The organism is Paenibacillus rhizolycopersici (genome assembly GCF_014947195.2).
Classification (GTDB): Bacteria; Bacillota; Bacilli; order Paenibacillales; family Paenibacillaceae; genus Fontibacillus; species Fontibacillus rhizolycopersici.
In genome coordinates this window covers 57,672-114,037 of sequence record NZ_JADCNN020000002.1, presented here as the reverse complement: position 1 = coordinate 114,037, position 56,366 = coordinate 57,672, and the positions used below count along the sequence as shown (strand labels likewise).

Sequence of the window (56,366 nt, the reverse complement as noted above, 5' to 3'; positions counted from 1 at the left end):
TTCCTTAGCCTGATCCGTGCTCCGCACGCGTTTGAGCACCACGGAAGGTATGTGGAGCTGACCTGGGTGCTGCAGCCGATTCTCTCGGCGATGGTCCGCACGCAGCGGTTCTCGCAATGTCTTAGCCCGTGGACGGGAGAAGAAGGCTACACGGAGTCCTACTCCCCTGCGATTCTGTGTCTGCTCGACTACGTGGAGAGACTGTGCGGCATCTTGCCAACACCGGAGGAGGAGCTGTGGTTCACCGGACTGCTGCCTTATCCGATGGATCACGGCGAAGTGCCGGCGGAGGAAACCGCTTATGCCCGGACGGTGGACGGAACAGTGTTCGAGCTAGTTAATACGCGTGAAGGCAGCACCGTTTACCGGAATGGGGAGCTCTACTGCCGCTTTCCGTACGGAACTCGGCTCGTCACGGACCGCAGCGGCGAGCCCAAGTCATTGGTTGGCCTGAGCGTTCGAACGGTAGACGGCCTGCTGGAGTTCGGCGGCCGAGCTTATCCGGTAAGTCTCGGCGGAAATGAGATAGGGTCAATGGATCGGAACGCCTCTGAATCGGGCCTCGACAGAAGTTCAGAGGGCACTTCTTCCGGCCCCACGGCAATGCCCGGCGTCGTCCTGCCCGCCCATTACTAGACAACCCCCTGCACGTTTCGCGAAAAACCGCCATAAACTTTTTTAGATTGGCATAAATGAGTCCGCCCATCGTATAACATAAGTAGGCGTAATTCGGGAAGTTTTCGCTTGAGAATGAAGAAGGGGAGTGCAGGGGAATGCGCATTGCAGTCATTCAAGGAAGTGCAAGGACCGGAGGGAATACGGAGGAGTTGACGCGACTGGCATTAGAGGGGATCCCCTTTACGAATATCGTGTTGCGAGAGAAAGAAATCAAGCCGATTCACGACCAACGTCATGAAGAAGGCGGGTTTGATCCGGTGGATGATGATTACGACGATCTCATCTTGCAGGTGCTGGAGCATGATATTCTGGTCTTCGCCACACCAGTATATTGGTACGGAGCATCGGGTCTAATGAAAAACTTCATCGATCGCTGGTCACAAAGCCTTCGTGACGTTCGCTTCAACTTCAAAGAGCGGATGGAGGCCAAAACGGCATATGCCATCGTGGTTGGCGGCGACAATCCGCGAATCAAAGCGCTGCCGCTCATTCAGCAGATGCAGTATACATTTGATTTCGTCGGCTTAACCTTTGCCGGTTACGTGATTGGAAAAGGTAGCAAGCCGGGTGAGGTGCTGAAGGATATCCGCGCGGTTCGCGACGCCGAGGCGTTAAACGCCGAGCTGCGGAAGGCTGAGCCGGTGACGGTAAATCGTTCCTGACGGGACGAAAGCAGGTGATTGGACGAGTGGGCTGTCCGAGAACGGGACGTGCGGCTGCATTGGCAGTCGCACGTTTTTTTTCGAAGTAGAGAAAAAGTTCGTTTTCGTTAGGCCAAACAGGCTAGGGTGTCTCTCTTGACGATTATCCCGTTGCATCAGGTTGTGGTCTCGATCCCCTATTCCTGAATGAAAGGGATAATCGTGCAAAGAGGCGCAAAGGGTCAAATCTCGTTGGGAGAAGGCCGGAAATCGCGGAGCTTTTTTTATATGGGCCTAACAATGCAGGATTATACTATAGGGATGGATAATATTAATTTTAAATAAAATCCCTAGGAGGATGATCCTTTTGACCGATATCATCAATTTCGCGCATCGCGGGGCGGCGGGGCATTACCCGGAGAACACGATGCTGGCATTTGCCAAAGCCCTGGAGATGGGGGCAACCGGCATCGAGACAGACGTGCAGATGACTCGCGACGGACAGCTGGTTCTGATTCATGACGAAACGCTGCAACGGACGGCAGGAACGTCGGAGTGGGTCAAAGATTTGACGTTGGCCGAAATCAAGCAACGGGAGGTAGGCTCCTGGTTTCATGGAGACTTCGCGGGTGAACGTATCCCGGCGCTGGAGGAGCTGCTGGACCTCGTGCGCGGCACGGACACGATCGTGAACATCGAGCTGAAAACCGGCGTCGTGCTCTATCCCGGCATTGAGCAGAAAGTGGTGGATGCGGTACGGCATTATGGTTTGAGCGAACGGGTCATCATTTCAAGTTTTAATCATTACTCCCTGGTTGAATGCAAAAGACTGGCTCCGGACATTCGCACTGGCATTCTGTACATGGAAGGCTTGTACGAGCCTTGGGATTATGCGAAACGGATCGGCGCGGAAGCGCTCCATGCTTACCAGTACGCGTTGACACCGGAGCTCGTGACCCTGGCTAAAGCCAACGAGGTTGTGTATCACCCGTTTACCGTAAACGATCCGAAGGTGATGTTGGCGTTGATTAACGCTGGCGTAGCCGGCATCATCACCGATTTCCCGGACCGCCTGGCGGAGTTGCTGGCGAAACAAGGGGTGTAGCGGATGAAAAAAACATGGCTGCTGGGACTTGGTTTTTTTAGTATTAGCTTGACCTGGGCGTTGTACAATGCGTTCGTTCCGCTTTTTTTGGACGACTATTTGAAGAGCGCCGCCATGATCGGGTTCATGATGACGATCGATAATTACTTCGCCATTGTATTGCAGCCATGGATCGGACACCGCAGCGATAAGACAAATACCCGGTACGGACGGCGGATGCCTTATTTGTTGATCGGCATGCCGCTGGGCGCCGTGTTTGCCACGCTGATTCCGTGGCATACCGGATTCGTGACTCTGGTATTGTTTATGGTATTAATGAATTTGTCGATGAGCTTGTTCCGGGCGCCGACGGTCGCGTTGATGCCGGACATTACGCCGGAACCGCAGCGGACCCAAGCCAACGGCGTAATCAATTTTATGGGGGGCATCGGCTCGGTGCTAGCCTTCGGAATCGGCTCCCAGCTCTATGGCATCGGATCCTATGTACCGTTTCTATTTGCTGGAGTCGTGATGGTCATCTGCTTGTTTGTGTTAAAGGCGGTCATTCGCGAACCGGCCGCGTTGGGGTTGGGGTTAGCAGGGCACGCCGCGGCGGCCCAGGAACCGAAGCCGCAAATTCGAATTAAGGACCAACTGGACAAGACGACCGTGTTGATTTTGGCGGCAATTTTCTTCTGGTTTGTGGCTTATCAGGGAGTTGAGGCTTTATTCACGTTGTACGGCACGAAACAGGTCGGCATGAGCGATGCGGAGGCCTCGTTTTCGTTGACGTTCTTCTCGTTAGCCTTCCTGCTGTTTGCCCTGCCGAGCGGCTGGCTGGGAGCGCGCTTCGGGAAGAAGATGATCATCTCGATCGGGGTTGCCGGATTGTTCGTCATTTTCGGAGCGATGATCTTCGTTGATTCCGTCCTATGGCTGCGGGTACTGCTCATTGTCGGAGGAATCTTCTGGGCTTGCATCAACATTAACTCTTACCCTTGGGTTGTTGCCACCGGGCGGGAGGAGAGCATCGGGACGCGCACAGGGATCTATTACTTCGTGTCCTCCTTGGCTGCGATTACGTCGCCGCCGCTGCTTGGCTGGCTGATTGACGTTTTCGGCTACCCGGCGTTGTTCATCAGCGCATCGGCCGGGATGCTGCTGGCACTGTGCTGCCTGCTTGTTGTTCCCCGGGAACGGCAGAAGATAGGCAGGGAACCCTACGATCAACCCCCAGTCGGCATGAGATAAATCGATATATTGCCATAAAAAAAGCAGCGGACTCTCTGATGCGACGATGTATCCGAGAGAACCGCTGCTTTTTTGAATGTTAGGTTGTCTTGCGTTTGCGTCCGGCGCGCAGTGCAGCCCACAAGGCTGCGAGTGCAACAAGCAGAGCGCATGCCGAGAGCACGAGGGCCACGGTCCCGGCAGAAGAGCTGATGCCGCTTGAGGAGACGGCACCGGGAGCTTCGACGGTAGCGGGGCTTGCCTCCACGTTGCTGGTCGTGGCATCCTCCTTGGTGCTGCCGTGATCATGCCCGGCGGCAGAATGTTCGCCCTGTTCGCTGCTCTCCGCGGCGCTTACGACCGTCAGCGAATGCGGCCGATCGTCACCCTCTGCCCCAGTCCATTCCACCACGCTGCCATCGCTGTAATACTGGAAGGCGTCCCAGGCTAGTTCCGCGTTCTCGTTTGGGTTCTGTGCGACGAACTCAAACTGCTGGAACTCCCCGGCGCTGATCCCGTTGCCTTCGGCCGTCCAGGTGACGGCAGTGACCGTTCCATCTTCCGCCTTCGTTAGATCCACGGACCACTCCGGTACCGGGCGGTATTGTTTAAAGGCAACGCCTTCCGGGATTTTGAGCGCCACTTTGACGGTGGGGATGTCTTTCTCAACAGGTACCTTGAGGCTGTAAGTTTCCCAGGCGCCTGGGGTGGACTGGCTTGGTTTAACGGTAACGTGTGCGCTGGCTGTCCCGGTGAAGATGGTGAATATCAGAATCCAAGCGATAGCGGGGGCGGCGGCATAATGCCAAACACGCTTACCGAAAAAACGAGTGGGATTGAACATGGCTAAATCTCCTTTTTATTGAAAAATGGATAGTTCGGTAATCGGTGATTCCTATGGATTTCCTACCGTCAGCTCCGTATCGTAATCGTAGCGATCCAGCGATTTCGTCAGAATATGGACATGAACGTTCCAACGGCCGCCCATTGTCATGAGCTCACGGGCTTCCGGCGGCGAATCGCCGGGGAAAATGATTTCCGTTTTGCCCATATCCATTTCTTTTGAAGTCAACTCAAGCGTCACTTGCTCTACGTCGTTGCGTAGGTTTCCATCTGGCCCGTGAACGTACACTTGAAAAAGGTTGGTTCCTACGACATTTGGAGTAACGTATATCGTCACCTTTGTCCCGTCATCCAACCGCTCCGTTAGCTTGGCAGGACCTGGGGTTGTTGCGGCCGTCGGTAAATTTGCCAGGACAGCGGCCAAAATGAGCACCACTAAACCGGTTCCGAATTCGTACCATACGCCGGCGTTTAGCGACTTTTCTGCCCGTCGTCCACGCAGGAAGGATAAACCTCCAAGCAGCAGGCAGATTAGTGTCAGAGCAATCTTCCCCAACAGGATGCGGCCATACGCCGTATGCGTAAGCGAGTATAAGGTCGGCACATGCAACAGACTGTTATAAACGCCGGTCCCCAACAGGATGGCGACCATGAAGAAGGCAAGGATCGAGAAGCGCCGGATCGCACGCCAATACAAATGATTCTCAGGCGATACGGACGGGTGATCACGGCTTGCAGCGGCGTGTTGAGTTGTCACCGGAAGCAAGTACGCTAAGGCGCCAACGCCGCCCAGCCAGATCAGTGCCGAGGCCAAATGCAGGAAGTCCGCCGTAACGGCGATCCCCTGCGCCTCGGCGGTGGCTGCATGTCCGATGAAGGCCTTGGTGAGGAGCAGGCCCAAACTCAATACCATCGCACCGCCCAGCGGAAATAGACGTGGCCGGGTCATTCGGCTGGCACGGAGAAGGAACAAAGTCCACAAGAGCCATCCTCCAAGCAGCAGAAGCTGAATTTTCCAGATCTCCCCGAAGGTCGTATACGCCAGCGTTTGACGCCAAAGAACGGGGTCGAACGCTTCCCGCCATCCTCCCCCGGCATCGCTAGCCGTTTGCTGAGGCAAACTAAGCAGGACACTGGTGGTGGAAGCGATAAAGCCAGTTAGCCATACGGTTCGGCTACGTCTTCTCAAACGTTCGGACCAGGTGTTGTTCCGGCGAGGGAGAAGCCAGGCATGAAATACGACAGCCCCAAGATACCCCGCTGTACCTCCATAGAACAGCCAGCGGACTAGTACGAGACTCCAGTCCGGGAAGGAGTTGCCACCGTCAGTAGAGGGGTGAATCGGAAGGTTGCTGTTTGAAGCCTCCTTCCCGATCTGGAACGGAATCGTTCCAGAGATGGCATGGCCGTCGCCGGAAACGACGTTCCATTTGGCCGTATACAATCCCTCTGGTAAGTCCGGCTGCATAGCGACGCTCAGTCGGGAGGGCTTGTTGGGGTCGATCCCGGCTTTCCCGTCGGCTACGTTATCCCCGTTTGGGCCTATGATGGCGATTTCGTGAAACCCTTCCTCGAGAGGTTCGTTAAAATCGATCACAAACTCAGCGGGCGAAGTGTCCAGTACCACATTGGCCGCCGGGTCCGAAGAGACGACGTAGGCATGGGCAAAAGCGGAAATCGGAGCCAGAACAAAGAGGACAGCGCAAGCAACCGCCGCCATGAAACTCCATTTGTACAGCCGAATTTTCAAACGAATCTAGCTCCTATTCGGAATAGTCTATGAATTTCATCACAACGATTAACATTTTACAATGATTAATAAGGAGTGGGTATGACTAGAATGGGCTATATCGTAAAGAAATCGCACCTCAATTGTGACCGATTTGTGAAGTGTCGAAATTAAGATTTGCATAAAAATACAGTGTCATTTGCACAATAGCACATATTTTTTAAACAAAAAGACTAACTTTGTATGTTAACTATTTAAAAAGTGATAAGGGTAAATTACAATGGGGGTTAGTCCATAGCATAAGACGAGATTGACTATAATGAAGGAGGATATACAGTGGCAACAATTCGGGTAGGTATCGTAGGTTACGGAAATTTGGGACGGGGCGTGGAGCTGGCGTTGAAGCAAAATCCGGATTTCCAGCTGAAAGCGATTTTCTCACGCAGACAACCGGATGCGGTGGCGTCGGCGAGCGGCGTGGTTCACATCTCCGAGATCGAAAAATATAAGGGCGACATCGACGTGTTGATTTTGTGCGGCGGGTCGGCTACGGACTTGCCAGAGCAAGGGCCGCAATTGGCGGCCATGTTCAATACCGTCGATAGTTTTGATACGCATGCGAAAATTCCGGAGTACTTCGCGAAGGTGAACGGGGTTGCCGAGAAAGCGGGAACGGTTAGCGTCATCTCGACCGGTTGGGATCCGGGTTTGTTCTCGCTGAACCGGCTGCTGGCCGAGTCCGTGCTGCCGGAAGGGAACGACTATACGTTCTGGGGCAAAGGTGTCAGCCAAGGGCATTCCGATGCGATTCGCCGCGTGGCGGGCGTGAAGAACGGCGTTCAGTATACGATTCCGGTGGAAGCGGCGGTTGAGCGCGTGCGCCAAGGTGAAAATCCGGAGCTGTCCACGCGCGAGAAGCATCTGCGTGAATGCTTCGTGGTTGCGGAGGAAGGAGCCGATCTGGCGAAGATTGAGCAAGAGATCAAGTCGATGCCGAACTACTTCTCGGATTACGACACGACCGTACATTTTATTAGTGATGCAGAACTTAAGGCGAACCACTCCGCGATGCCGCACGGCGGCATGGTGCTGCGCAGCGGTCGGACCGGCGAGAACAGCACGCAGCTGATTGAGTTTAGCCTGAAATTGGATAGCAATCCGGAATTTACGGCTAGCGTATTGGTCGCTTACGCTCGTGCGGCGTACAAGCTGTCGCAAGCTGGCCAGTCGGGAGCAAAGACCGTCTTCGATATTCCGTTTGGCTTGCTGTCGCCGAAATCGCCGGAACAGCTTCGCAAAGAGCTGCTGTAGTCGAATATTCCGCCTTATGCTGGGCGGTTCTTGTTCCGTCCGTTTGAGAGAGAATTGAAGCATGAGTTAAGAGGTTGTCCCGAGGGCAGGTGAGTTTGCTGCTTGGGACAGCCTCTTTTCTATTATTACAAACGGAAAATGTCACGAAAATGTCGTAAATTCCCTTAACGTAAGAGGGAAGAGTGTGCAACGCGAAGCAAGTCTCCAGAGTTTATTTTGTGAACAAGATCACAAATAACGGATTTTATATGACAATTCTGCGAACTCTGACGAGGGAGAGGCGCATTGTGAACAATTATCAAAATCGGCAAATTTGACGGATAATGGTCGAAAATCGCCGTCAATCAACTTTCACTGCGATGTATAGGACAAAAATCACACTTTATATTGTAATAAATTTACAAATATAACAATCTCTATGAATTGTTATTCAACCGCCCCTTTCCTAACATGAAAGTAACTGATCGAACGAAGCGATCCTCCAAGCTAGGGGATGGCGTTCATAATGAAGAAAGGGGTATCGGTATCCTATGAAAAGGAAAGGGTTGCTGCTCGCTTTATTCTCGGCCCTTCTTGTCCTCCTGACCGGTTGCAACCAGCTGGCGGTATTGAATCCGAAAGGTCCGGTGGCCAAGACCCAATCGCAAGTCATCATTTTTTCTATTTTAACGATGGCGTTTATTTTGCTGGTCGTTTACACGCTGTACATTTACATGCTAACGAAATATCGCGCCTCTAAAGCGGCTCCGGATTACGAACCGCCGCATGTCGAAGGCAGCAAATGGCTGGAAATCACTTGGATTACGATTCCAATCATTATCGTGGCCGTTCTTTCGGTCGTGACCGTGCGCAGTACCTCTGCGGTGGAAAAGGTGCCTGAAGGTTATGAGGATCAAAAACCGCTTGTGATTTATGCGGCCTCGTCCAACTGGAAATGGCATTTCAGTTATCCGGAGGAAGGCATCGAAACGGTTAACTACGTTAACTTCCCGACGAATCGTCCGATTGAGTTCCGGCTGTATTCGTTCGGGCCGATTACGAGCTTCTGGATTCCGCAGCTGGCTGGCCAAAAGTACGCGATGAGCGACATGGTCAACACGCTGAACATCGTTGCCGAGCATGAAGGCTCGTACATGGGCAAGAACTCCAACTTCTCGGGTGAGGGCTTCGCGCATATGGAATTCGAAGCGTTGGCCATGACGCCATCTAAATATGACGAATGGGTCAAAGAAGTGAAGGACACGGCTTCTGAACTGACCGAACCGGAGTTTGACAAATTGCTGGAGACCGCACATGTCGGCCGCCAAACTTATACCTCCACCCATTTGGCTTTCCGGCCTGCACCGGAAGGGGAGAATGCCGGCCATAATCATGGCGGCGAGAATGGCGCTGTTGAAGAGTCCGGACAGACCGAAATGGATCATTCAACGATGGACCATTCCGAAATGGACATGACAGAATCCAGCGATCACGAAGCTCATAACTAATCAACGAGAAGGGAGAAGCTTAACATGAAATGGGACGAATTTTTCGTCACAGGTGAGCCGATGATTTACGGCGCGATGGTTAGTATCGTGGTCGTCTCGTTGGTGATTCTCATCGGACTAACCTATTTTAAAAAATGGGGCTGGCTGTGGCGCGAATGGTTGACGACTGTCGACCACAAGCGGATCGGCATCATGTATATTATTGCAGCATTGATCATGTTATTCCGGGGCGGCGTGGATGCGCTGCTCATGCGGGCCCAGCTGGCGATACCGGAGAACGGACTGCTGGACGCGCAGCATTATAACGAGATTTTTACGACACACGGGGTCATTATGATCCTGTTTATGGCGATGCCATTTGTTGTCGGTTTGATGAACGTAGTCATTCCGCTGCAAATCGGTGCGCGCGACGTTGCGTTTCCACGATTGAACGCCGTCAGCTTCTGGTTGTTCTTCGCCGGAGCGATGTTGTTTAACATCTCCTTCGTCATCGGGGGCTCCCCAGATGCCGGATGGACGGCATACTTCCCGCTGGCTAGCATCGAGTTCAGCCCGACGGTGGGTAACAACTATTACTCGATCGCCATCCAGATTGCGGGGATCGGGACCTTGATGACCGCAGTGAACTTCCTGGTGACGATTCTGAAAATGCGTGCACCTGGGATGAAGCTGATGAAAATGCCGATGTTTACCTGGTCGGTGCTCATCACTAACGTCATCATCTTGTTCGCGTTCCCGGTACTTACCGTGGCGCTGGCGCTGATGATGTTCGACCGGCTGTTCGGCACGCAGTTCTTTACGATGGCCAACGGCGGGATGGATATGCTCTGGGCCAACCTGTTCTGGGTATGGGGCCATCCGGAGGTTTATATCGTCATTTTGCCGGCCTTCGGGATTTACAGTGAAGTCATTTCGACCTTCTCACGCAAAAATCTGTATGGTTATAAATCCATGGTATGGAGCATGGTCGTCATTTCCCTGCTGTCGTTTGTCGTATGGGCGCACCACTTCTATACGATGGGACACGGCGTAATGGTCAACGGGATCTTCTCGATCACGACGATGGCGATTGCCGTCCCAACCGGGGTCAAAATCTTCAACTGGCTGTTTACGCTGCAAAAGGGGCGCATCGAGTTTACGACGCCGATGCTGTATTCCCTCGCCTTTATTCCGATCTTTACGATCGGCGGGGTGACGGGGGTCATGCTGGCGATGGCGAGCGCCGACTATCAATATCATAATACGATGTTCCTGGTCGCGCATTTCCACTATGTGCTCATTCCGGGGACGGTATTCGCGGTCATCGCCGGGTTCTATTACTGGTTCCCGAAACTGTTCGGCTTCCGACTGAACGACCGCCAGGGCAAGCTGGCCTTCTGGATTATCGCCATTAGCTTTAACGTTACGTTCTTGCCGTTGTTCTTCCTCGGCTTGAAGGGGATGACTCGGCGGATGTACACCTATTCGGAAAGCACGGGCTTCGGTCCGCTGAACTTGATCGCTTCGATCGGGGCCGTGGGACTCGCCATCGGGTTTATCGTTCTGGTTTACAACATCTACTGGAGCTTCCGCTATGCGGAACGGGATACTACCGGAGATCCTTGGAACGCTCGTACACTGGAATGGAGCACGCATTCTCCGGTTCCGGAATACAACTTCGCGATCGTACCGAAAGTGGATTCGCTGGATGCGTTCTGGGAATCGAAGAAAAGCGGAAAACCGCTGTTCACGGATAAAATCGAAGAGATTCATATGCCAAACAACAGTGGTCAACCGTTTATCCTCGGCATGATTTTCATGTTCTTCGGATTCTTTATGGTCTTTAGCTGGTGGGTACCGGCGATTATCGCCGGCCTGGGAATTGTCGTCATGCTGGCGGTACGTTCTTTCGAACGCGACCATGGGCGTCACATTCCGGTCAGTGAAATCATCAAAACCGAGCGGGCTTTAGCCGATCGGATGGATACGGATGCAGGATTGCGGGGTGAACACGCATGAAAGTAGATCATACTTTGCCTTTGGAATATCAAACGGAAGAGAACAGTAACCGGGTACTCGGGTTCTGGCTGTTCCTGGGTGCGGAAATCGTGCTCTTTGCCACACTGTTCTCGGTCTATCTGACGCTGTGGAATCGGACCGGTAACGGACCGAGCGGCGCGGAGATTTTCGAAATTGGACCGGTTCTGGGCGAAACGTTCCTATTGTTGACGAGCAGCTTCACCTGCGGGTTGGCGGTGCACAGCATGCGGTTGGGGCTAAGAAAACCGTTTATGGCTTTCTTCGCCATCACGCTGCTGCTTGGCCTTGGGTTCCTTGGCATCGAGATTACCGAGTTCGTCACCTATGTTCATGAAGGTGCAACGATCCAAACCAGCGCATTTCTATCGAGCTTGTTCGTCCTGCTAGGTACGCACGGTGTCCACGTGACGATGGGTCTGCTGTGGGGCAGTGGGCTCATGCTTCAGGTGAAACGCGAAGGATTTACTCATGATACGGCGAACAAATCGTTTATTTTCTCGCTGTACTGGCACTTCTTGGATGTCGTCTGGATCTTCATCTTCAGCTTCGTATACTTGAAAGGACTGATGTGACATGAAAAAACTGTTCCCGATTCAGCACGTCATGGGATATGTGTTCTCACTGATCCTTTCTGCCGTAGCGCTGTCGGTGGTTTTCTGGGATATGTCGTTTGGCGTCGGCATGTCGATCCTGCTGGTCTGCGCGGCCATCCAGATGTCGGTTCAGCTGTTCCTGTTCATGCACATCGGTGAGAACCGCAGCAAAGGCGCATTGTATGCCAACCTTGTGTACGCCTTGTTCGTCGGACTGGTTACCGTATTCGGGACCTTGTTGACGATGATTTGGGGTTATCAGTAAGAGCATAGTCGGTTATCTGAAAAGAAACCCGTTGTCACGTATTCGTGGCAGCGGGTTTTTTGACGTTGGTTTGGTCGCTAGGTGGTGGATAAGACAGTCTTTCGATACGAGATAGGATCGCTTGTTCAAAATGATAGGTGCCAAAGGGTTTGAACCATCGCTCCAACAGGCTTCGAGCTTGGGATAAATGCTTCGCCGCCTTTTCGTTTTCCCCCTGTACGGACATCAGCGCCGCCCATGCTTTGTGGTAACTGTAGGGCTCCTTGTCTGGCATCGCTTCAACTATCGCTTGGGCATTCCCCTGGATATGAAAGCCAGAAGGGTTCAAAAGTAGGTGGCAGGCATATAGGCTGTCGATCATGAGGCGGGTAACCGGGATGGACGCAATGGGATGATTTGACTGACTAATCGGCCGAATATAGGTTAGTGCGTCCTCCGGTTGTCCCGTGTCGGCAAAGTGGAGGTACAAATACATTCGGAGCTCAGCTTCATCGGCTAGTTGCTCGGGTGAACGTTCCGATAAATCATTTAGCAGCCGGGCTGCCGAGGCGATGACTTCGGAATTCCATTCGCATGGTCGCTTTTCGGATAAGTAGCTTTTTTGCAAAATCACCCCGGCCATCAATCGTTCGGCCCTTGCCGATCGCTGGCGCAGGAGCATAAAGAGCTTGCCGTCAGAAGGGTTAACCCCATTGGTTAGAGGGACGAGCGTAGCCGCACCAAGCGCAAAGCTGAACCATATGAACAGCTCTGTTAATGGATGTGATGAGCGGTGGATGACCAGAATAAGCAGAGCGGTAAGTAAACTGAATGCAGGACCTCCCAAGGCCATCCAGGACCACTTGCGGGCGATCTCTGTCAGCTTTGTAGAGCAAGGCGAGAAGCGCATCGTCCCGCCAAAGCGCTGCCAGTTCTTGTTGGGTTGGAAAGAGAGGGTACGTCCGGTAAAGAGGAGCCGAAAAGGACCAACGATCATCTCTTCCGGTTTTAGCCCAAAGGAGAGTCCAACGAGCAGGTGTCCAGACTCGTGAACGAAGATGGCGAATAAGAAAGCCAGAAGGATATCAAGCAGAAGGGAGAACAATTTCTCGGTTACCGGAGCCAAGAAGGCTCCAAGAACACAGAGCAGGGACATCATCAGTAGAAGCGGCAATGGTTTTAACAGACGGTTCATATTTAGGTAGGCACCAGCTTTCTTGGGAGTTGCAGCTTACCTGGGATAAGTAAACCCAACATCTAGTGTAAATGAGAATCTATTCGTAGGATAGAGCACTGTGCAATTCGTATTGAGAAAAATAAAAATCACCACTTTACATACCCCGTGGGGGTATATTATAATGAGCTTACCACAGCAAACCACGCTGGTTTGGAAAGGAGAGACGTATGGCGAAGATTGAGGGGCATGAACATCCGACGTCCGCGCCCTGTGAGGAGCATTGCGAGGGACAACACGTAATGGAGAATGGCAAGCTGGTACGACACAGCCACCATTCCGAAGCGATGAAGAGCAACCTGACCAGTCGTTTGAACCGGATTGAAGGGCAAATCCGCGGTATTAAAGGGCTGATCGAGAGAGATACTTACTGTGACGATGTGCTGAACCAGATCGCCGCCGTGCAGTCCGCGCTAAACAGCGTGGGTAGGCTGCTGCTGGAGGGACACATGAAGAGCTGCGTGATCGAGCGGATTCAAGCCGGCGAGACTGAAGTGCTCGACGAACTGCTGGTCACGGTCAACAAGCTCATGAAATAACAGCGGAACCCCAGAGGGGTACGCTGCAAGGTTAAGCCATTATTTTTACTCTAGGAGGAATTTGCGATGCAAAATATTACGTTAAACGTGGAAGGCATGTCTTGCAATCATTGCGTGAAGTCGGTAGAAGGGGCGGTAGCCGGGCTTGGTGCTACAGGGAAAGTCGATCTGGCCTCTAAGAAAGTAGATGTGACTTTCGATGAAACGAAAGTGACGGTAGAGCAAATTAAAGAAGCAATTGAGGATCAAGGTTACGACGTCGTTTAATCCGCTGCGGCGGATCGTGGGACTGGGGTGCGGCATTCCCCTTGCGCCTCAGGCCCGGGATGCGGCGGTTCCGGAAGGCGAAAATTTCGTTCGCCTCTTATATACCCCCTAGGGGTACCTATTATCGGTATTGATATGGAGGAATGGTCATGGAAAATGCATTGCCCATCGGCAGTGGGGATCCGAATCAAACGACGCTGCAAATTACCGGAATGACCTGCGCGGCTTGCGCCGCCCGGATCGAGAAAGGACTAAACCGATTACCTGGAGTAGAGCAGGCTAACGTCAATCTGGCTCTGGAAACTGCGCAGGTGCGGTTTGAGCCGACTCAAGTCTCGCTGGACCAGATCATTGAGAAAGTGAGCCAGTTAGGCTACGGTGCGGTATTGAAGCCGTCCGAACAGGAGTCCGAGGATATCCGCACGCGGGAAGTCCGCAAACAGCGAAATAAGCTGATCGTCTCGGCGGTACTTGCCTTTCCGCTGCTGTGGGCGATGGCCGGGCATTTCTCCTTCACCTCGTGGATCTGGACGCCGGAGCTGTTCATGAACCCATGGTTTCAACTCGTACTGGCGACGCCGGTGCAGTTCGTCATCGGGCGCGGATTCTACGTCGGAGCTTACAAAGCACTGCGCAACCGAAGTGCGAACATGGACGTTCTGGTCGCGCTGGGAACGTCGGCGGCGTATTTCTATAGTTTGTATTTGAGCTTGGATTCGTTATCGATGCCGCACGGGCATACCCCCCAGCTGTATTATGAAACGAGTTCGATCCTGATTACGCTGATCCTGCTTGGCAAGTGGTTTGAGGCGTTGGCCAAAGGCCGCTCCTCCCAGGCGATCAAAACGCTGATGGGGCTTCAGGCGAAAACAGCGCTCGTCCTTAAGGATGGCGTCGAAACCGAGGTGCTAATCGAAGCGGTTGTACCGGGTGACGTACTGATTGTGAAGCCGGGCGAGAAGATCCCGGTCGACGGTTTGGTGGTCGGCGGCGCTTCGTCGGTGGATGAATCGATGCTGACCGGGGAGAGCATCCCGGTAGAGAAGAAGGAAGGCGACGCGGTCATTGGCGCGACCGTCAACAAACATGGCATGCTGCGCGTTCAGGCTGCCAAGGTTGGCAGTGAAACTGCGCTGGCGCAAATCATCCGCGTCGTTGAAGAGGCGCAAGGCTCAAAGGCGCCGATTCAGCGGGTGGCCGACGTCATCTCCGGGATCTTCGTTCCGATTGTGGTTGGGATTGCTGTGGTCACGTTTTTGGTGTGGTTCTTCTTCGTGGCGCCGGGCAGCTTTGCCGAGGCGCTGGAAAAGGCGATCGCTGTGCTGGTCATCGCGTGCCCTTGCGCGCTGGGGCTGGCGACGCCAACGTCGATTATGGCCGGGTCCGGACGGGCCGCGGAGTACGGCATCTTGTTTAAGGGCGGCGAGCACCTCGAGGCCGCCCAGGGGCTGCAGGCGATCGTGCTGGATAAGACCGGCACGATCACGCGAGGGCAGCCGGAGCTGCGGGAAGTCGTCCCGGCCGGGGGCTGGGACGACGCGGCATTGCTCCGGCTCGTCGGCGCCGCCGAGCGCGGCTCAGAGCATCCGCTGGCGGATGCTCTGGTGGCCGGGGCGCGGGCGCGCGCCCTGGAGCTGCCCGAGGCAACCGCTTTTGAAGCGGTGCCCGGGCACGGGATTGCGGCGGTCGTGGAAGACCGCCGGGTGCTCGCCGGCACGCGCCGCCTGATGGCGCGTGAAGGCGTCGACGTCGCCGCCGCGGAGACCGGCATGGCCGCGCTGGAAGCGGCCGGCCAGACCGTGCTGCTCGTGGCGGTGGACGGCGTCTACGCCGGCATGGTCGCCGTGAGCGACACCGTGAAGGAGACGTCCAAAGCCGCGGTGGCGCGGCTGAAGGAGATGGGACTTCACGTGGTCATGATCACCGGCGACAACGAGCGCACCGCCAAGGCGATCGCCGCCGAGGTCGGGATCGACGAGGTGCTGGCCGAGGTGCTGCCGGAAGGCAAAGCCGACGAAGTGAAAAAGCTGCAGGCCCGCGGCCTGAAGACGGCGATGGTTGGCGACGGCATCAATGACGCCCCGGCGCTGGCCGTAGCCGACGTAGGCATCGCTATCGGCACGGGCACCGACGTGGCCATGGAGGCTGCCGACGTGACGCTGATGCGCGGCGACCTGGAAGGCGTACCGGACGCAATCGCGATGAGCAAGCGCACGATGGGTAACATCAAGCAGAACCTGTTCTGGGCGCTCGCGTACAACACGATCGGCATCCCGGTGGCGGCAGCCGGTTTCCTAGCTCCGTGGCTGGCCGGTGCGGCGATGGCGCTCAGCTCGGTCTCGGTGGTGCTGAACGCGCTCCGCTTGCAGCGGGTGAAGCTGTAACAGAACAAAACAAGCCTTCAGGAGCAGGTTTCCGGGTTGATCCCGGCCTTGCGCCGTGAAGGCTTGTTTTTTTGTCTTATTTGCGAGAGTGGGGTTGCGAATCGCCGACGATTCCTTGTTCCTCCAAGGCGAAGATCATTTTCTTCATCAGCTCGACGGAAGCCGCGATGGCAGGCACGTCGGGCTTTTTGAACTTCTCCGTGCAGGTTAACGTGGCGCGTCCGCTCTTGATCCGTAATCGAAAATGCACGTTGGGATGAAGGTCTAGGAGCTCCTCAAGCCCCTCATGCTTCAATGCCGACCGCAGCAGACTGGGATGGGAAGCCTTGGCCTGAAACCGCTTGTTCATGGCGGAGTTCGGGAGCGGCGTTTCCCGGAGTCCTCCGGTTAACCAAGCTAAGAGATGACGTTTGGCTGAAAATAAATCAAACTCCAGCTTGCGGCGCGGCCGGTAAATGTATTTCAAGGAGATAACGTACTCATTACCGGATGAGTCGTTACTCGGATCGGTGATCGCCACCTCGCAGCTGCCGAAGCTGCGAGGGAGTGGCACGCGCACATGCTGGCTCTTGTATCTCCAGCCACTGAACTTCCCGGCGGTGTAAGCACTCCCGGAGGTTTTGGCATACTCCTTCAGCAGGGCTGTCGACTTGGATTCCCACCACGGCTTACGGATTTCTTTCGTCTGTGTCATGCTTCTCCTCCTCCTCCTTGCCCGGCGCCCGGGTGGAAGGCAGTCTTCCCTCGCGGCGCAAAGCTTCTCGCAGCAGGTATTCGATATGACCATTCACGCTTCGGAATTCGTCCGCTGCCCAGCGTTCCAAAGCCTGATAGAGAGTCGGGTCAAGGCGAAGTGGGAAGCTCTTTTTGCTGGCCATCGTGAATGGATGCCCCTAATCAGTACAACGTGCTGGCGTTGATGACCGGCTGGGCGGAACGGTCGGATACGACGGCGACGAGCAGGTTGTTGATCATCGCGGCTTTGCGTTCGTCGTCCAGCTCGACAACCTGGCCGGCTTGCAGCCGTTCGATGGCCATTTGCACCATGGTGACGGCACCGTCGACGATTTTCTCGCGGGCTGCGATGATGGCTTCGGCTTGCTGACGCTGCAGCATTGCGCTGGCGATCTCGGTCGAATAGGCCAGGTGCGTCAGACGCGACTCGATGATTTTAACCCCGGCGATGGCCAGACGGTTTTGCAATTCGCCGGTCAGCTCCAGTGCAATCTCTTCCGTATTGGCACGGAGGGAGAATCCGACGTCATCCAACTGGTCGTACGGATATTTGCTGGCAACATGTCGCAGCGCGGCTTCACTTTGGATTTCGACGAAGGTTTCGTATTCGTCCACTTCAAACAGCGCCTTGGCGGAGTCGACGACCGAGAACACAACGACAGTAGCGATTTCAATCGGGTTCCCGTTGACATCGTTGACTTTCAGCTTGGCGCTGTTGAAGTTGCGAACGCGCAGCGACACTTTCTTGCGGGTCGAAAATGGAATCGCCAGATAGAAACCGTTCTTCCGGATGACGCCAAGATAACGGCCGAAGAAGGTGACCACTGCCGATTGATTCGGTTGCACGGTCGTGAGACCGGTCAAAAGCACGAGAGCGATAACGCAGGAGAGCACTCCGCCCGCAATCGGTAAAACCTCGTTCAGCGTAATAAGGTAAGTCCCCAACGCGGCAAATCCCAAAATGAACAGCAGGGCGACAAAACCGTTCAGGTACGAAATCTCTTTTTCTTTCATCATGAATGACACTCCTTCAGCTGCATATTGAATTGATACTGTTATGATATCACTTTTGCAATATATTGTAAATAGGTGGATGAAGTCAAAGTTACTTGACAAGTTGGAGGGGCATCCAAAGGGGTCCGGAGAGAGAGGGAGAGGTGGAGAGGTGCGTAGGGCGTTTGATGAAATGGATGTGGAGTAGAAGCTGGTTAAGTGTTTGAGGTAGAAGTAGAGAGAGTATACGTGCGTGGATCGTGAGGAAGTGAGCTGGTGTTAGAGAGAGCGAATGGGCGGAGAAGATGCGTAAGTGCGTAAAGTGCTAGGAGAGGATAGGGGGAGCGTATTTCTGACTAACTCGTGGTTTTGGTGGGAGGGGGAATAGAGGCTACCAAGCTGGTTGTGGGGGCGGGCAAGTGGAGACGAAATCGAGTTGCTGGAGATAACGGGCTAGAATGCTGTGCTTTTAGCAACATTTATGCTCAGAGTGGCGACAACACCAAGAAATGTTGCATAAAATGCAACATTTCTTGGATGAGGACTCGGGGTGGTACGGAAGTGTACTTGGTCACTGGTAATCCCAAACGGTAACGGTGGTCCGCAGCAACTTCGCCGCATTCGACTTGCCCGCCGCTCTCTGCGTGCCTGCCTCTGCTCTCGCGTCCGGCCCCGGCCCCCTTCTCAACTAATCCAGGTCATCTCGGATCCGGACAGCTTCCAAGCGCCTTCCTCAAGCTTCAAGGTAATCTTGGCGCCGACGGCGCCGGTGCCGGAGCGGTATTTGGAACCCTCAATTTGGGCGGAGTCCTCGTTAATCTCGACCTTGTCGACGCGCAGCAGCACGCCTTTCAAGGAAGGACTGCTCTGTTCCGGATTTTCTTCCTCCATCAACTGATCCATCGTCCGGTCACGGATTTCGGTGCCGAAGTCTTGCAAATATTCAATGATATAGGTTTTGTCGTCTTCCGTTAGTTGAGTCATCTCGCTCAGGTCGACGGCGATATAGTTCATCTCATGGTTCAACCCTTCGTCCAGTTCCATCATCGCTTCAAACGTGATGGCATAGAGTTGTCCGGCCGATCCATTCATGTTCTCGGCTGACGTCTCAGATTCCTCGTCCCCGGTTGCGGTTTCTTCCTCGTCCTCTGCGTCCGATAGATTACCGCTATCCGTTCCCGTTCCTGATTCTCCGGTTTCGCCAGATGGTGGGCCTTGCTCCGAAACGGGCTGTTCGACTGTCGGCGGAGTCGTTGTTTTGTTTCCTTCGCTGCTAGGAGAGCAGGCGACTGCCATGATCAACACGGTCACTGCGGCCAGGCAGAATAGGCAGCCCCGCAGCCCCTTTCGCAAACGCATGTAGATTCCTCCTTCGTTACATAGTAGACGCTTCCGAACGGTAAATAGTTTCCTGATTGGTTTACTCCAAAGCGCGAACGATCTCACTAAGGCGGGCGATACCGTCTGTTAACTCATCGGCTGTGGCATACGCGTAGGAAAGGCGCAAGCGGCCTTCCGCTTCGCGGTCATACAAGTGTCCCGGGTTGATGAGAAGGCCGGTCTTCAGCGCGGCATCAAACACTTTGCGCGGGGAGGGGGATCCATGAAGGTTCAACCATATGTAAAAGCCTCCCCGCGGAGCTTCCCACTCCGCGATATCGCGAAAATGCCGCCCTAAAGCGTCGAGCGCCGCCTCGCGCCGCAGACGGAGCGCAGATCTTAACCGCTCGAGATGGCGGTCGTACAGGCCGCTCTCCAGCCATTCTGCCGCGACCTGCTGCGAAAGGGCGCTGGAGCCGTAATCGCTTTGCATCTTGATGTCGGCGAGCCGTTCGATCACGGGCTGAGGGCCGGCAATCCAGCCGATACGCAGCCCGGGGCTCAGCGATTTGGACAAGCTGCCAAGATAGAGCACGCTGCCGCTGGCGTCCTTCGCCTTCAAAGGAAGCGGCGGCGGTTCGTCCAGCCATAACTCGCGGTAGACATCATCCTCGACGACGGGCAGGCGGGCCGCTTCGCAAACCTCCAGCAGTTGATTCCGTCGGGCTTCGCTCATCACCGTTCCGCTTGGATTGTGGAAAGTCGGAATGGTATATAACAACGCGCCTGAATATTGCTTGGCGTACACAGAAACCAAGTCGGCGCGCAGTCCTTGTTCATCCATCGGCACGCCTCGCAGCTTCATCCCGGCGCTCTGAAATACGGGGACCGAATACAGGTAAGACGGCCGTTCGGTTAATACCGTCGAACCCCGGTGAAGCAACCCGACGGCTATGAGTTGCAACGCCTGCAAGGCACCGGAGACGATCAGCAGCGAGGACGGCGATACGGCGATGCCCAGCCGGTTCAACCGAGACGCTATCGCTTCCCGCAGCCGTAGATCCCCGTTCGGCTCGCCATAGCCGAGGTTTGGAGGACGTAGGGCCATTCGCCCCAACAGCTTAGCCATCTCGGTTTGCGGCAGCAGATCCGGCCCCATCTCACCGGTACCAAGCCGCAGGATGCCCGGACGGAACTCGGCCTGGTTAATCTCCTGCACCGCCGGCAGATTGGGGTGCTGTACGCCGGCGCGGACGTACTCGTTCCAGTCCGGCGGTGGAGAAGCGGTCAGCACGCCCCAGGTCCGATTGACGACACGGGTGCCGCCGCCGCGGTCGCCCTGAAGCAAGCCGGCGGCGATCAGCTCATCCAGCGCAGCGACCACTGTGCTGCGGTTGACGCCATAACGCGCGGCAAGCTCTCGCTGGGACGGGATACGCGTTCCAACCGGCCATTCGCCGCCGGCGATCAGGTCGCGCAGATGCTCCGTGATTTGGCGATGGAGCGGGAAGGGTGAACTTCGGCTGGGACGCCAAGTCGAATGGTTCATGTTGGATAACCCCCTATTTGTAGATTGCCACTTTCTCGCGTGAACGACGTTATTTTCCCTTATTATATCGTTTGGTTGGTTCAAATTCCATCCAAATGGATGGAGCCAAATGGGGAACGGCCAGGTACAATTAGTTGCATAGAGATGGAAGGGGGAGAGAGCATGCTGGGTGCAGCGATCCATGGCTTTTTGTTGGCGTTTGGCCTCATTTTGCCGTTAGGCGTGCAGAACGTGTTCGTGTTTAACCAGGGGGCTGCCAGCCGTAAACTGCGTAGGGCTTTGCCGGCCGTGCTGACTGCTGCTGTGGGGGATACGATCCTGATTTTGCTGGCGGTATTGGGGGTTACGGTGCTGGTCTTGTCCTGGACTTGGCTGAAGATCGCGTTGTTTGCGGCGGGGGCCGTCTTTATGATATCCATCGGCTGGACGATCTGGCGGGACGCCTCCGCGCCGGCTTCCGCTGGGCCATCCGGGTTGCCTGCCAAGAAGCAGGCGGTGTTCGCTTTATCGGTGACGTTTTTGAATCCGCATGCGATTCTGGATACGATCGGCGTGATCGGGACAAGCTCGCTGGGATACGCGGGCGGCGCGAAATGGGCGTTCACGCTGGCTACGATTCTGGTGTCGTGGATGTGGTTCTTCGGCCTGGCGATGGCGGGGAAAACCATTGGAAGCCTGGATCGGGGAGGCGCGCTGCTGCGGGGGATCAATCGGGTGTCAGCACTGATCGTATGGGGAATGGCGATTTATATGCTGTACACGGGTGTTGCTGCCGGTAATTCGTAGTGGTGCTTTGGGAGAAGCGGTTGATGAATCAGGGCTAGTGATCGAGTGGTCGCCTTGCTTCCAGTGGAGGAAAGTTCCATAATGGGACTAACATCATGCAGGGAACAGGAGTGTGGAAGATGAACGAGACGATATCCAGATTGATGGAGCATCGTTCGATTCGCAAATACAGCGATCGCCCGGTGGGCAAGGAAATGGTGGAGCAAATCGTGTCCGCGGGGCAAATGGCCTCCAGTTCGAGCAATGTGCAGGCCTATAGCGTAATCGCGGTGACGGACGCGGGTCGAAGAGTCAAGCTGGCAGAGCTTTGCGGGCAACAGTCCTATGTGGTGGAGTGCCCCGTGTTTCTAGTCTGGTGCGCGGATCTGTCCAGGTTAAAAAGGGCAGCAGAGCGGCATATTCCATCGCAAAAAACTTACGAAGACACGACGGAGAACTTCATCGTAGCTACAGTCGATGCGGCGCTGGCGGCGCAAAATGCTGCGGTAGCTGCGGAATCGCTGGGGCTTGGCATCGTGTACATCGGCGGTATCCGCAACCGAAGCGAAGAAGTGGCCGAGATCCTTGGTTTACCGCATTTGGCGTATCCCGTCTTCGGGATGTGTCTGGGTTACCCGGATCAGGAGCCGGGTTTACGGCCGCGTCTTCCATTGCCGGCCGTGCTGCATTGGAACGGCTATGACACCGCCGGTCAGGATGAACAAGTGGCCGCCTACGACGAGGTGATGTCGAAGTATCTGCGCGAACGGACCGGCGGGGCGAAGGATACGGCTTGGTCTGAACTGATGGCCGAGAAGTTGGCTCAACCGGCGCGCCTTCATATGCGTGAATTTTTGGCCGAACGCGGTTTTGAATTGAAATAACAGCAAAGAAGCTGTCCGTCCAGGTTGTGGTGACCTGGGGGACAGCTTTTGTTTTAAGCGTCGTTTCCTTCACAATCCGTAAAAACGCCGCGTGTTCCGATACAACGTCTTTGCAGCCTCTTCCGGGGGAATGCCCTGGAGATTCGCCCAAGCCATGGCGACGTGACTGGTCATACGCGGATGGGTGATCTGACCCGCAAACGGCCCCTCAAATGGCCAAGGGCCATCGGTTTCGGCCATAACCTGCTCGGGCGGATAGCGTCGGGCCAACTCCTGAATTTCCATTTCATAGACGATATCCGGCGTAAACGAAATAAAATAGCCCCGTTCAGCCATGCGTTGGACCGTCGATTCCGCGCCTTTGAACCAGTGGAAGTGAGCCTTGGTGATACCATGCCGATCCAGCAGGTCGCAGGCAAGGTCGGCATCCTCATATACCGCATGCAGCACGACCGGTTTACCCGTCTCCTTGGCTAGAACTAGAAATTTCTCCAGTAAATCCACGTAGGGCTCAAGCTCAAACGGGTTTCCTTGTTCCAGCGCCTCTTGCCTAGCATAATAAGGGAGCCCGACTTCGCCTACCGCAATCATCTCCCCGGCATGTCGCTTGATCCAATCCAGTAGCAGATCGATTTCCCGATTCGCGGGAATTGGCTGTTCAGGGTGAAATCCAAACGCCGGGCGTACCAGGTTCGGATGGCGCTCCGCCAAAGCGCTGTTCAGCTTGCAAGAGGCCAGATGCATCGAAACGGCAATTACGGATTCAACCCCGCATCCCGGCAGTTCTTGCAGCAGACGTTCCCGGGTGACCTCGTCGTAAAGGTCCAAATGAATATGGGCGTCGATCAACGGAATTTGAGTTTCCAACGGTAAACCATGAAGAACGCAGGACATCTCACCAGACCCTTTCCAGAAACAGGTTACCAGCATGTCTTTATTATACCTGTTTTTTGGGTATGAGTTCAGCGATTTCTGCGGCTTTTATACCTTTTTTTGCAAGGGGAGCGGACCCTCCGTAAATGGTTTTTTATTACAGCCGAGCAGACATGTCGTACAATAACAATTATGCGACAAAAATTACGTCAACAGGAGGTCCACTACAAAATATGGCAATTAACTATTTGTCGGCTGTAGCCCAACAATATCCCTTTCATTTATCATCCGCACAGGAATATCAGGATGAGCAAATCATTCAGATGTTCCTGACCGCGTGCGCCAAAGCGCCAAATACCCGCAGAAACTATTATCGGGCGCTGGAGCAATTTAGGCAATTCCTTTCAGGGGTCCCGTTTCGAGAGGTGTCCTGGAGGGAAATCGAAGCGTATAAAATCTACCTGACGAAAGGATTCTACCGAGATGCCCAAAAACCGCTTGCTCCGGCCAGCGTGGCTGCATTTATCGCGCCGTTGAAGTCGTTTTACAAATGGGGGAGCGACCGCGGTATCGGTCTTTTTGATCATAACCCGGCACAAAATATTCGCATCCCTGCTATTGTCGTTACGAGCCGCAGGCATTATCTCACACGCAATGAAGTCGGCAAGCTGCTGGAAACATTGCGGCGTCAAAGCCTGCGAAATTATCTGATCGGTCTTTCGTTGGTGCTGTTAGGGCTTCGTGTATCCGAGTTGTGCGGAATCAAATGGAAGGATTTTAACGCTGATTTGCTAGAAACGTCAGTGTGGTTGACCGTCTCTCACGCAAAGCGCGGAAAAACGCGCGAGGTCAAGATTCCGCATGACCTTTGGAGGATGTATCAGGAGCATGCGCGAAAATTGGCGGGTTCCCCTGAACCGGACCCGGAACTGGTATTGTTTGCGATAACGCCGCGGCAAATCGAACGGATCATCAAACAAGCGGGGACCACAAGCGGGATCCAGAAGCAACCGACACCCCACTGGTTAAGGCATACCAACGCGACTTTGGCCTTACTTCAGGGCGCCTCGCTGCAGCAGGTTCAGGAAACCTTGGGGCACGCTCATATCAACACGACCCAACGTTACTTACACACCGTCGAGCAAATGAAAAAAGCCGCCCCTGACTACGTGCAGGACTGCTTGATGGAATTTATGTAGTTCTCTCAAAAATTTTAGTGCTTTTTGTCTATTTTTTTGCTGAAAATAATGCAAAAATCGCCCTTTTGTCCTATAATGTAACAAGAGTTAATTACAAACCTTGCCAAATTTTGACCATTTTTTACTTAGATTTGTCGCATAATTGTTATTGTACGACATGATCTGTTTTTCATCCGTTTGCTCTGATTCATCATCGGGTAAAAAGCATAAAAATTTAACTGGATTTTAGCGAAAAGTTCTTTTTTTCTTCAGGGAAGGAAGGAAAGTGCGAATCCAGAACGGGAAAGGCAAATGAAGACACAGGTTTTAGGGGGCAGAACGGTTGACTGTTTTTAATGAGTTCATTGACGAACTGTATATGGACAATAGCCCAGATGCAGTGAAGTGGTTTAACCTGCTCGTGCGCAAACATCCAGAAACCTATCATCATAGTATTCGAGTAGCAATGCTGGCAGAGAAGATCGCCGAACCGCTTGAGATTCGCGGGGCGGAGAAGGACATGCTGGTCCGCGGATGTTTTATGCATGATATCGGCAAAACGATGATTCCTCGTGCGATCATCGAACAGCGGGAGCCGCTTACGAAAGCGCAGTGGAAGATCATTAAGCTGCACCCGGTCATCGGGGCGGAACTCGTCGAAGCGGATCCGGCGTTTGGCCCAGGTATCGCGGATATCGTCCGGTGGCATCATGAGCGTTGGGACGGAGCCGGATATCCGGACAGGCTGCAAGGGGAGGAAATCCCCTATAATGCGAGAATTTGCGGGGTTGTCGACGCTTTTGATTCCATGACATCGGATCGGCATTACCGGGAGCGGAAGCTAACGATGGCTGAAGCCAAGCAGGAGCTGCTCCGTCATCGTGAAACCCAGTTCGATCCGGAGATTGTCGATGCGTTAATGCAGCTGTCCGATGAGATGTTGAACATTTACTCGATCATGTAAATGTCGCGGTTACAAGGGGGGAGGATGGGCATTGGATAATGGGTCCTGGAACCGTCTTGTATCTCCGGCGGAACTGGAGGAAGCCAAACGGGCAGACCGGAAATTGCTGTCCCTTCGCGTGACCTTATTTCCCGATTGTGCGCAGAGGCTGGCACGATTCCGGCTGATCGACGCAAAGCTGAACGCCTATGAGCGGGTGCTTGCCCGAATGCCGGATCTCGTGGATCCGGAGGGAACTCATGAATCCATTGAATCCGTGACCTGGCTGATTGCCTTCGCAGGGGAAGCCGGGCATTTGCAAAGATGGGTAGAATTGATGCTGGAAGTGGATCAAGTTACTGTCGCCGAAATCAATACATAATCGCAGGAGGAGTCTATGATCTAGACTCCTCCTGCTGTCGTTTTGCGTTGTTCCTCTGCCATCATGGATGCGATTTCTCGCTTCAAACGAATAAAGTCGGGATCTTCCGTCATTTCTTCACGCCGCGGTCGGGGGAAAGGCACTTGAATAGCATGCAGGATGCTCGCCGGCCGGCTCGAGAATAAATAAATGGTGTCGGAGAGCATCAGCGCCTCCTCGATGCTGTGCGTAATCATCAAGACAGAACGCTTATTCTCTTCCCAAATATCCAGCAGCCAACGCTGCATTTCGCTGCGCGTCAGCGCGTCAAGGGCGCTAAACGGCTCGTCGAGGCACATCACTTCCTGGGGAGCGAGCAGCCCCCGGAGGAAAGAAGCTCGCTGCTGCATACCGCCGGATAACATATGGGGGTAAGCTCGTTCAAAACCGCCTAGCCCGGCTTTTTCAAGCCAATGTTGGATTTCCTTACGATCGCTGCGGCTTCTGGTTCCGGCGATTTCCTGCGCCAAAACGACGTTGTCCTCAATCGTCCGCCAGGGGAACAGCGCGGGTTGCTGCGGCACGTAACTAATATGCCCGCGTTGACCGGTAACCGGGCGCCCCTGAAGTAGGACTTCCCCTTGTTCCGGGGCCGTCAACCCACCGATAATGTGAAACAGCGTGCTTTTGCCGCAGCCGGATGGGCCGATCATCGACACGAATTCGCCGGCAGGCACCCGTAGCGAGATATTGCGCAGTACGGGGACTTCCCGTCGCCGGTCGCGAAATGTTTTATGGATCTGCCGGACCTCGAGCGCCGGTACGGCCAGATCCCATATCGTTGATTTTTCACTCATAACCGAGCCACCCTTTCTGTAAGCTGCGTTAACTCCGGTCGTTCGACGGTTTATAGCGGACAAGCCATTTTTCCAAAAGAGCAACGCAGGCGAACATCGCCAGGCTGATCGCTACGATGATCGCGATGGCGACGAAGATTTTGTCTGTGCGGAACGACGCTTTTTGCAGCATCATATAATAGCCGATTCCTTTGTCCGCACCGATCCATTCGGCGATGACCGCACCCATGACGCTGTAAGTTGCGGCGATTTTAACCCCGGACATGATCGAGGGGATCGCGTAGGGCACCTCCAGCTTGCGGAAGATATCCGCCTTGGACGCACCGATCATCCGCATATAATCCAGCATCGCGCGATCCGTGCGGCTCAGTCCGTCCATGGTCGCCACCGCAACGGGGAAGAAGCAGACGAGCGTAATGACGATGATCTTCGGTAGGATCCCGAACCCAAACCAAATCATGAGCAGCGGGGCCAGCGCGATGGTCGGCACGTTTTGGCTCAAGATGATCAACGGATACAACGACGCCTTAAGAAACGGGACATAATGGAGGACAAACGCCATCAACAAGCCCACGAGCGTTCCAATGGCAAAACCAATCAGCATCAGCCGCAGTGTTGCCAGCGTGTGTTCCCCTAAACTGGCCGCACCTGCGGCCGCTTCACGCCCGATATCGACCGGGCTGGGGAGGATCCATTTTTCGATGTGAAACCAGGCGGTGGCGCCCTGCCAAATCAGCAAAAACAGCATGACCGCCACAAGGGGCGGCCAGATGCTGTGCCAAAGGCTGCGGAGATTCATGGCCGATATTTTTCAATCAGCTTATCCATGCTGACGCCTTTGGGGTTATACGAGATTTTGATTTGCGAAATGATGCCTGTACTGCCAAACTCGATGACAGCCTCATTCATTTTCTTTACGATGGCCAGCAACTCGTCGAGTTCCCCCTCCATGGTGGTCTCCAGAGGATTGACCTGATATTTCACCCCGGAAGCCTGAATCACTTCAATGGCCCGGTCTACGTACGGAATCACATCTTCGCCATTTGGCGTTTTTGGAATGATTTGAATGCTTAAAAGTGCGTTTGGCATCGATTTGTTCATCCTTTCGAAAATGGAAATTGGTTGAAAGCATAATTTCAGGGAGTTATTCGCCCGGCAAGAACGCATTCGTGAAAGCGGCATCGACCTCAAGCGGTTTCTCCAGCAAGCCGCGCTCATGCATCCAATCAGAGTAGTTCTGCCATACTTCTTTCTTCTGTTCGCCCCAGCGCGGAGCGTCGTCCTTGTATTTCGGGCTCAGCCATTTTTGACTGGCAACTACCAGGTCCTTGTCGAGTTCCGGTACAGCCTTGAGCAAAATTTGCGCCGACTCCTCAGGGTGGGCGATTGCATAATCATAACCTTTGGACACCGCTCGCATAAACGCCTTCACGAGCTCCGGGTCGTCCTTGATCGTCTTCTCGTTGGTGACAAGCACCGGCGTATAATAGTCAAGCTGTTCGGAGAAGTCCTTAACGTAAAGCATATCCAGCGGTTCACCCCGCAGTTCGGCTTCGATGCCGGTCCATGCGTAGAAGATCCAGGCGAAGTCGATATCCCGCTTCACGGCCGTAAAATAATCGGCATCCCCGATGTTGAGGAACTTTACCTTGCCGACATCGGCGCCCTGCAGGTCCATAATGGATTTAATGACCGCTTCTTCCACAGGAGACCCCCATCCGCCGTAGGCTTTGCCCTCAAAATCCTTAGGTGTCTTGATATTCTTGGCAACAGGTGCAGCAAAGCCGGATGTATTATGCTGAATGATTGCGGCGATGGATACAAGCGGGACGCCTTGGAGCCGGCTTTGGGTGACGTTCTCTTGTACGCTGACGCCAAACGGGACCTCCCCGGAGGCAACCATCGCCTCAGCGCCGCCGGAGCCGGGAAGGAGGATATCCACATTCAGCCCTTCCTCGGCGAAATACCCTTGGTCCTTAGCGACGTAAAGGCCGGTATGATTGGTGTTAGGGCTCCAGTCGAGCACAACCTTGACGCTGCGCAGCTCTTCGCCGGTCGCCTGGTTAGGCGCGGCATTCTCGGCATTTTGCCCGCCTTGGTTTCCTGCAGCAGCCTTGCCCGCGCTATTTCCGTTGGCTCCGCCGCAGGCAGACAGAATTAGCAGCATACAGCCGAGGAACAGCGCCAGCACGGTGCGTAGTTGAACTTTCACGACACATTCTCTCCTTCGATTGTTTAAATTTCCGCAGCTTTGTTCTTGGTATAACCCTGGAAATGCGACCTTAAGCGCAATCCAAATTTCGGATACAAAAAAACGTCCCGGATCCGGGACGCGATAGGCAATGGAAATGAAATGAATAACGAGTTCATATCCATATAGTATAGCTCCCTACGCTGGCATTATCCAGATCAGGTTAAAGGGTCAGTATCTTTGAGGGATACACTCTCAGCCGGCCAATTCCAGCACCCCTGAACAGTATGACTGCAGATTACAACTGTCATTATAGTTTTCGCTTGCCGCATTTGTCCAGTCTTTCCGAACAGGTTTGCAAAAATAGGGGATTTGCTTTTTATCTGGCAAAAGGATATAATAAGTTCATCTCGTGTTTTAGAAAGAAGATCATTCACCCATTGAAAAGAGTGTCACTATTTAAAACCTGGAACTTTTTTCAATGTGTGAATTTTTTTTATACAAGTGGTGCATGTTCATAAGGGTCAGCCCTTTTGAGCGACTTCTGTTAAAAAAATGAATCATGTTAATCTTTAAACAGGAGGTATTCCCCTATGGAAACCGGAACAGTAAAATGGTTTAACGCTGAGAAAGGTTTTGGCTTCATCGAAGTGGAAGGCGGAAATGACGTATTCGTTCATTTCAGCGCGATCACTGGCGAAGGCTTCAAAACCCTCGACGAAGGCCAACGCGTACAATTCAACGTGGTTCAAGGCAACCGCGGCCCTCAAGCCGAAAACGTTGTAAAACTGTAAGCTAGCCAGAAACTGCTCTTAATGCGTTCTCGCATTGAGGGCAGTTTTTCTACTCAAAGATCATTCATGAGGTTAACATTCGGAAACCTCGCTTCTGATGGTACATATAGCACTATGACGAACCACATCTATGCACCCGGTTAGAACGCTCACCTTGAAGGAGGGGAATTATGAACTACCGTAAAAAAACGTTAGAAGAAATTCCTGAGGAAAATACACCGGTATGGACCTGCACGAGCGACGATTGCAATGGATGGATGCGTGACAACTTCACGTTTGAACATAGTCCGGCTTGTCCGCTTTGCTCGTCTGAGATGGTCATGGGAACGCGCATGCTTCCCCAACTGAGTAATCCAAGCTCCGATCAAAGATCGTCGGCCAAGAAGGCATAGACGAGGACGCCGCCGGAATCGGTGGACGCTGACAGCAGCCACAGCCGTATTCGCATTAAAGCGAATACGGCTGTTTTTGTTTTTTTTGGGTATGCAAAAATGAAATATCCATAAAAGGATTGCATCTATATTAAAAATTTAATATGTTTGAACTACTACAATGTTTGACATCCAGAAGGGAGAACCCCCGCATCGATGCACGGTAATTATAAGGTTGCTTCTCAAGTCTTCGATATTCCTTCCAGCAGCAAGCAAAGGAAGCTGGCCATTCTCATCGGTGTTCTGATTATCTCCGTGTCGCTCGTGGCTTTGCCATTTGGGATGACAGCGCTTCCCGCCACAGAAACCTTTCTCTCCGCCGCGATCGGCTGGCTGATTTTTGGGGATATGCTAACGGCCTTCATCATCTACAGCCAATATCGGGCCTCCGGTCTTCCGGCGTTGCTCGTGTTGTCCTGCACCTATTTATATAGTGGATTGATGACGTTTTTGCATATATTAACTTTTCCCGATCTCTTTGGCGGGTTGGGGGAGATGATAGGGGCCGGGGGGCAAACCGCGGGCTGGCTATGGGTATTTTGGCATAGCGGATTTTCCTTTGGTATCTTGTTATACGCTTGGGTGAATCGAAAGTGGTCCAAGCCATTAAGCTCAAAAGAGATGATTTTCAATTACGGTACAGCCGGTATCACATTGACGTTGTTGAGCGTATTTGCCGTGTTTGAGCTCACCGCTTTAGGCGATCGCTGGCTGCCTGACATCATTCAAGAGAACGATTACCGCAAACTAAACACCTCAGGGATCGGACCCGTCTTGTGGATTTTGAATTTCTTTGCCCTGATGGCGGTATGGAGAAGAATCAAAGGATGGTCGATGTTGCACTTATGGTTGGCGGTGGCGATGCTTGCCTTACTGATGGACGTGACGCTGACGCTGTTTGCCGGCATGCGCTTTACTCTGGGGTGGTATGTAGCCAAAATCAATTCGGTTATCGCTTCGACAGTCGTGATTTGTGCAGTGGTAAATGAAGTGAATCGACTATTTATCCGGTTATCGGAGCAGCATCGCCAGTTGATGGAATCCGGCTTGCAGCTCGAGCATGCGAACGAACAGCTGATTCGGTTAACCAATCTCGACGGGTTGACGGAGATACCTAATCGCCGGCGGTTTGATGAGATACTGGCTTGGGAAATGGTCTCCCCGGAGGAGCGAAACACGGCGCTGTCGCTGCTGATCATAGATATCGATTGTTTTAAAGCCTATAATGATTATTATGGACATCAAGGCGGGGATCACGTCTTGAAAGAGATCGCTTGGACAATATATGGTGTGGCGAAGCAGGAGCAGGGCTTTGCTGCCAGGTATGGGGGAGAGGAATTCGTGGTCGTCCTGTCCGGACTTGAGACGCAGGAAACCTTGGAAGCTGCGGAGCGGCTGCGTCAAGCGATCGCCAGCCTGGCCGTCGAGCATAAACGCTCCAAGGCGGAGCCATACGTTACGATCAGCATCGGGGGATATCGCCTTGCTCCCTTTGATCCGATGGAGGCGGAGGAGTTAATCCGCCGTGCAGACCGCTGCCTCTATCGGGCAAAGGAAGAGGGGCGCAACCGATCGGTTGTGGAAGGTTAAGAGTTTTGCCTCCTGCGCCTGGTTAGGGTCAGGAGGCCTCGATATTCTCGGTCATGACCCGGTATTGCTTGAACATAAACAGACGCCAGCGAATGATCATACCATATGCGAGTAGGAAGAACAGCGCTCCTGTTTGCATCACAGAGACATACTGTTCCACGACTTCATGGAGCAGGAGACGAACGACCAGCAACCCGACCAGGATCAGGATAAAGCTGCGAGAGCGCTCCGCATAAATCTCGTCGTCGATTTTCTCGAACTTGGTTGTTCGAATCAGCGGATAGGAGAACAGGAGCCAGCCGAAAGCGAAAGCGATCACGCCCCACAGGAATGGAATGTGCGTTTCCGGGACGACGAACATGATGAGGCCGGTAGTCATCCCAAGCGGCGGAATGACGATCTTCTTCACGGTGACAGGCCGACGGCTCGCTTTCAGACGGATAAACAGAACTGCGACGGCCATGGCCATCGCACCGAAAGTAAAAAAGATTTGCATATAAGAGGGATTCATCAGCTTCATAGAGGTTCCCTTTCTGTAGGTAATTGTGCGCTGTACCCAACAATAATGGCTACTAGGTAATAGAGATTCGCGAGAACATTATATCATACTCACCTGCACTTGTTTCAAATCGGTAAGGGAAAGGGGAAGAAAGATGAACAGCGAATTGACGGTTGCCGTCCATTGCTTGTTGTTTTTGAATTCGAGGGAAGAGCGCATGGCCAATAGCGAACAGATCGCCTGCAGTGTGGCGACACATCCGGCGAGAGTGCGCAAGGTGCTTAGCCTGCTTCGCCGCCACGAGCTCGTGACCACCAAAGAGGGGGCGCACGGCGGATACTTGCTAAAGGCCGAGCTCTCTCAGGTGTCTCTCGGCGATTTGTATCGCATCTTCGCCCAAGGTTCGCTGCGTCCGAGTTGGTGCTCCGGCAGCGAGCATTCCTCCTGTGCCATTTCCTCGAATATCCCTGCCGTCATGAACCAGATTTATGGCGGGGCGGAGCATCAGGTGGAGATGTATTTTGACCGGCTGCCTTTGTCCGAGGTGAAACGGTTGCTGGATGAACCCGATCATAGGAAGGAAGAGGATTTGATGAGTGAAAAAAGCCAAGATGTCTGGCTGTTCTATACGGGTTCCTACGCCGAAAATAAGGATCCGGGAATTAATCTCTGCGAACTGCAGCGAGGCACCGGGGAAATGCGGATTCTTCACAGCATTTCGGGTCTCGTGAATCCATCCTTTTTGACACTCGATGCCAAGGGACTGCGGTTGTATGCGGTAAGTGAACAAGCGGAAGGGCGGGTCGCCGGTTTCGAGGTAGATCCGAAGGACGGGAAGCTGTCGATGAAAGGCGAAAAGGCTACGCTTGGGGCAGATCCTTGCTATCTGGCTTTACAGCCTGGGCCAGAGCGGCACTTACTGGTCGCTAATTATTCCAGCGGTCATGTCAATGCGTTTGCCCTCGATCCGGAGGGGGCGCCGGGGGACATGATCTCCCTCATCCGCCATGAGGGAAGCAGCGTAAACCGGCAACGCCAGGAATCGGCTCATGCGCATAGCGCTGTGCCAAGTCTGGACGGTCGGTTCGCATTCGTCTCCGATTTAGGAACCGATCAAATCGTGATCTACCGTCTGGAGTGCGGGCAACTCGTGAAGCACGGGGTGACGGAGTTGCCGCCGGGAGCGGGGCCGCGGCATTTCGTAATCCATCCATCGGAGCGATTTGCTTACGGCATGAACGAGCTGAACAACACGATGACAGCTTACGCTTTTGATCCGATGGAGGGGCGGCTTGTGGTGATTCAGCACGTCAGCTCGCTGCCGACTGAGTTCCATGGGGAGAATTATCCGGCCGATATTCACTTCTCGCCGGACGGTCGATACGTATACGGCTCCAACCGTGGACATGACAGCATTGTCCGCTTCCGCCTGGACCCCAAGACCGGACGTCTGGATGACCCGGCATGGACGAGTGTGGAGGGGAGTTGGCCGCGTAATTTTGCGGTCTTGGAAGATTACGTCCTGGTGGCGAATCAGAACAGCGGCAATATCGCCGCTTTACGCCGGGATCCGAAGAGCGGCCATCTTACGCCGACCGCGCATAGCTTGAAGGTCGACAAGCCGTCCTGCGTCGAGCCGCTTCCGGCGAACCTTGCGGCGGGGATGTTGAAGTAATTCCGGAAGAATTTCGAAGCGTCAAGGAACCTGGAAGCCTGAAATGGCATATCTCTACTAGTAGGGAAAACGCCCAGCGGCCGGCAGGTACCAAGTGAGGCAGAAGCTTCAATTTCAAATGAAAGACGAAGGTTCCGACCCAAGAACCCGAAGGCCCGCACTCCGCTGGCTTCCGGGTTCTTTTCTTGTGGAAGGGGGCATATAGCGCTCCAAGCCAGGGCCTGTCCCGGCTATAAGGGGAGCTTATAAATAATTTGATTTTTTTGCATAAAAAGGTTTGACATTTTTAGGCTGCCGCATATAAAATAACACCATAGCATACTAAACAGGTAGGAATAATTAAAAATGTTCTCACCGTACGGACGGAGGAACGCTCTACTTGCCTTGGCAGACACGGGTAGTGGCTCGGTTTGACCGTAGGGGGTGGGGCGTTTCTCCGTTTTCCTTTTTCCAATGGATTCTGATGCGGTAGATGGCAGCCCTGCCTTAGTAAAGCGAGAAGAAAGTGAGTATGGGGAGTGATACGATGAACAGAAGGTTGAAGCAAGGGGTTCTAATAGGTTTGACGTTGATATTGGTTGGAGTCCTGGCGGCTTGCTCGGCGAACAATAGCGGGGGTAACGAGGCAGCCAGCGCGGCAGCCGGCAATTCCAGCAGTGGGGAGAAGCCCAAGGCGGTGGAGTTGCTGAACGTATCCTACGACCCGACACGGGAATTATACGAGAACTATAACAAAGCCTTCGCGGCCTATTGGGAGAAGGAAAAAGGACAGAAAGTGACAATCAAGCAGTCGCATGGAGGATCGGGGAAGCAAAGCAGGGCGGTCATCGACGGTTTGAAAGCCGACGTGGTCACATTGGCCCTCGGATACGACATTGACGCCATTTCGCAAAGCGGTCTGATCGGTGAAGGCTGGCAGCAAAAATACGAGCACAACAGCTCGCCCTACACCTCGACCATCGTATTTCTAGTTCGCAAAGGCAACCCCAAAGAGATCAAGGATTGGGACGATTTGATCAAAGAGGGCGTCGAGGTCATTACGCCGAACCCGCAAACCTCTGGCGGAGCACGGTGGAATTACCTGGCGGCATGGGGATACGCCCTGCATCATAACAATAACGATGAAACGAAAGCGCGGGAGTTCGTGCAGGAACTGTTCAAGCATGTTCCGGTTCTTGACAGCGGAGCACGCGGCGCAACCACAACGTTCGTGGAACGCGGGTTGGGTGACGTTCTGCTGGCGTGGGAGAATGAGGCCTGGTTGTCTGTGCAGGAGCTGGGTCCGGACAAATTCGATATCGTCTATCCGTCGGAGAGCATCCTAGCCGAACCCCCAGTCGCGGTGGTAGACAAGAACGTGGATGCCAATGGCACCCGTGAAGTAGCTGAAGCTTATTTGAAATACCTGTATTCGGAAGAAGGCCAAAGAATAGCCGCGGAGAATTACTACCGCCCGACGCTGGATAGCGTGAAGACGGAGTATGCCGACAAATTCCCCGAGATCAAGCTGTTTACGATTGAGGAATTCGGTGGCTGGGCCGAAGCGCAAGCGAAGCATTTCAATGACGGCGGCATCTTCAGTCAGATCTATGTACCGCAATAATCCAAACCGACCGTAACGAATCGGAGGCGAAAAAATATGCACAGTGGCACCACAAAGCGCGGCGTTTTGCCCGGCTTCGGGCTGACGATGGGATTCAGCGTGCTGTATCTCAGTTTAATCGTGCTGATCCCGCTTTCCGCCTTGCTGCTGAATTCTACAGGACTAACCTGGGAGAAATTTTGGGATGTCGCGACCGACCCGCGTGTACTGGCTTCCTACAAGGTGAGCTTTGTGACCGCGGCGGTGGCCGGACTTATTGATGCCGTATTGGGGCTGCTGCTAGCCTGGGTGCTGGTCCGGTACGATTTTCCCGGCAAAAACGTGTTTGATGCCATGATCGACCTTCCTTTTGCCTTGCCTACGGCGGTGGCCGGCGTTTCGCTTACCGCGATCTATTCGGCTAACGGCTGGATCGGTTCTTTGTTTGAACCGCTGGGGATCCGCATCGCATTTACGCCGGCAGGTATCACGCTTGCGCTGATGTTTATCGGCATCCCGTTTGTCGTACGCACCGTACAGCCGGTGCTGCAGGATTTGGATGCCGAGGTGGAGGAGGCGGCGGCGACGCTCGGCGCAAGCCGCTTCCGTACCTTCCGCCAAGTGGTGTTGCCGGAGCTCCTGCCGCCGCTCCTAACGGGGTTTGCGCTCGCGTTTGCTCGCGGCATCGGCGAATACGGCTCCGTCGTCTTTATCTCAGGCAACATGCCGATGAAGACGGAGATCGCTCCGCTGCTCATTATGTCGAAGCTGGAGCAATTCGACTATGCCGGAGCGACGGCGGTCGCTTTGATGCTGCTGATGATCTCGTTCGTGCTGCTGCTGCTCATCAATACGCTTCAGCGCCGGATCCGCAAGACCGCGCGGTAAGATACGAACTCAATAGGAGGGAAGATTATGGCCGGTTCTGTGCCATTAGCTGCAAGCAAGCCGACGGCCCCACGTAGGCAGGTGGGGAAGAGGGGCTGCGCCATGAAGTGGGTATTGATTACGGCGGCCGCACTCGTTCTGCTCTGGCTGATCGTCTTGCCGCTTGCCGTCGTGCTGACGGAGGCGCTTAAGAAAGGCTGGGACGTGTACGTTGCGGCGATCCGCGATCCGGATGCGTTGTCCGCATTGCGGTTGACTTTGCTCGTCGCCTTAATAACCGTACCGCTGAATACAATCTTTGGGGTGGCCGCCGCGTGGGCCGTCACCAAATTCAAATTTCGCGGCAAGCAGGTGCTGGTCACGTTGATCGACCTGCCGTTTGCCGTATCTCCGGTCATCGGCGGCCTGATTTATGTGCTGGTATACGGCTCGCACGGCTGGTTTGGACCGTGGCTGGACGAACATCAGATTTCAATCATATTTGCTTTGCCAGGCATTATCCTGGCGACGTTGTTCGTGACTTTTCCGTTCGTTGCCCGTGAGCTCATCCCCTTGATGGAGGATCAGGGGCAGCAGGAGGAAGAGGCCGCGGTCACGTTGGGAGCTCGGGGCTTCCGGATTTTCTGGAAGGTCACGCTCCCGAATATCAAATGGGGTCTATTGTACGGAATTGTGCTTTGCAACGCGCGAGCGATGGGGGAGTTCGGTGCCGTCTCCGTCGTCTCGGGCCATATCCGGGGAGAAACAAACACATTGCCGCTGCATGTGGAGATTTTGTATAACGAATACCAATTTGCCGCATCGTTTGCCGTAGCCTCTCTTTTGCTGCTACTGGCGCTCGTGACTCTGTTGCTCAAAGGCTGGTTCACGCGCCAAAGCCGCCATTAAGGTAGAAACGCAAGCTCCGCCGCCAAGTTGCTTAATGGGGTTAAGCGGTTCAAGGTTTTTGGGGACGTAATACGGAGGTTTGCCGAGAGCGTGTTGTAGGTGCCGTGTGCGGTAAACTGTGAACCGTGAACCGAGCAGCCAACTTCTAACGGAACGTAGCGTCGTTATTTGCTCATTTCCCGGCTATTTCCCGCTGTAACGGAACTCAGACGCCTTATTGGGCTCATCTCGCGGAGAATGGACTGTATTTGCCCGAAATAAGGTCTCCTGGTTCCGTTAGAAACTAGATCATTCGCGAAACGGACAAATAACGGCTCTGGGTTCCGTTAGAAGGCGAAAAGTTAGTTGGAGGTAGCGGAGTTCATGCGGTGGAAGCAGCGGTAGTAGGGCGTTGCGTAAGTTAGTAGTTAGTAGAGTAACCGGTTGAGCTGACGTTAGGCGCTGGTTAACGACGTGTGTGCGGGCGGAAGGCTCGGCTGAATTCAAGATTCGCCGTCGGATAGGCTTCTTAATGAGAGAGCTTCGTGATCCAAAGATAACTTTTGATTTACCGTTTCAAATAAAGAATCAAAAGTTAGGTTGGGAGCACCAAGAAGGTTGGATGAAGCTAGAGACAGAGTAGCGGAGCGTAGCTGTAAGCTACGTGAGCAACGGAAGGCTCGGCTGAATTCAAGATTCGCCGTCGGATAGGCTTCTTAATGAGAGAGCTTCGTGATCCAAAGATAACTTTTGATTTACCTGTATAAGGGGAGGGGTAGGGGGATGGCGAAACCATTGAAAGTCGACGAAATCTGGCTGGAACGGATCGCGGAACTGCTGGGCGGCATGGAATTCGGTTCGCTGAACATCGTCGTTCATGAAGGCCAAATCGTGCAAATGGAACGCACGGAGCGCAAACGTTACGAGTTGAATCCAGGCAGCGCCTCCAGGGCTTCCGGTGCTTCCCGTCATACGGCCAAACCTTTGCGCGAATCCGGACAGCGGTAACTCGCATAACGGTTTCCATAAGAACAACCCCGATTCCGGGCGGTAAGGCAGTGAGGTCTGCGCTGCCCACAAGGAATCGGGGTTGTTTGTGTTTATTGCGGCATTTCGCCTTCTCCCAGTCGGCCTTCCGCCTGCACGGCTCCGGGAAGGGGCGTTTCAACAGCCCCCGGTGACATCGGCAGCGGGTCGTGGCCGACGTACGGACGCGCCTTCCTTGGCTTGCGGCTGTTTAAGCGGAACCCGCCGAGAAACAGAAGCAGTTGGGCGCCCAAAATATAAGGGGCTAACTGACCTCCAGCTAAATGGCCCACGGCTAACACGGCGATGAAAGAGGCTAGCAGACGAGCGGGGACGGCGTTGTCATGCCGATTCCGCCCGCCCATGATTGCCATGTAGAGCAGCAGCAGCGCAAACCAGCATGAGGCTAATTGCATCCAGCCCGTCGCCACCTCCCATACGTCTTCAGTTACCGTCTCGCTGGAGAGGCTCGTTCCCAGCAAGCGCCATAACCAAAGCAGTGTTAGAAAGAAAGCAGCGGCGAACAACACCGGCAAAAGAGGCCGGACAACGCGCCAGAGCCAACTTCCCCAGCCGGGCCGTTCCATCAGGCGAAGCAACTTGTCCCGCTCGGCGATGAGAGCCTCGCTTTCCCGCTCGATCGTTCTCAGCATCAGAGGAAGGCGGGAAGCATCGCTGTCCTCGACAAAAGCGGCGATTTGGGCCAGAAGATTTTCACTGGTATAAGGCGCGGCTCGGCATGCGAGCAGCTTGTCTCGTAGGAGGCCTAGGTCCGGGTCCAGGGAAGTTTGCGATGACAGATCCATAGCTGTCATTAAAGACCCGGCAGCCGAAGCATAACGATCCAAAGTGGAGTTGACGTATTCCAGTCGTCTGTGTTCATCCCGGTCGATTTTGCGGCGTGTCGCACCGTAAAGCGCGAGAAACGCTGATAACGCCAGGAAAGCGGCTATTGCCGAATGTTCAGACGTCTGCAGCCAGGTAACCCATTCCGACAGTGACATGGTGATCACCCTTTCCATATTCCTCCTTTCACTATTGCACACGTGCCGTTCGGATTCAAGCTTGGTTCAAGAGATTCGGAAATATGGTATACTTGGAAACTGATGAAAACTTGTGAAAATAAACGGCAGACGGAGGGAACAACATGAATGAACGGACACCCGGTGCTGAGGTTAAAATCATACGGGTGGCCCCTGAAGTTAACGATTATCTGAGGCTTCGGGAGCAAGCCGGAATGAGCCCGCGCAGCGCAGAAGGAGCAGCCACGGGCTTAGCCAACTCCATATTTGCTGTCTCGTTGCATGATGCATCGGGGCTGGCGGGGATGGGAAGAATCGTTGGCGACGGCGGATGCTTTTTGCAGGTCGTCGATATCATCGTACGTCCGGATCTTCAGGGAAAAGGCCTAGGCAAAAGGATCATGGGAGAAATCATGGGATTTCTGGAAGGGCATGCGCTGCCGCTAACTTACGTCAGTCTGATTGCCGACGTCCCGGCGGATCCATTGTACCGGAGCTTCGGCTTCGAATACACCGCTCCCGGCGGTCTCGGGATGTATTGGAGAAAGCAATGACATGAACGCGGTGGTAGGGGCAGGCCACCATGAAAGTAAAGGGCAAAGGAGATGCCATCGGATTGACTTCTACAGTAATTGAAATTTTCATGATCGCCATTTTGGCGGGGATCGTCGGCTCGGTTCTCGGATTGGGCGGAGGAATCATCGTAACCCCCGCGTTAACCTTGTTGTTTGGCGTTGACATCAACCATGCGATCGGGGCGAGCATCATCTCCGTCATCGCTACATCAAGCGGCTCGGCGGTGGCGTATATCCGCGATCGGATCACCAATCTGCGGGTCGGCATGTTTCTGGAGATCGCCACGACCGTCGGGGCGATTACCGGCGCGTTTATCGGGGTTTTGATTGCCCCGCGGTTTCTGTATATTATTTTCGCGCTGCTGCTGCTCTACTCCGCGTATGCCATGATCAAAAAGGGCAAGCAGGAAGTTCCGGAGAACGTCCCGCTGCATCCGGTAGCTCAAAAGCTCGGATTGCAGGGCGAGTATTACGATAAGGCGCTGGGCCAAACCGTCGCTTATAACGTGGACCGGGTATACGAGGGCTTCGGGGTAATGTACGGCGCGGGCGTCATTTCCGGACTGCTGGGCATCGGCAGCGGCAGCTTCAAGGTCATGGCGATGGACGTGTTTATGAAAATGCCGCTAAAGGTGTCGTCAGCGACCAGCAACTTTATGATGGGCGTAACGGCAGCGGCAAGCGCAGGCATCTATTTGCTCCGCGGCGATATTATACCGATCATTTCGGCGCCGGTAGCGCTGGGTGTGCTGATAGGAGCAACCGTAGGGTCTCGCCTGATGCAGCGGATGAAGAGCAAGACGATCCGCAAGCTTTTTATCCCGGTCATGGTGTACGTCGCATTTCAAATGATCTACCAAGGATGGAGGGGTTGATATGGCTGGCTCTAACGAATCGTCGCAAAGCCGTACCTTCGAAATCGAAACGGCGATAAGCAAAATGCTGCGAATCGGCGTCATGTTTGCCGCAATCGTCATCGTAACCGGACTCATCCAGTATTTAGTCACCGGCGACAGCGGGTATCCGGGGGATACGTATCCGACCAGCTTCGGTGCCATCGTGTCCGGCTTGGTAGCCTTCAAGGCTGCAGCGGTGATCCAGACCGGCCTCTTGCTGCTGATCTTGACGCCGGTATTCCGCGTTTTCGTTTCCTTGTTCCTGTTTTGGGCGGAGCGGGATTACCGGTATGTGATCATCACCACGGTGGTGTTCGTGATTTTGATCTTAAGCTTCGCGTTAGGCAAAGCAGGATAACGGGCTGCGATTGGATGTGGGGAACGACGTAAAAGCGAGCGATCCCCGAATTGTTGCAAATTAGGCAACCTATCCATACAGCCCGAACTAATTTAGGTGAAAATGCTGCAAAGGGTGCCGAAAATGTTGCAACAAGGACAACAAAATAGATCCATCCCAGAACGGACCGATGAAAATGTTGCACAAACTACAACAATGGGTCCTCTGCAGATGACAGTGGGCTTCTCTGGCTGCGCGGCAGCGGGGAGGCCTTGTTCTTTTGGACTTGCTGGGGCAGGATGATTATAATGTAAACAGCAAAACCTGGGATTACCATCCAACGCGAGGAAAGGGCGAGACATAGATGAAGATCGTATTATTTGGCGCGACCGGTTCGATCGGAAAAAGAATTGCGGAAGAAGCGGTGCGGCGCGGACATGAAGTGACGGCGGTGGTCAGAGATCGGACGCGGGCGGCCGAGATGGGGTTGCCGGATCTCGTCCCGGCGGACACCAAAAAGGCCGGGCATTTGTTCCTGGAGGAAGGGGACATCTTGGTCCCTGAATCGATCGCCCGGCTGGTCCAGGGGCAGGACCTCGCGATCAGCGCGTACGGGCCGCGCTTCGGGGATGAGGACGAGCTGCTGGAAGCGACGCGCTCGCTGATTGAAGGCGTCAAGCGCGGCGGCGTCTGCCGGCTGATCGCCGTTGGCGGGGCCGGCGGCCTTGAGGTCGCGCCGGGGGTGCGCTTGATGGATACGCCGGAGTTCCCGGAGGAAGTACGGCCGCTGGCCCGGGCCCATGAAGAGGCGCTGAGTATTTACCAGGCGTCGGATCTCGAATGGACCGTGCTGAGCCCGCCGGCGCTCATCGAGCCGGGTAACCGCACGGGCATGTTCCGGTTGGGCCTAGACCGATTAGTTACCGACGAGCGCGACAACAGCCGGATTACGACGGAGGATTACGCGGCAGCCTTGCTTGACGAGGCGGAGGACCCGTATTATATCGGCACCCGATTCACGGTGGGGTACTAGGGAAGAGTGGTTTGGCGCAAGTAAGTTCAGGGGGAGGGGAGAAACCATGAAATTGGTGACGTCGGAGCAAATGCGCGCCATTGACCACCATGCCATTGTGCAAATCGGAATCCCGGCGGTCGCCTTGATGGAGAACGCCGGACGGGCGATTGCCGAGGAGGTGTTGGCCTTTTGCCGGCTGCGGCGGGAAGGTCGGCTTCCGGAGCGCCCGGCGGAGACGATTCGCGAGCGTCATGCCGGGGTGAGCGGCGGGGAGCGGGTCTCGGAGGAGGAGAAGACGGCGGAGCATTGGATGATCCTCGTCGGCAAGGGGAATAACGGCGGCGACGGTCTGGTGTGCGCACGCCATCTGGCGGATGCAGGCGTGCAGGTGAGCCTGCTGTACGCCGAGGAGCCGGAGCGACTCGGCGGTGAAGCCGGGCTGCAGCACAACATCGCTGCAGCCCTGGGGTTGCCGGGCGAGGCATATACGCCCGGCGCGGTGGCCGCGGCCCGAACCCGCGGGGTGACCGGGATCGTGGACGCGCTGCTGGGCACCGGGGCGAAGGGCGCGCCTCGGGGAGCCTACGCCTCCCTCATCCGGGAGGCGAACGAGAGCCGGCTGCCGATCGTGGCAGCCGACATCCCCAGCGGGCTGGACGCCGATACCGGCGCGGTCCACGACCCGTGCATCCAGGCCCGGATCACCGTATGCCTCGCCTTCCTGAAGGCGGGGCTGACGCAGTATCCGGGCGCGAAGGCCGCAGGGGACGTGATCATCCGCTATATCGGCATCCCCCGCGCGCTTCCGCCGGGCTTTGCGGCGGAAGCGGGGGTGCTGCTCACCGAGGAGGCACTGCGCGGCGAACTCGGGGTGGACCCCGGCCGGCGGCGCGAGGCCGACGGCCATAAGGGCACGTACGGGCACGTGCTGCTGGCGGCGGGCAGCCTCACGATGAGCGGCGCCGGCCTGCTGGCCGCCAAAGCCGCGCTCCGCGCCGGCAGCGGCCTCGTCACGTGGGCGCTGCCGGAGGCGCTGCTGCCGCATGTGCTCGGGGCCGTGCCCGAGCTGATGCTCGCGCCGGCCGGCGGCGCTCCCGAAGCCGGCGCGTGGAACGCCGCAGCAGCCCCCGAGCTGCTGCGGCTGCTGGCGGCGCGCGACGTGCTCGCCGTTGGCCCGGGGCTGGGCCGCTTCCCGGGCGAAGACGGCTTCCTGCGCGCCGTGTGGGAGGGCGCTCCGCGTCCCCTCGTGGTGGACGCGGACGCCCTGAACATCCTCGCCGCCGCGAACGGCTTAGCGGCGTGGCAGCGCCGGGAGGCGTCGACGATCCTAACGCCGCATCCCGGCGAGATGGCCCGGCTGGCCGGCCTCTCTACGGCCGAAGTGCAGCGGGACCGCATCGGCCTGGCGCGGCGCTTTGCCTTACAGCACGGCGTGACGCTCGTGCTGAAGGGCGCGCGCACCGTCGTAGCGGCCCCGGACGGCCGCGTGTTCGTCAACGTCACCGGGCACCCCGGCATGGCGACCGGGGGCTCGGGGGACGTGTTGACCGGCCTCATCGCCGGGCTGCTGGCGCAAGGCTTGAACGCCGTGCAAGCGGCGGCGTTCGGCGTCTATCTGCACGGCCTGGCCGGCGAGCGCGCGGCCGCGGCCCGCACGGGCAACCCGGCGTCGCTGCTCGCCGGAGACATCATCGAGGCTTTGTAGAAAAAGCCTGACCGAGCGGCTCGCCTGCCTAGGGAAGGCACCCTGGTTGCATTGACTTTTCATTCAAATCTTGATAGCATCGTTTTAAAATTTAGGGAATTCGTCGGGGATTCGAGGGAAGGCGAACGTCCGAATGAGACAAGGGGAGAATCCAAATGAAAGTTACGGTGATTAACGGCAATCCAACACTGGGGTCCCGGCTGGGAGCGGTGATCGCGTTGACCGAGGAGCTGTTGCGAGGGGAAGGCTTCGAAGTCAGCCATTTGAACGTGGGGGAGTTGCCGCCGGAGGATTTGATCCACACCAAATTTGAAAGTGAAGCGATCGTTAAAGCGAATGCGCTGGTGGCTGGAGCGGACGCAGTGATCGTCGCCAGCCCTGTCTATCAAGCGTCGTATACCGGCGTATTGAAGACGTTCTTGGATCTGGTGCCGCAAAAGGGCTTGGCCGGAAAAGTGATTCTGCCGCTCTTTATCGGGGGGAGTCTTGCTCACCTGCTTACGATTGATTACGCATTGAAGCCGGTCTTGTCCGTACTGGGCGCACGTTATATCTTGGGCGGCGTGTATGCGGTGGACACCCAAGTGGCGCGCACCGAAGCGGGTGGTTTCGAAATCGCCGAGGAGCTGCGCAGCCGACTGGAGGACAACGTCAAGGAGCTCGCCCGGGAGACGCAGCTGCGGCAGCAGCAATCCTAAGCCATTGCGATGGTGTGCTGAACACGGGCCTCAATCGCCGGTTTCGGGGAGATTTCCCGGGCCGGTTTTTTTGTGGCGGCCAGCCAACGGCGCAAACGGGAGAAAAAATGTTACAATAGGACAAAATACATAACTGTTCGCAATTGCCGAAGGAGGATATTTGGACATCATGCTGAAATTGGTCTTTTTCGTAGGAGTCGCTGGAACGGGGAAAACGACGGTGGCCCGCAAGTTGGCAAGACGGATACCGGCGGCTTTTTTGGACCGCGATACCGTAGGGGGACGCTGTGTGGAGAAAATGTTGGAGATGAACGGTCTGGACGTGAACGACCGGGACTCCGAATTTTACAAGAAGCATCTGCGTGACCTGGAATACGATACGACGCGGGACATCTGCATTGAAAACTTGGCGGCCGGCCAAAACGTATTTATGATTTCTCCATTCACGGCGGAACTGAAAAACAAAGCGTGGCTAGAAACGCTCCTTCAAGAGGCGGGATTGTCCAAAAGGGAAGTGGACGTCAAGGTTGTGGTCGTCGCGCTGAAGGACATGGAGACCCAAAAGGAAAGAATTATTGACCGTCGCACGGACCGCGATACCTGGAAGCTGGAGCACTGGGATGATTTCAAGCACCGTGTGCAGTTCGTACCGGAGATCAATTGGGACATCCCGGCTTCCTCTATCCTAGTGTTCGACAACAGCGGGGATTTGACGGAGGAGAAGGTCGACAGCGTTTATCGCTTTGTTTTGGGAGAAGAAGGACAAGCTTAATCAACGACAAAGAAGCCCTTTCCGCGGTTGTGCCGCTGGAAGGGCTTTTGCTTATGCCTCTTACTTCGTTTTGGACGCCATCGCTTTGGGTGAGCCATCGATGACCGTCCACCCGGTATCACTAATGGCGGGAACCGACTCTCCACGGGCCAACCGTAGCAATTGGCCGACCAGCAATCCACCCCACCCATCCTCATTTTGCGAAAGCACGGAAGTGATCTGTCCGTTGCGCAAGCCCTCCTTCATTTCCGGCGTCATATGGAAGGCGACGGCATAACGGTTTAGTCCCATCGCTTTCCAGACGAGCACGGAGGCGGAGCTGGAGGTAAGATCGACCGAGATGAAGGCATCGAAATGGGGGTGGGCGTCAATCATCGCTTCCAGGTCGGCCAGCGCCTTGCCGTCGTCCCCCTCGTTGTGGCGGATCTCCAACACCTGGATATTCGTTTCGTCATGCAAAAAGTCCAGCAATCCCTCCAGCCGTTCCCGATCCTGACTCATCGAAGAAACGCCGGATGCGACGAGGACCATGCCTTTATCTTTCATCCGTTTCTGGATCACGCGGCCCATTTCCGCCCCGGCCTCCACGTTGTCCGTGCCGATATAAGCCGAACGTCGGCTATCCGGGGCGTCCGATTCAAAGCAGATGACGGGAATTCCGGCGTCTACCGCCTTGTTGATCATCGGGGTGAGCGCGACGGAATCGATCGGTGAAATCGCGATACCGTCAACCTGCTGCTGGATCATCGTCTCCATCATATGGATTTGCTGTTCCACGCTTACCGTTTCGGGGGCTTTGACAACAAGCCTCACCTTTTCGGGAGAGCCCGCCTCTTCCGCAAGCCGGGTGATTTCCTCATAGAAAGGATGCGCCATCGGATAGATGATGCCGAAAATGTACTTCGGCGCTTGGAGCTTAGACGAAGTTGAAGGCGGAAGGACGGCGGCAGGGGCGGCGGTCGAGACCGTAGTGCTTGCACCTCCACCCTCCGCGACAGACGCCGGAGCCCTCTGGCATCCCGCGAGCGCCAACACCAACAGCAAACCCAACGCCGGCCCCAAGGTACGTCCGCTCATCAGTCTTCCCAACCAAGCGCCCCCTATCGAGCGTTTATTCCAGCGACTCTGAAACGGCATGATCATGCGGCTCCTCTCTTGCGAGGCGGATGCTGGTTTTGACAGCGGTCAACGCGCCATGTTTACGGAATTCGGTTGTCGTCATCCCGGTCACCCGCTTAAATAGGTTCGAGAAATAATGCGCATCGCTATAGCCGACCTGACATGCGATTTCATACGTTTTGCATTGCGTCGACTGCAGCAGCTCCATTGCTCTGCGAATCCGTGTTTCCGTCAGAAACTCAATAAACGTTTGACCGGTTTCCTGACTGAAGATTTTGCTCAGGTGGCTCGGGCTCATGCTGACATGCTCGGCGGCATGCTGCAGGGAAATGTAGCCCTTGTCATAATTGGCGGCGATATAATCCTTCACCCGATGAAGTAAATCAGCGTAACGGTCGGTGGATCTGGCGCGCCACAACCAGAATTGTTCCACCAGGTGGGTCAAATAAGCGCAGGCTTCCTCCCAACGGTCCACCGCTTCGATCCGCCCCTGAAACGACCGGAGGCTCTGGCCCGAGTCCCCGGGTCCCCGGATGGACTCCTCGGCCACCTTGAACACCTCCAACGTCAGGTCGTTCAGGATGTAGTAACCGGTCAGAGAAGCATCCCAATCGATCGACTGAAGTACGGCGGCGAATTCAGGGATAAAGGAAGACAGTTGCCGGGAGGTTCCGATCTTTAGAAACCGAATAAAGGCCTGCCGGTCCAGCAAAATATTGTGTTGAATGGAGCTGCGCGTCGCCTCCAGCAGGTTTTGCCGGTTTTGCCTCGTGAGCCGTAGCCAGTGAAGCGATTCCTCGGCTTCGAGAAAAGAAAGGTGAATGCCCTGGATACGCTCATGTCCCGAGCCGATCCCGAGGGAAAGCGGGAAGCGGCAGGCCGGTTCTTCGAGGATGGCCTGCACTCGGCGAAAAGGCTCCAGCAATTTCTTGATCGCACTTTCCGTATCCCCTTTGACGATACATACCTTTTTGGTCCGGCTGGCTGGATACTGCAGCATCTGGCGATGATCGCACTCTTTCCGAATATGCTCTAACAGATCGGTCCAATCCGCGGCACCCTCGACATCCATTTCTCCGGTTGAAGGTTCCGCAGGACGCAGATCGATAATCGTTACGGCATACCAGCGGGCAACCAACGGAACCGATAAAGATTCGGCCGTTTGAATGGCCTCCGGTGCGGACAACATCCCTCCGCATAAATCGCTTAACAGCTTGTGCCGTGAATTCCCGGCTTTCTCCAGTTCCCGGCGCATCAACCCCGCGAGCTGTTCCTTTTCGCTTCGCTCCTTATCGATCTTGTCGCCTACCGCCCGAAGCAACCCAACCAGATCCGAGGCGCTGATCGGTTTCAGACAATACTCCTCCACGCCAAGGCTGAGCGCTTTTCTGGCATAATCGAATTCCCCGTGTCCGCTCAAAATAATGATCTTGATTTGAGGGAATTTAGCGCGCACCACATGGCATAACTCAAGGCCGTTCATAAACGGCATTTTAATGTCGGTGATCAAGATATCGGGCTGCAACTGCTCGATCATCGGCAGAGCCATCTCTCCGTCGGAAGCGTCGCCGAGATAATCGAACCCTTCCCGTTCCCACGGAATGCAATCCCGAATGTTCTCCCTGACGAGAATCTCATCATCGACGAGCAGCACTTTCTTCATCGGTCATTCCTCCTTGCCTCTTGGAATGGATATCGTTACGGTCGTGCCTTCTCCGGCAACGCTGTCGATCACGACCCCGTAGGGTTCGCCATAAAAGAGCTTGATCCGCTGATGGACGTTATGAAGTCCAAAGCCGCCCGACACTTCTTCGCCGGTTTCCACGGGCAGGCGTCCGTTCAGCAAATCGCGGCGCAGCCGTTCGAGCTTATCCGCAGGAATTCCGCACCCGTTGTCCCTTACGGTTAGCTGAAGCTCACGCCCGGATTCCTGAGCAGATACCGTAATCATTCCTTTGCCCCGCTTATTTTTGATGCCGTGATACAGCGCGTTTTCCACGATCGGTTGGAGCGTCATTTTGAGAACGGAGCAGGGGAGGAGATGCGGCTCCACCTCGATCCGGTACTCCAAAATATCACGATACCTCATCTGTTGAATGATCAGGTAGCTGTGGACATGTTCAATTTCCTTCTCCAAGGGGATCCAGTCGCGCCCGCGATTTAAGCTGATGCGGAACAGTCGGGAGAGCGATTGCACCAACGTGATGACCCTGTCGTTCTTGCCCGCCTCCGCCATCCACAGGATCGAATCGAGCGTATTGTACAGAAAGTGAGGGTTGATCTGGGCTTGCAGGGCGCGCAATTCGGCTTTCTTGATCTCTTCCTGTTCCCGGATGCTTTGCTCGAGCAGGGCCTTGATTTTCCCAAGCATAATGTTAAAGCTGCGCCCCAAGTCAGCGACTTCATCATTGCCTGCGGGCGTGACCTTGGATTCCAGAAAGCCGGATGCGGCCAGCTTCATCTTGTTCTTCAGCAGCTTGAGCGGGCGCGTGAGCCGGGAGGAAATAAAAAAGTGCAATGAAACGGCAAACAAAATGCTCAGCGCCACGCTGACGATGATGAGTTGCCGAATCGAATCGGCCTCTTTGACGATTTCGCGCAAGTTGACCTGGCCGATGATTTTCCAGCCAGCGGCCTGGGGGGAGGAGGCGAAGATGAACTTCGGCCCTCCGTTCGATTTATCGACATAACTGGTCAAAGCGCCGGTAGCCATTCGGGCCAAGACGTCCCGCTCCGGCAAGACCTGATCCGGGACGAGCCCGGACGGCATGAAGATGGGACGTCCGCTGGCGTCGACGATATAGAAGAATCCGGTTTCGCCCACTTTGACCTCGTCGCAGAATCGGCTGACCGCCGAAGCATCTACATCGATGACGATGAAGCCGATCGTTTCGTGCGTAATCCGCTGTTTGACGGCGGCCATGATCGAAATGGCGGGTTTCTCCTGAAGTCCGTCGGGATGGTCCAACGTCAGGGCGTCAAGCGGAGGGACGGTGAGTACGACATCGGGATTGTCGATTAAATAGGCGAAATGGGGATTACGCAGCGGGTTTTTATCCAGCACAAATACACCGCGCCGTTCGCTGATGCCCCTCCCGTACAGGTTGATCATGGTAATATTCAGGACGCTTTCATATTTGTAGGTTTGACGGTAGGAGTCGATCGTCCGCAGGATCTCTTTGGCATCCTCATAGGTGTCGTTTTGCGAGTAGAGAAAATGCAGCACCTGCGAATGGTTGCCGAGTTCAAGCAATTTACTGCTGTCGGTGAACAACGTTCCCAGGCTTCGCGCCAGTTGATCCGCCGTGAGCACTGCGCTGGCTTTGCTGTTCTCGTAGACCGTGTTGTAAGACTTCTGATAAGCGACCAACCCGATGGCGATGAGCGGAATGACCGTCAGGAACAGGAACATCAGGAGGAGCTTCGCGCGCAGGCTGGAGGAGATCCAATTGATCAGCTTCATGGGAGGCCTGCCTTTCAAGAAGGGCTCTTTTGATCCCATATTATGAAGCAACCCCCTTGAAAACGCAATCATTCATAAGAAAACAAAGGAACGCCGCAAAAAAACAAACTGGACAGATCGAAGCGGAGTATAGAAACGAAAGAAAACGCAAACGTCTGCGATGAAACTCCGTATCTCGAGAGGATGTAAGCGTTTTATAATCGGATCACGCCAGACCATGGTGATCCAAAAAGGGGAGGAATTTGAAGATGGTTTCGATCAAAAAATCCGGACTGATTGTTGCGGCATCCTTGCTGCTTCTCTTGGCGTCCGCATGCGGCGGCAGCGGCTCGGGCGGGAATGCCCAGGAGCCGGCGAATAACGGCGGCAAACAAGCGGAGCAATCCAATTCGGCAAGCAACACAACGACGGAAAACGCGAAGGACACAACGGCGGAAAGCAAAAAAATCGTTCTTGGATTTTCGCAGGTTGGCGCGGAAAGCGGATGGAGAACGGCGAACACGAAATCGATTCAAGATTCGGCCAAAGAGGCCGGCTTCGAGCTGAAGTTCTCCGACGCCCAGCAGAAGCAGGAAAACCAGATTAAAGCGATTCGTACCTTCATCCAGCAGAAAGTGGATGTCATCGCTTTTTCGCCGGTGGTGGAGTCGGGTTGGGATACCGTGCTGAAGGAAGCGAAGGACGCCGGGATTCCGGTGATTCTGACTGACCGAGCGGTCGATTCTCCAGACGACTCGCTGTACAAGACGTTTATCGGTTCCGACTTCGTGGAAGAGGGACGTCGGGCTGGACAATGGCTGGTGGATCGATTCAAGGACTCGACCGAGGAGATCAACATCGTGGAGCTGCAGGGAACGACGGGTTCCGCACCGGCGATCGACCGCCAGAAGGGTTTTGCGGAAGTGATCGCGGCGAATCCGAATCTGAAAGTGATTGCTTCGCAAACCGGTGACTTTACGCGGGCGAAGGGGAAGGAAGTCATGCAGTCCTTCCTGAAGGCGAATAAGAAGATCGATGTGCTGTATGCCCACAATGATGATATGGGACTAGGAGCCATCCAAGCGATTGAAGCGGCCGGGTTGAAGCCGGGTGAGGACATCCTCATTATCACGGTGGACGGGGTCAAAGACGGGTTCGTCGCGGCTAGCGAAGGCAAAATCAATTTTATCGTGGAATGTAACCCGCTGCTGGGACCCCAACTGATGCAAGCCGTTCAAGATGTCGTCGACGGTAAGGAAATCGAGAAGCGGATCGTGACCGAAGAAGGCGTGTTTACTTCCGAAGACGCCAAGCGTGAGCTGCCTAACCGGAAGTATTAAGCGAGATGATGGATATGGAGCCTATGGAACCGATTCTGCACATGTCGGGGATCCATAAAACATTTCCCGGCGTAATAGCACTGAAAAATGTGAATTTCCGGCTGTTTCCCGGTGAGGTGCATGCGCTGATGGGCGAGAACGGTGCAGGCAAATCGACCTTGATCAAGGTGTTGACCGGGGTTTACGCCGCGGATCAAGGCCTTGTTGAGATGGTAGGGTCACCGATCAGGGTGCATAGTCCGCAGGAGGCGCAGCTTGCCGGCATCAGCACCGTTTATCAGGAGATCAACCTTTGCCCGAACTTGTCTGTTGCGGAAAATATTTATATCGGCCACGAGCCTTACCGGTTCGGCCGGGTCCGTTGGAAGGAAATGAACCGGAACGCGGAGCGTCTGCTGAAGGAAAGGCTGCATTTGGACATCGATGTGACCCGTTCGCTCGAAACTTATTCGGTTGCGGTTCAACAGTTGGTCGCCATTGCACGGGCACTCAGCATTTCCGCCAAAGTGTTGATTCTGGATGAACCGACCTCCAGCTTGGATCAGAGCGAGGTTCGGCAGTTGTTTGCCATTATGCGGAAGCTGAAAGAAGAGGGACTGGCGATTTTGTTCGTCACGCATTTTCTGGATCAGGTCTACGAAATCTCCGACCGCATTACGATCCTTCGCGGTGGGGAATTCATGGGGGAGTATCTCGTGAATGAGCTTCCCCGCATCGAGTTGGTGTCGAAGATGATCGGCAAAGAACTGGAGCTGCTGGAGGAATTCCCAAGCTCGGCGGCGGACGGCGGTAAGCCGGAAGGCGAATGGCTGTTGAACGCGGCGGGACTGGGGAAGCAAGGGTCGATCGAGCCCTTCGATTTGCAGATTCACCAAGGGGAGATTGTCGGGTTAGCCGGATTGCTTGGCTCCGGTCGGACCGAAATGGCCCGCCTTCTCTTCGGGGCCGACCGGCACGATCAGGGAAGCCTTCAAATGGCCGGCAGCGGCGGGAGTATTCACTCCCCCCGTCAGGCCATAGACGTAGGCATTGCCTTTTGCTCCGAGAACCGGAAGAAGGAAGGCATTATCGACGATTTGACCGTTCGTGAGAACATCGTATTGGCGCTTCAGGCGGCGAAGGGGTGGTCTCGCGCAATTCCGCGTAAACGCCAAGAGGAAATTGCGGAGGAGTATATCCGCCTACTGAATATTCATCCGCCCGATTCGGAGCAATTGATCCGCAACTTGAGCGGCGGCAATCAGCAGAAGGTTCTGCTAGCCCGATGGCTGGTGACCGAGCCCAAGCTGCTCATTCTGGATGAGCCGACCCGCGGAATCGACATCGGCGCTAAGACGGAAATTCAGAAGCTGGTACTGACGCTGGCGGAGAAGGGGATGAGCGTGTTGTTTATCTCTTCCGAGCTGGAGGAGGTGCTGCGGGTGAGCGATCGGATCGCCGTGCTCCGCGACCGCCGGAAGGTGAAGGAAATGAGGGGCGCCGAAATGAATCAGCAGCAGGTGATGCAGGCGATCGCCGGAGGGGAGAAGGGATGAGAAAACATCGTTTGGTATGGCCTTTGCTCGTGCTCGCCTTGTTGCTCTTGTTTAACTTGATTTATTCGCCGGACTTCTTCTCCATCAAAGTGCGGGACGGCCATCTCTACGGCAGTTTGATCGACATCCTGAATTTTGGTTCTCCGCTAATTCTCGTGGCGATCGGGATGACTCTGGTGATTGCGACCGGAGGCATCGACCTGTCTGTCGGCTCGGTTGTAGCGATTGCGGGAGCGATGGCCTGTTTGCAGATTAGCCGGGCGACGGACCAGAATAGCTTGATTCCCGTTCTGTCCGCCGTCGGCCTCGCGCTGGTTCTGTGCGCCGTGCTTGGCCTCTGGAACGGATTTCTGGTCTCCCGGGTCGGCATCCAGCCGATCATAGCCACCCTGGTCCTGATGGTTGCCGGGCGAGGGATCGCGCAACTGATTACAAACGGACAGATCATTACGGTACAGAGCTCCAAGTATCAATATCTGGGAGCCGGATTTTGGCTTTCGCTGCCGTTTTCGATCTTTGTGGTTGCGGCCGTATTTGCGGTCGCCTCCTTGCTGACCCGTAAAACCGCATTAGGACTGTTTATCGAGGCGGTCGGCTGCAAGCCCACGGCCAGCCGGTTGGCGGGTGTCCGGTCTCGGACGGTGACCTTGGCCGTTTATTCGTTCTGCGGCTTATGCGCAGGGATGGCGGGTCTGCTGCTCAGCTCCAACGTTTCGAGCGCGGACGGGAACAATGCCGGGCAATGGTACGAGCTGGACGCGATTTTGGCCGTGGTTGTCGGCGGGACTTCCTTAAACGGGGGGCGATTCCATTTGGCGGGGACGCTGGTGGGGGCGCTCATTATTCAGACGCTGACGACAACGATTTACATGGTAGGCGTACCGCCGGAAATCACGCTGGTCGTTAAGGCGGTTGTCGTTCTCGCGGTTTGTTTGATCCAATCCGATCAATTCCGGGCTGCCCTGAGCGGGAATCGGAAGAAGCCAGGAACGCCGACTGCGGCGAAACCGGAGGTGAATCCGCATGCTTAAACGTAATTACATTCCGTTAGGGGTAACGATCGGCCTGTTTCTGCTGATGTTCGTCGCCGGCTCGTTCCGGTATACCGGGTTCTTCTCCGGGCAGGTGCTGCTCAATCTGCTGATCGACAACGCCTTTCTGCTTATTACCGCGGTCGGCATGACCTTCGTGATCGTGTCCGGGGGGATCGACTTGTCGGTCGGCTCGGTGATCGCCTTGACGACGATGGTTTCCGCGAGCCTGCTTCAGCAGGGGTGGCCGCCCGCGCTCGTGATTTTACTCGTTCTGATCATGGGGACGGGATTCGGAACGGCGATGGGGGCGGCGATTCATTATTTCAACATTCAGCCGTTTATCGTGACGTTGGCGGGGATGTTCCTGGCCCGCGGCCTGTGCTACGTCATCAGCATCAACACGATTACGATCGATAATGCCTTTTACACGGCGGCGGCCCAGACGAAGATCCAGCTGCCGGGCGATCACTTCGTATCCATTAGCGTCATCATCGCTTTGGTCGTGGTTGCCCTTGGCATTTATTTGGCCCATTACACGAAGTTCGGACGAAACGCGTACGCCATCGGGGGGAGTGAGGCATCCTCTTTGCTGATGGGGTTGCCGGTAGCCCGCACGAAATTGATGGTCTACGGCTTCAGCGGACTTTGCTCCGCATTGGCCGGTGTTGTGTTTACATTCTATATGCTGTCCGGCTACGGACTCCATGCGAACGGGATGGAGCTGGACGTGATCGCCGCCGTGGTGATCGGCGGGACGCTGCTTACCGGCGGCGTTGGGTATGTTGTTGGTACTTTCTTTGGGGTCATGATTCAGGGCGTGATTCAGACGATTATTAGCTTTGAAGGTACCCTTAGCTCTTGGTGGACGCGGATCGTGATCGGCGTATTGCTCCTGCTGTTTATCTTGCTGCAGAGGCTGCTTGGTGAGCGTCGGCTGGCCGAGCGAGGGTAAGGAACGAACGGGGAGGCTTACGAAAAAAACCTGTGGCGAAACGCTCAGGTTTTTTTCGCTCTTTTCCGGTGAAATCGCTTGTGATAAGCTTCCGGTTAATGGGATATCACGAAATAGGGGGAAGACGTGTTATGCGTAGGCGCAATCGCTTCACATTATGGAAACCCATGCCTCTTCTGGCCCTGCTTGCTCTTCTGTTTATCTTCTCCGGCTGCCAGGCCGGAACCGCGGAGGAGACTTGGGTTCACCCTGAAGCGGATCAAACGGCCATGACCTATGTCACCTCGGGGCCTGAGCTTTCCTCAAGAGAGCCGGCTGCGGAGAAACACCGCATTGTGCTGGGGTTCTCCCAGCTCGGTTCGGAGAGCGACTGGCGGAACGCGAATAGCCAATCGATCAAGACAGCGGCCAAAGAGGCGGGGATCGAGCTGCTGTTTGAAAATGCCGAGCAATCTCAAGAAAAGCAGTTTGAGGCGGTCCGCAGCTTTATCTCGCGCAAGGTCGATGTGATCGCGATCGCTCCGGTTATTCAGACCGGATGGGTACCGATCCTGGACGAGGCCGAGGAGGCCGGAATCCCGGTGATCATCGTCGACAGGGCGGTCGATGCGTCCAATTACGTGACTCTGATCGGTTCCGATTTGTACGAAGAAGGGAAGAAGGCGGGCAAATTCCTGCTGGATAAAATGGTTGGTCACCCCGGGCCAATCCAAATCGTGGAACTGAAGGGGACGGAGGGCTCGACGCCGTCCATTGATCGCGGCCGGGGATTTGCGGATACGGTTCTCGGGGATAAGAGATTCAAGGTGCTGGAAAGTGAGCATGCCGATTTTACGCTGGAACAGGGGGAGAAGGTCATGCGCTCTTTTTTGCAGAAACACGGTGGAGAGATGGATGTGCTGTACGCTCATAATGACGATATGGCGCTGGGCGCCATCAAAGCTATCGAGGCTTACGGGCTTAGGCCGGGGAAGGATATCGTGATCATTTCCGTCGACGGGACGCGCAGGGCGCTAAGAAGCATGGCCGAAGGCAAAATCAACGCGGTGGTGGAATGCAATCCCCTGCTTGGACCGAATCTGATGCAGGCGGTGAGAGAGCTGACGGAAGGGCGGACGCTGCCCAAAAGGATTGTCACCTCTGAAACCGTCTTTACTGAAGTAACCGCTGAATTAGAGGTGGATAACCGAGAGTACTAGAGCGGCCTCCCGGGGAATTCGGTTCGGATTCGGATTGCCAAAGTCTATCCTAAATACACAAGCACCCCCAACTGTTTTATAATAAAACAGCAGAGTTTACCAATTTGGCGATTCTTACGGAATCACCCGGACTGGAGGAATCAGGATGTCCGTTATGACCGCTATTTTTAGAAAATACCGGGTTGCCGCCATTTCGGCGATCGTCATGCTGCTGATCGAGCTGGCGGTGGAGCTGGTTCAGCCGCTGATCATCTCGCGGATCATCGACCAGGGGATTCGGCAGCACGAGGTGTCCGTCGCCTGGATTTGGGGCGGGGTGCTGATGGCGAGCGCATTGGTGGCGTTTCTCGCCGGGATTACCAGTTCCTTCTTCGCCTCGCATGTGAGTCAAGGCTTCGGTTATGACCTGCGCGACAAGCTGTACGAAAAGGTGCAATCCTT

The 56,366-nt window shown here is 54.9% G+C and carries 56 protein-coding genes and 1 riboswitch (2 of these 57 cut by a window edge); of the genes, 38 read left to right on the top strand and 18 right to left on the bottom strand.

Translation table 11 applies throughout. The features are described 5' to 3' along the window. The 4 genes from IM700_RS02855 to IM700_RS02840 all read left to right on the top strand — a co-directional run. A protein-coding gene (locus tag IM700_RS02855; protein ID WP_336244873.1) for an MGH1-like glycoside hydrolase domain-containing protein crosses the window boundary here: on the top strand, window positions 1-636 show its end. The gene continues 1,071 nt to the left of window position 1, outside the view; 636 of the gene's 1,707 nt are visible here — the last part of the coding sequence; its start codon lies beyond the left edge, outside the window; its stop codon occupies window positions 634-636. A 137-nt stretch (window positions 637-773) separates the two neighbouring features. Then, a complete protein-coding gene (locus tag IM700_RS02850) occupies window positions 774-1,340 on the top strand; it encodes a flavodoxin family protein (RefSeq protein WP_155607451.1) in 567 nt (188 codons plus the stop codon). A gap of 346 nt (window positions 1,341-1,686) precedes the next feature. After that, window positions 1,687-2,424 (top strand): glycerophosphodiester phosphodiesterase, encoded by a 738-nt coding sequence (locus IM700_RS02845; protein WP_193416718.1) that lies wholly within the window; start codon window positions 1,687-1,689, stop codon window positions 2,422-2,424. A 3-nt stretch (window positions 2,425-2,427) separates the two neighbouring features. Next, on the top strand, window positions 2,428-3,654 hold the full coding sequence (locus tag IM700_RS02840) for an SLC45 family MFS transporter (protein ID WP_155607449.1): 1,227 nt from the start codon (window positions 2,428-2,430) through the stop codon (window positions 3,652-3,654). Window positions 3,655-3,733: 79 nt separating this feature from the next. Here the strand turns inward: IM700_RS02840 and IM700_RS02835 are convergent, their stop codons facing one another. Next, the gene (locus IM700_RS02835) at window positions 3,734-4,477 is read right to left on the bottom strand and encodes a YcnI family copper-binding membrane protein (protein WP_193416717.1); all 744 of its coding nucleotides are present in this window, start codon (window positions 4,475-4,477) and stop codon (window positions 3,734-3,736) included. A gap of 51 nt (window positions 4,478-4,528) precedes the next feature. Continuing rightward, window positions 4,529-6,226 carry a copper resistance CopC/CopD family protein gene (locus IM700_RS02830; protein WP_193416716.1) on the bottom strand — a complete coding sequence of 566 codons (1,698 nt, stop codon included), beginning with the start codon at window positions 6,224-6,226 and terminating at the stop codon, window positions 4,529-4,531. Window positions 6,227-6,541: 315 nt separating this feature from the next. Between IM700_RS02830 and IM700_RS02825 the strand changes: the two genes are divergently transcribed. From IM700_RS02825 to qoxD, 5 genes are all read left to right on the top strand, one after another. Beyond that, a complete protein-coding gene (locus IM700_RS02825) occupies window positions 6,542-7,516 on the top strand; it encodes a diaminopimelate dehydrogenase (RefSeq protein WP_193416715.1) in 975 nt (324 codons plus the stop codon). 530 nt (window positions 7,517-8,046) lie between these two features. After that, window positions 8,047-9,003, top strand: a complete 957-nt coding sequence (gene qoxA / locus IM700_RS02820) for a cytochrome aa3 quinol oxidase subunit II (protein ID WP_193416714.1) — start codon at window positions 8,047-8,049, stop codon at window positions 9,001-9,003. A gap of 24 nt (window positions 9,004-9,027) precedes the next feature. After that, entirely contained in the window at window positions 9,028-11,001 is a 1,974-nt protein-coding gene (gene qoxB, locus IM700_RS02815; protein WP_193416713.1) for a cytochrome aa3 quinol oxidase subunit I, read from the top strand. Beyond that, window positions 10,998-11,594, top strand: a complete 597-nt coding sequence (gene qoxC / locus IM700_RS02810; protein ID WP_193416712.1) for a cytochrome aa3 quinol oxidase subunit III — start codon at window positions 10,998-11,000, stop codon at window positions 11,592-11,594. Before qoxB ends, qoxC begins: the two co-directional genes overlap by 4 nt. A 1-nt stretch (window position 11,595) precedes the next feature. Continuing rightward, window positions 11,596-11,880 carry a cytochrome aa3 quinol oxidase subunit IV gene (gene qoxD / locus IM700_RS02805; protein ID WP_155607443.1) on the top strand — a complete coding sequence of 95 codons (285 nt, stop codon included), beginning with the start codon at window positions 11,596-11,598 and terminating at the stop codon, window positions 11,878-11,880. Between the two features lie 34 nt (window positions 11,881-11,914). Here qoxD and IM700_RS02800 read toward each other — a convergent pair whose 3' ends face one another. After that, window positions 11,915-13,054, bottom strand: a complete 1,140-nt coding sequence (locus IM700_RS02800) for a site-2 protease family protein (RefSeq protein ID WP_193416711.1) — start codon at window positions 13,052-13,054, stop codon at window positions 11,915-11,917. A 281-nt stretch (window positions 13,055-13,335) separates the two neighbouring features. On the opposite strand from IM700_RS02800, the gene IM700_RS02795 reads away from it, so the two are divergent. The 3 genes from IM700_RS02795 (at window position 13,336) to IM700_RS02785 (ending at window position 16,283) form a co-directional block, all read left to right on the top strand. Beyond that, complete coding sequence (locus IM700_RS02795; RefSeq protein WP_155607506.1) at window positions 13,336-13,632, top strand: metal-sensitive transcriptional regulator; 297 nt, start codon at window positions 13,336-13,338, stop codon at window positions 13,630-13,632. A gap of 66 nt (window positions 13,633-13,698) precedes the next feature. Beyond that, window positions 13,699-13,899: a copper chaperone CopZ gene (copZ, locus tag IM700_RS02790; protein ID WP_155607442.1), complete on the top strand. Its 201-nt coding sequence runs from the start codon at window positions 13,699-13,701 to the stop codon at window positions 13,897-13,899. Window positions 13,900-14,048: 149 nt separating this feature from the next. After that, on the top strand, window positions 14,049-16,283 hold the full coding sequence (locus IM700_RS02785; RefSeq protein WP_155607441.1) for a heavy metal translocating P-type ATPase: 2,235 nt from the start codon (window positions 14,049-14,051) through the stop codon (window positions 16,281-16,283). Between the two features lie 76 nt (window positions 16,284-16,359). On the opposite strand, the gene IM700_RS02780 is transcribed toward IM700_RS02785, so the two are convergent. From IM700_RS02780 to IM700_RS02760, 5 genes are all read right to left on the bottom strand, one after another. Next, window positions 16,360-16,977: a hypothetical protein gene (locus tag IM700_RS02780; RefSeq protein WP_193416710.1), complete on the bottom strand. Its 618-nt coding sequence runs from the start codon at window positions 16,975-16,977 to the stop codon at window positions 16,360-16,362. Next, the gene (locus IM700_RS02775) at window positions 16,952-17,161 is read right to left on the bottom strand and encodes a type II toxin-antitoxin system antitoxin (protein WP_193416709.1); all 210 of its coding nucleotides are present in this window, start codon (window positions 17,159-17,161) and stop codon (window positions 16,952-16,954) included. The genes IM700_RS02780 and IM700_RS02775 overlap by 26 nt, the downstream gene beginning before the upstream one ends. A gap of 19 nt (window positions 17,162-17,180) precedes the next feature. Beyond that, window positions 17,181-18,032 carry an SPFH domain-containing protein gene (locus IM700_RS02770; protein ID WP_155607505.1) on the bottom strand — a complete coding sequence of 284 codons (852 nt, stop codon included), beginning with the start codon at window positions 18,030-18,032 and terminating at the stop codon, window positions 17,181-17,183. 663 nt (window positions 18,033-18,695) lie between these two features. Then, window positions 18,696-19,370, bottom strand: coding sequence for a hypothetical protein (locus IM700_RS02765; protein ID WP_193416708.1), 675 nt, complete (start codon window positions 19,368-19,370; stop codon window positions 18,696-18,698). Between the two features lie 61 nt (window positions 19,371-19,431). Then, on the bottom strand, window positions 19,432-20,880 hold the full coding sequence (locus IM700_RS02760; protein WP_193416707.1) for an aminotransferase-like domain-containing protein: 1,449 nt from the start codon (window positions 20,878-20,880) through the stop codon (window positions 19,432-19,434). A gap of 162 nt (window positions 20,881-21,042) precedes the next feature. On the opposite strand from IM700_RS02760, the gene IM700_RS02755 reads away from it, so the two are divergent. Together IM700_RS02755 and nfsA are read left to right on the top strand one after the other, a co-directional pair. Next, complete coding sequence (locus IM700_RS02755) at window positions 21,043-21,666, top strand: LysE/ArgO family amino acid transporter (protein WP_193416706.1); 624 nt, start codon at window positions 21,043-21,045, stop codon at window positions 21,664-21,666. 119 nt (window positions 21,667-21,785) lie between these two features. Next, on the top strand, window positions 21,786-22,529 hold the full coding sequence (gene nfsA / locus IM700_RS02750) for an oxygen-insensitive NADPH nitroreductase (protein WP_193416705.1): 744 nt from the start codon (window positions 21,786-21,788) through the stop codon (window positions 22,527-22,529). A 69-nt stretch (window positions 22,530-22,598) separates the two neighbouring features. Here nfsA and IM700_RS02745 read toward each other — a convergent pair whose 3' ends face one another. Next, the gene (locus IM700_RS02745) at window positions 22,599-23,423 is read right to left on the bottom strand and encodes a TatD family hydrolase (protein ID WP_193416704.1); all 825 of its coding nucleotides are present in this window, start codon (window positions 23,421-23,423) and stop codon (window positions 22,599-22,601) included. Between the two features lie 212 nt (window positions 23,424-23,635). On the opposite strand from IM700_RS02745, the gene IM700_RS02740 reads away from it, so the two are divergent. The 3 genes from IM700_RS02740 to IM700_RS02730 all read left to right on the top strand — a co-directional run bounded on the left by IM700_RS02740 (window position 23,636) and on the right by IM700_RS02730 (window position 25,905). Further along, on the top strand, window positions 23,636-24,601 hold the full coding sequence (locus tag IM700_RS02740) for a tyrosine-type recombinase/integrase (protein ID WP_193416703.1): 966 nt from the start codon (window positions 23,636-23,638) through the stop codon (window positions 24,599-24,601). A gap of 322 nt (window positions 24,602-24,923) precedes the next feature. Further along, window positions 24,924-25,544, top strand: a complete 621-nt coding sequence (locus IM700_RS02735; protein ID WP_155607432.1) for an HD-GYP domain-containing protein — start codon at window positions 24,924-24,926, stop codon at window positions 25,542-25,544. Between the two features lie 31 nt (window positions 25,545-25,575). After that, window positions 25,576-25,905, top strand: coding sequence for a hypothetical protein (locus IM700_RS02730; protein ID WP_193416702.1), 330 nt, complete (start codon window positions 25,576-25,578; stop codon window positions 25,903-25,905). A 20-nt stretch (window positions 25,906-25,925) separates the two neighbouring features. Here IM700_RS02730 and IM700_RS02725 read toward each other — a convergent pair whose 3' ends face one another. Genes IM700_RS02725 through IM700_RS02710 form a run of 4 tightly spaced genes read right to left on the bottom strand, consistent with a single transcriptional unit; the run spans window position 25,926 to window position 28,953 of the window. Next, window positions 25,926-26,741 carry an ABC transporter ATP-binding protein gene (locus IM700_RS02725; protein WP_193416701.1) on the bottom strand — a complete coding sequence of 272 codons (816 nt, stop codon included), beginning with the start codon at window positions 26,739-26,741 and terminating at the stop codon, window positions 25,926-25,928. 28 nt (window positions 26,742-26,769) lie between these two features. Beyond that, the gene (locus IM700_RS02720; protein ID WP_193416700.1) at window positions 26,770-27,540 is read right to left on the bottom strand and encodes an ABC transporter permease; all 771 of its coding nucleotides are present in this window, start codon (window positions 27,538-27,540) and stop codon (window positions 26,770-26,772) included. Further along, on the bottom strand, window positions 27,537-27,830 hold the full coding sequence (locus tag IM700_RS02715; protein ID WP_059042346.1) for an MTH1187 family thiamine-binding protein: 294 nt from the start codon (window positions 27,828-27,830) through the stop codon (window positions 27,537-27,539). The genes IM700_RS02720 and IM700_RS02715 overlap by 4 nt, the downstream gene beginning before the upstream one ends. Before the next feature lie 55 nt (window positions 27,831-27,885). After that, on the bottom strand, window positions 27,886-28,953 hold the full coding sequence (locus tag IM700_RS02710; protein ID WP_336244872.1) for an ABC transporter substrate-binding protein: 1,068 nt from the start codon (window positions 28,951-28,953) through the stop codon (window positions 27,886-27,888). A gap of 156 nt (window positions 28,954-29,109) precedes the next feature. Next, window positions 29,110-29,222, bottom strand: a riboswitch (TPP riboswitch). Between the two features lie 303 nt (window positions 29,223-29,525). Between IM700_RS02710 and IM700_RS02705 the strand changes: the two genes are divergently transcribed. The 3 genes from IM700_RS02705 to IM700_RS02695 all read left to right on the top strand — a co-directional run bounded on the left by IM700_RS02705 (window position 29,526) and on the right by IM700_RS02695 (window position 31,747). Then, window positions 29,526-29,726, top strand: coding sequence for a cold-shock protein (locus tag IM700_RS02705; RefSeq protein ID WP_009223993.1), 201 nt, complete (start codon window positions 29,526-29,528; stop codon window positions 29,724-29,726). Between the two features lie 170 nt (window positions 29,727-29,896). Further along, window positions 29,897-30,118: a cold-shock protein gene (locus IM700_RS02700; RefSeq protein ID WP_193416699.1), complete on the top strand. Its 222-nt coding sequence runs from the start codon at window positions 29,897-29,899 to the stop codon at window positions 30,116-30,118. Window positions 30,119-30,313: 195 nt separating this feature from the next. Next, window positions 30,314-31,747: a sensor domain-containing diguanylate cyclase gene (locus IM700_RS02695; protein ID WP_193416698.1), complete on the top strand. Its 1,434-nt coding sequence runs from the start codon at window positions 30,314-30,316 to the stop codon at window positions 31,745-31,747. Between the two features lie 28 nt (window positions 31,748-31,775). On the opposite strand, the gene IM700_RS02690 is transcribed toward IM700_RS02695, so the two are convergent. Further along, window positions 31,776-32,267, bottom strand: coding sequence for a CcdC family protein (locus IM700_RS02690; RefSeq protein WP_155607426.1), 492 nt, complete (start codon window positions 32,265-32,267; stop codon window positions 31,776-31,778). Window positions 32,268-32,400: 133 nt separating this feature from the next. On the opposite strand from IM700_RS02690, the gene IM700_RS02685 reads away from it, so the two are divergent. From IM700_RS02685 to IM700_RS02665, 5 genes are all read left to right on the top strand, one after another. After that, window positions 32,401-33,921 carry a beta-propeller fold lactonase family protein gene (locus IM700_RS02685; RefSeq protein WP_193416697.1) on the top strand — a complete coding sequence of 507 codons (1,521 nt, stop codon included), beginning with the start codon at window positions 32,401-32,403 and terminating at the stop codon, window positions 33,919-33,921. A gap of 526 nt (window positions 33,922-34,447) precedes the next feature. Continuing rightward, window positions 34,448-35,524, top strand: a complete 1,077-nt coding sequence (locus IM700_RS02680; RefSeq protein WP_193416696.1) for a sulfate ABC transporter substrate-binding protein — start codon at window positions 34,448-34,450, stop codon at window positions 35,522-35,524. Between the two features lie 36 nt (window positions 35,525-35,560). Further along, window positions 35,561-36,391: a sulfate ABC transporter permease subunit CysT gene (cysT, locus tag IM700_RS02675; protein ID WP_155607423.1), complete on the top strand. Its 831-nt coding sequence runs from the start codon at window positions 35,561-35,563 to the stop codon at window positions 36,389-36,391. Window positions 36,392-36,418: 27 nt separating this feature from the next. Further along, window positions 36,419-37,279, top strand: coding sequence for a sulfate ABC transporter permease subunit CysW (gene cysW, locus IM700_RS02670; RefSeq protein ID WP_193416695.1), 861 nt, complete (start codon window positions 36,419-36,421; stop codon window positions 37,277-37,279). Window positions 37,280-38,041: 762 nt separating this feature from the next. Further along, window positions 38,042-38,266, top strand: a complete 225-nt coding sequence (locus IM700_RS02665; RefSeq protein WP_155607421.1) for a YezD family protein — start codon at window positions 38,042-38,044, stop codon at window positions 38,264-38,266. A gap of 92 nt (window positions 38,267-38,358) precedes the next feature. Here the strand turns inward: IM700_RS02665 and IM700_RS02660 are convergent, their stop codons facing one another. Next, window positions 38,359-39,297: a hypothetical protein gene (locus IM700_RS02660; RefSeq protein ID WP_193416694.1), complete on the bottom strand. Its 939-nt coding sequence runs from the start codon at window positions 39,295-39,297 to the stop codon at window positions 38,359-38,361. 134 nt (window positions 39,298-39,431) lie between these two features. On the opposite strand from IM700_RS02660, the gene IM700_RS02655 reads away from it, so the two are divergent. The 7 genes from IM700_RS02655 to IM700_RS02625 all read left to right on the top strand — a co-directional run bounded on the left by IM700_RS02655 (window position 39,432) and on the right by IM700_RS02625 (window position 45,304). Beyond that, on the top strand, window positions 39,432-39,860 hold the full coding sequence (locus IM700_RS02655; protein ID WP_193416693.1) for a GNAT family N-acetyltransferase: 429 nt from the start codon (window positions 39,432-39,434) through the stop codon (window positions 39,858-39,860). A gap of 89 nt (window positions 39,861-39,949) precedes the next feature. Next, window positions 39,950-40,756 (top strand): sulfite exporter TauE/SafE family protein, encoded by an 807-nt coding sequence (locus IM700_RS02650; RefSeq protein WP_418888761.1) that lies wholly within the window; start codon window positions 39,950-39,952, stop codon window positions 40,754-40,756. 1 nt (window position 40,757) lies between these two features. Then, on the top strand, window positions 40,758-41,135 hold the full coding sequence (locus IM700_RS02645) for a DUF1634 domain-containing protein (RefSeq protein ID WP_193416692.1): 378 nt from the start codon (window positions 40,758-40,760) through the stop codon (window positions 41,133-41,135). Between the two features lie 343 nt (window positions 41,136-41,478). Then, window positions 41,479-42,147, top strand: coding sequence for an NAD(P)-dependent oxidoreductase (locus tag IM700_RS02640; protein WP_193416691.1), 669 nt, complete (start codon window positions 41,479-41,481; stop codon window positions 42,145-42,147). Window positions 42,148-42,193: 46 nt separating this feature from the next. Further along, on the top strand, window positions 42,194-43,834 hold the full coding sequence (locus tag IM700_RS02635) for an NAD(P)H-hydrate dehydratase (RefSeq protein WP_193416690.1): 1,641 nt from the start codon (window positions 42,194-42,196) through the stop codon (window positions 43,832-43,834). Between the two features lie 155 nt (window positions 43,835-43,989). Continuing rightward, entirely contained in the window at window positions 43,990-44,532 is a 543-nt protein-coding gene (ssuE, locus tag IM700_RS02630) for an NADPH-dependent FMN reductase (RefSeq protein WP_155608288.1), read from the top strand. A 169-nt stretch (window positions 44,533-44,701) separates the two neighbouring features. Further along, entirely contained in the window at window positions 44,702-45,304 is a 603-nt protein-coding gene (locus IM700_RS02625; protein WP_155608287.1) for a P-loop nucleotide/nucleoside kinase family protein, read from the top strand. Between the two features lie 60 nt (window positions 45,305-45,364). Here the strand turns inward: IM700_RS02625 and IM700_RS02620 are convergent, their stop codons facing one another. The 3 genes from IM700_RS02620 to IM700_RS02610 are packed head-to-tail and all read right to left on the bottom strand — an operon-like array spanning window position 45,365 to window position 49,886. Next, a complete protein-coding gene (locus IM700_RS02620; protein ID WP_239483542.1) occupies window positions 45,365-46,393 on the bottom strand; it encodes a sugar ABC transporter substrate-binding protein in 1,029 nt (342 codons plus the stop codon). Between the two features lie 22 nt (window positions 46,394-46,415). Further along, window positions 46,416-48,086, bottom strand: coding sequence for a response regulator (locus IM700_RS02615; RefSeq protein ID WP_193416689.1), 1,671 nt, complete (start codon window positions 48,084-48,086; stop codon window positions 46,416-46,418). 3 nt (window positions 48,087-48,089) lie between these two features. Then, window positions 48,090-49,886 (bottom strand): cache domain-containing sensor histidine kinase, encoded by a 1,797-nt coding sequence (locus IM700_RS02610; protein WP_193416688.1) that lies wholly within the window; start codon window positions 49,884-49,886, stop codon window positions 48,090-48,092. Window positions 49,887-50,134: 248 nt separating this feature from the next. On the opposite strand from IM700_RS02610, the gene IM700_RS02605 reads away from it, so the two are divergent. The 6 genes from IM700_RS02605 to IM700_RS02580 all read left to right on the top strand — a co-directional run. Further along, on the top strand, window positions 50,135-51,205 hold the full coding sequence (locus IM700_RS02605) for an ABC transporter substrate-binding protein (protein WP_193416687.1): 1,071 nt from the start codon (window positions 50,135-50,137) through the stop codon (window positions 51,203-51,205). Window positions 51,206-51,219: 14 nt separating this feature from the next. Further along, entirely contained in the window at window positions 51,220-52,740 is a 1,521-nt protein-coding gene (locus IM700_RS02600) for a sugar ABC transporter ATP-binding protein (protein WP_193416686.1), read from the top strand. Further along, the gene (locus IM700_RS02595) at window positions 52,737-53,771 is read left to right on the top strand and encodes an ABC transporter permease (RefSeq protein WP_193416685.1); all 1,035 of its coding nucleotides are present in this window, start codon (window positions 52,737-52,739) and stop codon (window positions 53,769-53,771) included. The genes IM700_RS02600 and IM700_RS02595 overlap by 4 nt, the downstream gene beginning before the upstream one ends. Then, window positions 53,764-54,726: a galactofuranose ABC transporter, permease protein YjfF gene (yjfF, locus tag IM700_RS02590; protein WP_193416684.1), complete on the top strand. Its 963-nt coding sequence runs from the start codon at window positions 53,764-53,766 to the stop codon at window positions 54,724-54,726. Before IM700_RS02595 ends, yjfF begins: the two co-directional genes overlap by 8 nt. 131 nt (window positions 54,727-54,857) lie before the next feature. Further along, the gene (locus tag IM700_RS02585) at window positions 54,858-55,925 is read left to right on the top strand and encodes an ABC transporter substrate-binding protein (RefSeq protein WP_239483541.1); all 1,068 of its coding nucleotides are present in this window, start codon (window positions 54,858-54,860) and stop codon (window positions 55,923-55,925) included. 145 nt (window positions 55,926-56,070) lie between these two features. Continuing rightward, window positions 56,071-56,366 carry the 5' portion of an ABC transporter ATP-binding protein gene (locus IM700_RS02580; protein ID WP_193416683.1) on the top strand. The gene runs 1,513 nt beyond the window's last position, so only the first 296 of its 1,809 coding nucleotides appear in the window; its start codon is at window positions 56,071-56,073; its stop codon lies off the right edge, out of view.

Excerpts from the sequence above, each read along its gene's own strand:
- copZ (WP_155607442.1), top strand. The coding sequence starts at position 13,699 with ATGCAAAATATTACGTTAAACGTGGAAGGCATGTCTTGCAATCATTGC.
- IM700_RS02755 (WP_193416706.1), top strand. The coding sequence starts at position 21,043 with ATGCTGGGTGCAGCGATCCATGGCTTTTTGTTGGCGTTTGGCCTCATT.
- IM700_RS02695 (WP_193416698.1), top strand. The coding sequence starts at position 30,314 with ATGCACGGTAATTATAAGGTTGCTTCTCAAGTCTTCGATATTCCTTCC.
- IM700_RS02585 (WP_239483541.1), top strand. The coding sequence starts at position 54,858 with ATGCGTAGGCGCAATCGCTTCACATTATGGAAACCCATGCCTCTTCTG.
- qoxA (WP_193416714.1), top strand. The coding sequence starts at position 8,047 with ATGAAAAGGAAAGGGTTGCTGCTCGCTTTATTCTCGGCCCTTCTTGTC.
- IM700_RS02775 (WP_193416709.1), bottom strand. The coding sequence starts at position 17,161 with ATGGCCAGCAAAAAGAGCTTCCCACTTCGCCTTGACCCGACTCTCTAT.
- cysW (WP_193416695.1), top strand. The coding sequence starts at position 36,419 with ATGGCCGGTTCTGTGCCATTAGCTGCAAGCAAGCCGACGGCCCCACGT.
- ssuE (WP_155608288.1), top strand. The coding sequence starts at position 43,990 with ATGAAAGTTACGGTGATTAACGGCAATCCAACACTGGGGTCCCGGCTG.
- IM700_RS02655 (WP_193416693.1), top strand. The coding sequence starts at position 39,432 with ATGAATGAACGGACACCCGGTGCTGAGGTTAAAATCATACGGGTGGCC.
- IM700_RS02640 (WP_193416691.1), top strand. The coding sequence starts at position 41,479 with ATGAAGATCGTATTATTTGGCGCGACCGGTTCGATCGGAAAAAGAATT.
- cysT (WP_155607423.1), top strand. The coding sequence starts at position 35,561 with ATGCACAGTGGCACCACAAAGCGCGGCGTTTTGCCCGGCTTCGGGCTG.
- IM700_RS02690 (WP_155607426.1), bottom strand. The coding sequence starts at position 32,267 with ATGAAGCTGATGAATCCCTCTTATATGCAAATCTTTTTTACTTTCGGT.
- IM700_RS02785 (WP_155607441.1), top strand. The coding sequence starts at position 14,049 with ATGGAAAATGCATTGCCCATCGGCAGTGGGGATCCGAATCAAACGACG.
- IM700_RS02705 (WP_009223993.1), top strand. The coding sequence starts at position 29,526 with ATGGAAACCGGAACAGTAAAATGGTTTAACGCTGAGAAAGGTTTTGGC.
- IM700_RS02595 (WP_193416685.1), top strand. The coding sequence starts at position 52,737 with ATGAGAAAACATCGTTTGGTATGGCCTTTGCTCGTGCTCGCCTTGTTG.
- IM700_RS02715 (WP_059042346.1), bottom strand. The coding sequence starts at position 27,830 with ATGCCAAACGCACTTTTAAGCATTCAAATCATTCCAAAAACGCCAAAT.
- IM700_RS02740 (WP_193416703.1), top strand. The coding sequence starts at position 23,636 with ATGGCAATTAACTATTTGTCGGCTGTAGCCCAACAATATCCCTTTCAT.
- IM700_RS02625 (WP_155608287.1), top strand. The coding sequence starts at position 44,702 with ATGCTGAAATTGGTCTTTTTCGTAGGAGTCGCTGGAACGGGGAAAACG.
- IM700_RS02760 (WP_193416707.1), bottom strand. The coding sequence starts at position 20,880 with ATGAACCATTCGACTTGGCGTCCCAGCCGAAGTTCACCCTTCCCGCTC.
- IM700_RS02800 (WP_193416711.1), bottom strand. The coding sequence starts at position 13,054 with ATGAACCGTCTGTTAAAACCATTGCCGCTTCTACTGATGATGTCCCTG.
- IM700_RS02850 (WP_155607451.1), top strand. The coding sequence starts at position 774 with ATGCGCATTGCAGTCATTCAAGGAAGTGCAAGGACCGGAGGGAATACG.
- IM700_RS02650 (WP_418888761.1), top strand. The coding sequence starts at position 39,950 with ATGATCGCCATTTTGGCGGGGATCGTCGGCTCGGTTCTCGGATTGGGC.
- IM700_RS02610 (WP_193416688.1), bottom strand. The coding sequence starts at position 49,886 with ATGAAGCTGATCAATTGGATCTCCTCCAGCCTGCGCGCGAAGCTCCTC.
- IM700_RS02725 (WP_193416701.1), bottom strand. The coding sequence starts at position 26,741 with ATGAGTGAAAAATCAACGATATGGGATCTGGCCGTACCGGCGCTCGAG.
- IM700_RS02635 (WP_193416690.1), top strand. The coding sequence starts at position 42,194 with ATGAAATTGGTGACGTCGGAGCAAATGCGCGCCATTGACCACCATGCC.
- IM700_RS02780 (WP_193416710.1), bottom strand. The coding sequence starts at position 16,977 with ATGACACAGACGAAAGAAATCCGTAAGCCGTGGTGGGAATCCAAGTCG.
- IM700_RS02795 (WP_155607506.1), top strand. The coding sequence starts at position 13,336 with ATGGAGAATGGCAAGCTGGTACGACACAGCCACCATTCCGAAGCGATG.
- IM700_RS02680 (WP_193416696.1), top strand. The coding sequence starts at position 34,448 with ATGAACAGAAGGTTGAAGCAAGGGGTTCTAATAGGTTTGACGTTGATA.
- IM700_RS02700 (WP_193416699.1), top strand. The coding sequence starts at position 29,897 with ATGAACTACCGTAAAAAAACGTTAGAAGAAATTCCTGAGGAAAATACA.
- qoxB (WP_193416713.1), top strand. The coding sequence starts at position 9,028 with ATGAAATGGGACGAATTTTTCGTCACAGGTGAGCCGATGATTTACGGC.
- qoxC (WP_193416712.1), top strand. The coding sequence starts at position 10,998 with ATGAAAGTAGATCATACTTTGCCTTTGGAATATCAAACGGAAGAGAAC.
- IM700_RS02685 (WP_193416697.1), top strand. The coding sequence starts at position 32,401 with ATGAACAGCGAATTGACGGTTGCCGTCCATTGCTTGTTGTTTTTGAAT.
- IM700_RS02770 (WP_155607505.1), bottom strand. The coding sequence starts at position 18,032 with ATGAAAGAAAAAGAGATTTCGTACCTGAACGGTTTTGTCGCCCTGCTG.
- IM700_RS02645 (WP_193416692.1), top strand. The coding sequence starts at position 40,758 with ATGGCTGGCTCTAACGAATCGTCGCAAAGCCGTACCTTCGAAATCGAA.
- IM700_RS02835 (WP_193416717.1), bottom strand. The coding sequence starts at position 4,477 with ATGTTCAATCCCACTCGTTTTTTCGGTAAGCGTGTTTGGCATTATGCC.
- IM700_RS02840 (WP_155607449.1), top strand. The coding sequence starts at position 2,428 with ATGAAAAAAACATGGCTGCTGGGACTTGGTTTTTTTAGTATTAGCTTG.
- IM700_RS02615 (WP_193416689.1), bottom strand. The coding sequence starts at position 48,086 with ATGAAGAAAGTGCTGCTCGTCGATGATGAGATTCTCGTCAGGGAGAAC.
- IM700_RS02665 (WP_155607421.1), top strand. The coding sequence starts at position 38,042 with ATGGCGAAACCATTGAAAGTCGACGAAATCTGGCTGGAACGGATCGCG.
- IM700_RS02765 (WP_193416708.1), bottom strand. The coding sequence starts at position 19,370 with ATGCGTTTGCGAAAGGGGCTGCGGGGCTGCCTATTCTGCCTGGCCGCA.
- IM700_RS02600 (WP_193416686.1), top strand. The coding sequence starts at position 51,220 with ATGGAGCCTATGGAACCGATTCTGCACATGTCGGGGATCCATAAAACA.
- IM700_RS02605 (WP_193416687.1), top strand. The coding sequence starts at position 50,135 with ATGGTTTCGATCAAAAAATCCGGACTGATTGTTGCGGCATCCTTGCTG.
- yjfF (WP_193416684.1), top strand. The coding sequence starts at position 53,764 with ATGCTTAAACGTAATTACATTCCGTTAGGGGTAACGATCGGCCTGTTT.
- nfsA (WP_193416705.1), top strand. The coding sequence starts at position 21,786 with ATGAACGAGACGATATCCAGATTGATGGAGCATCGTTCGATTCGCAAA.
- qoxD (WP_155607443.1), top strand. The coding sequence starts at position 11,596 with ATGAAAAAACTGTTCCCGATTCAGCACGTCATGGGATATGTGTTCTCA.
- IM700_RS02720 (WP_193416700.1), bottom strand. The coding sequence starts at position 27,540 with ATGAATCTCCGCAGCCTTTGGCACAGCATCTGGCCGCCCCTTGTGGCG.
- IM700_RS02745 (WP_193416704.1), bottom strand. The coding sequence starts at position 23,423 with ATGTCCTGCGTTCTTCATGGTTTACCGTTGGAAACTCAAATTCCGTTG.